The organism is Streptomyces sp. NPDC043908 (assembly GCF_056435525.1).
Map to the genome: position 1 here is coordinate 1 of NZ_JBWKEI010000017.1, position 56,959 is coordinate 56,959.

Sequence of the window (56,959 nt, forward strand, 5' to 3'; positions counted from 1 at the left end):
CGGCCGAGTAGGACAGCCCCGCCGCGCGCCGCCTTCCGGACCCGACGCGCCGCTACGGCGAAGCCATGACCGCACTGCCCGACTGGATGCGCCCGCCCCGCGGGAGGGCTGTTCGCGGAGGACGTGGACCGCCTCCCCGAGGTTCGGCCCGGCGCATGCCTGATCTTCGGCAGGAGACTTTGGGGTGATCGACCTCAAGGACGTGGAGGGATGGGTTGTCACCGGGCCATCACAACGACGTCCTTACCTATGTCGGCCCCGATGAGCTTCAGGATCAGTCGCAGATCACTGTCGGGCTGTTCGGACGTTCCAGGCGTCACAGGGACGGCACCGAGCTTCACGTCGTCCACGTTGAGGAGAAGCGGGGTTCGGTGGCCCCAGCGTCAGTAGCCGCGCTTCACCGCTGGTGGACGCCTGGGGCGTATCGGCTCCAGGTCCCACCGGCTTCGGGCGTGTACATGATGCCGACCGATCCGGTCAACTGCGCACCAGCCGGCGATCTGCCAGCCTGGCGTCTTGCTCGGGGAGCTTCCACCGGTTGAAGGCATCCTTCTGCCAGGGGGGAGCACCTCGGACGTGCGGGAACAAGGACCTGAGTCTTTGTTCCCGCACGTTCGGTGCACTACCCCTTGGGGGGAGGCAATGGGATCCCACAAGGTGCCTCCACCCCACGAAGGGGCGCATCGCATAGCGGTCTCGCCAACCGGTCCCATCGTGTTCGGTGGGAGGGCGTCTGGCCTTGTTCACGAGAACGGGTTCAGGCTCAGGTTCTGTGGACCGGCCACGCTGCGTCACTGATCGGCGCGTGGGGGCGCGGCTCCAATGAGAGCTCGGCGGGTAGCTGGAGCTCCCAGCTACCGTGACGGGCGCTTAAGGGGAGCGGTTACCCAGAAGGCTGCGCGGTCAGCGTCGGCCGCCGCCGATGCGGCGGTCGTCGGCCAGTGCGGTAAGCGGGCCGAACTCGCGGGCCAGCTCGTTCCACGTCAGAACCTCGCCACAGCGGGCCGGGAACTCCTTCGGGTTGAACTCGGGCATGGTCCAGGTGCCAGTGCCCCGGTCCCGCAGCCACAGGTCCCCGTCACCGTCGACCACAGTCGGCGGGACCGGTACGGGCTCGGCCTGATCGATGGGCTCCCAGGTGATCCGGCCCGGGTGGGAAACGCGGCGCAGCTCCGTGGTGGCCAGCCGCGCGGCCAAGTCACGGGTGGACTCTTCAGCGTTCTTGACCGACTCGAGCCGGAATGCGTCGTCAAGTACGGGCAGGGCTGGATTCTTGCTGCGCTTTGAACTCATACGTTGACTACCTCCGGTGGGGGGCATCACATCCGTTATGGCACCCCGTAGAGGAACACGGTATCCGAGGCGGGAGCCCGGCCGACTACGACCACTGTCCAGATGGAGGCGCTGGCACACCGGGGGTGGGGCTAGTGGTGAGCTGGTCCTGGACGTGGCGCACCCCGTGGAGGCAGCGCTCAGATGGGGCGGTCCGGGTCTGAGAAGGTGAGGCCGACGGGGGCGAGCGGGCGTCGGGCCGGGGCGGGTGCGGGCTCGCCGGGCGGCTGGCGGAAGTCGGCGCCCTGCTCGACCGGCATCGGCCGGCGCCCACCCGCCTGGACGGGTAGGGGAGCGTCGGAAGCGGGCTCGGAGAAGGCGGGCGGCGAGAGCGGTCGACGTTCGGTCATGATCCCTAGTCTCCCAGGTCCGGCCCTACGGGTTGAGCCAGGCCGCTATCAGCGGTGATAGTGCCCTGGCCCTGGCCCTGGCCCTGGCCCTGGCCAGCAAGGCCAGGCTGGTTGTTCCAGCTCACCAGAACAGAGCGGTTACGCCACTGCTACCGCCGGCGAACCAGCCCGGACCGCCGCGGCCGGGCGGCATACTGGCGGGTGACCACGACCCCCGCGTGAACCGGGTTCAGAAGCCTCCACGCCCAGACCTGACACCAGCGCGTGCGCCCAAACCCGTCCGACCTGGTCCCGGCCGCCCACCCGGTTCAAGAAAGACAGCCGTTCGGCAACCCATCACGACATGGGACACGTCCTCGCAACTGGCGAGGCGTACACCAGCCCCGCACATCACAAGAAGGGCACCAATCCCCGCCGACTGGACAAGCACAGAACTTGAGCCAGAACCTGAACTCGTGAACAGAGCCAGGACCTCCGAGCAGGCGGCGGCGTTCCTCGACTTCCTCGAACGCACCGGCTGTACATGCTCTGGCGGCTCATCGCCTCCCGAGGCCCACGACGCGGCGAAGGATGCGGCGTCCGCTGGGACAATCCCTTGGCCAAGGCTCGCTCGCCATCACCACCCCCCTCGTTCAGGACGGCTGGGACAGCACTCAAGTCCGTCTTGACGGCGCTGCGCTTGGAACGTGCTGTGGCAGGTGCGCACCGCAGCGGAATGAGGACACGTTCGCCGCTCCGGACATGGTCGTGGACGTCGGGGCATGCGTCAGCTGACCTGGAGACCGAGCGCAAGCGTCAACTCAAGGACGCGCTGCGGCGATGCGAGTTCCGGAAACAGCTCTCGCAGCTGTGTCATCCGGTACCGGACGGTCTGGGGATGGACGAACAATGCCGATGCCACCTCGTCCCGCCTGCCCTGGTGCAGCAGCCACGCCCGCAGCGTCTCCTCCAGCCGCCGCGCGGTCGCGGCAGGCAAGGTCCGCAGGGGTGCGAGGGCTCGGGCACGCAGGTCTGCATACGCGTCCGCGTCGGCGCTCAGTACCAGCTCGGGCAGGTGGTCCTCCGTGTCGCGGATGTCGGAGGAGAGGGAGCGCGCGCGTACGGCTCGTGCGTACGAGGCGGACGCACGAGTCCATGGCCGGGTCGGGCCGACCACGGCGGCGCGGTGGTTCAGCTGTCTCAGGAGATGTGCCCGGTCGGCATCGGGGACCAGCAGCACGCCCCAGGCGTCCGGCAGATCGTCGAGGACGAGCGTGTTGGGGTTGAGTGTGCGGTAGGCAGGCCGAGCCTGAGCGGCGGGCAGCAGCACCGCGGTCAGCGACGCCGGAGGCTGCCACCCGGCCCGTTGCGCGGAGGCCCGCAGCACGTCCGGGCTCGCGTCGGCGAGGAGGTCGCGGGCCAGGTGTTCCAGGTGGCGCTCGTGGGCCCGGCCCTGGGCAGCCAGTTCATCGGCGTGACCCGCGGCGCTCGCGGCGGAGAGTTCGTCGATGTAGGCGAAGGTCAGCTCGGCGAACTTCGCGACCTCGGCGGCGGGCAGCCCTGCGGGTACGGCACCCGTGGCCAGGCATCGCCAGGCCACGCGGGCGCCGACGCGGTAGGCGCTGAGCAGGGCGTCCATCGAACGGCCCTCGCGGACCTCGCCGCGGCCCAGCTCGTAGGCTGCGTCACCGGCGTCGCCGCCTGTGGCGTTGCCGCTCGCGAGGTCCAGGTAATGCCCCAGGGCTGTGCGTACGGCGCGGCGGATGATGCCGCCCATGCGGCCAGAAAGGGCGTTGGCATAGGGAGGAACCTCGTCGATGATCGCCTGGACGACCTCGTCGGCGGTGGTCTTCAGCACGGCCCGCAGTGCGGTGACCGTCTTCTCATCCAGGGTCAGTTCGCTGGCTCTCCGGATTGCATGGTTCATGTTTTGTTTCCTGCGAACAATTCAGCCGAACAGATTCACGTTCTTCGGACAGGACTTTACGCCCTGAGGCGCATCAAGGTGGAGTCATGACGAGTGCAGCCCTCCGCGGCAGGGCGTGGAAACTTCTGGAGATGGTCACGACGCCGCTGCTGCCGTCGGACTATCTCGACCTGTTCAGCCCGCTGCGTGCGGGCGCTGAACTGCGCGGGCGCATCGAGGCCGTGCACCCCGAGACGGGTGACGCCGCGACCCTCGTGATCAGACCGGGGCGGGGGTGGCGCGGCCACACGGCTGGTCAGTACGTGCGGATCGGGGTCGACGTCGACGGGGTGCGCCTGTGGCGTGCCTACTCGCTCACCTCGCCGACGGACCGCCGGGACGGCCGCGTCACGATCACCGTGAAGGCGATCCCGGGCGGCAAGGTCAGCAACCACCTGGTCCGCAGGGCGAAACCGGGCACGCTGCTCCAGCTCGACCAGGCGACCGGTGACTTCGTGCTGCCGGAGGCCAAACCCGCCAAGGTGCTCTGTCTGACGGCCGGCAGCGGCATCACGCCGGTGATGGGCATGCTGCGCGACACCGAGTTCGACGACGTCGTCATGGTCCACTCCGCACCGCAGCCACAAGACGTGATCTTCCGCAACGAGCTGCACGACCTGGTTGCGGACAAGAAGCTGCGCCTCACCGAGCTGCACACCGACACGGACGGCATGCTCGACATCGCCCGCCTCGACGAGCTCGTGCCCGACTGGGCCGAGCGGGAGACCTGGGCTTGCGGCCCCGCGGGCCTGCTCGACACCGCCGAGGCGCACTGGATCGAGCACGGCGTCCAAGAGCGCCTGCACACTGAACGCTTCCGCCCCAGCATCGTCGTCTCCGGGGACAGCGGCGGCGAGGTCACATTCCGCACCACCGGCAAGACCGTCGACGCGGACGGTGCCACACCGTTGCTGGACGTCGGCGAGGAGGCCGGCGTGCTCATGCCTTCCGGGTGTCGCATGGGCATCTGCTACGGCTGCGTCACACCGCTCAAGGCGGGGGCCGTCCGCGACCTGCGCACCGGCGAGATCACCGAAGCCGAGCCGGGCGTCCTCATCCAGACTTGCGTGTCCGCCGCGGCGGGCCCCTGCGACATCGAACGGTAGGAGCACCTTGACCGCCATTGACCCCACTGCCCACCTGACCGCTGAGCAGATCGAGGAGCTGGGCCGCGAGCTGGACGCGATCCGCGACGAGGTGATCGCAAGCCGCGGCGAGAAAGACGCCGCCTACATCCGCAAGGTCATCTCCGCGCAGCGCAAGCTCGAGCTGGCCAGCAGGGGCGTGCTGCTGTTCTCCATGTTCCCGCCCGCCTGGCTGCTCGGCACCGCCGGTCTGTCCGTGGCGAAGATCATGGACAACATGGAGATCGGCCACAACGTCCTGCACGGCCAGTGGGACTGGATGCGGGACCCGAAGATCCACTCCACCACCTGGGACTGGGATCACGTCTCGCCGGCCGAGCAGTGGAAGCACTCCCACAACGAGCTGCACCACACGTACACCAACGTGATCGGCAAGGACAACGACCTCGGTTACGGCATCATGCGCGTCGACGAGGACCAGGAGTGGCACCCGCTCCACCTCGGCCAGCCGCTGTGGAACTTCCTCAACGCCTGCTTCTTCGAGTACGGCATCGCCGCCTACGACCTTGAGCTCGGCGACAACCTGGACAAGCACCGCCGCAAGGATCCGGAGTTCCGTGCGCGGGCCAAAGCCGTCGGCCGTAAGATCCGCAAGCAGGTGCTCAAGGACTACGTGATCCACCCACTGCTGTCGGGCCCGTCCTTCCTCAACACGCTCGCCGCCACGTTCACCGCGAACCTGGTCCGCAACGTCTGGTCCCACTCGGTGATCATGTGCGGGCACTTCCCCGAGGGCGTGCAGGTCTTCGAGCGCCAGTCGATTGAGCGCGAGACGCGCGGCCAGTGGTACCTGCGCCAGATGATGGGTTCGGCGAACATCAGCGGCAGCAAGGCCATGCACTTCATGACCGGCAACCTGTCACACCAGATCGAGCACCACCTGTTCCCGGACCTGCCGAGCAACCGGTACGCCGAGGTCGCGGTGAAGGTGCGTGCCTTGTTCGAGAAGTACGAGCTGGAGTACGTCACCGGGCCGCTGCCCAAGCAGGTGTTCTCCGCGTGGCGCAAGGTCTTCCGGCTCTCGCTGCCGAACAGGAAACCCAAGATCAAGACGCCGGACCGCGTGCAGGAGCTCGTCGCGGCCTGATCCCCGGTGCTGGTTCGGATCTTTCGGCCCTACCGCTTCATTCCCGGACATCGATCCGGGAGTGGATAGCGCCGCTGTTGCCGGGTGTTGCCGGGCGAGGGCGTCCGTGGCGGGATTATCGGCAGGTGACCAACCGGGAGGTGTGGCGGTTGCGGACCAGTGCCCCATAGCCTTCCGGTGCCAGGGCGACCGTCGCAGGCCTGATCCCGCCCGAGGGCCCGCCCCGGGCCGGGGACTGAGGCGCTGGCTGACCTGGCCGTTTTCGGCCAGGGATCGGCGCGTTCTCGCTCTGTGACAACCTCCGGTCACTCCCTGTCCTCTTCGGGTTGCAGGCAAGCACGGAGGAGGCGCGGTGGAGTTCAGGCTGTTGGGGACGGTGGGGATCGACACGGAGTCGGGCGGGCTGGCGCTCGGCCCGCCCAAGCGGTGCAGTCTGCTGGCCGCCCTGCTGTTGCTGCCCAACCGGCCCGTTCTCCTCACCGCCCTGGGTAAGGCGCTGTGGGAGGGCGAGCCACCGGCTCGGGCGCGCTCGGTCGTCCAAGGCCACGTCTCCCAGTTGCGCGCCCTCATCGCGGAGGCCGGCGGTGCCGCGCACGGCGTGGACCTGATCACCCACACCGGTGCGTATGAACTGCGTACCCCGCCCGTCAAGGTGGACAGTGCGCGCTTCAAGGAGCTGGTGCGCCGGGCCAGTGCCCAGCCGGACGCCGCCGAGGCGGTGCGTCTGCTGCACCAGGCGCTGGCGCTGTGGCAGGGCCCCGCCCTCACGGGGACCACCGCCGGCCCCCTGCTGCTGGACGCGGCCCGCGCGCTGGAGGAGGAGCGGGTCGGCGCGGTGGAGCAATTGGCGGAGGCGTACGCCCGTATGGGCCGGCACGAACGGGCGGCGGCCGAGCTGAGCGCCGAAGCGGCCGCCTACCCGCTGCGCGAATCGCTGGCCGCCGCCCTGGTCCTGGCCCTGCACCGGTCGGGTCACCGGGCCCAGGCCGTGGAGCGCTACCACCACACGCGCAGACTGCTCGCCGAGGAGCTGGGAGTGTGCCCCGGCCCCCGGCTCGCCCAGGCATTCGAAGAGGTGCTGCGCGACGAGCCGCCGACCCCGCCGCGCGAGCGACCGGCCCGGGCGGCGCGAGCCGAGACCTCGGCGCAGGCGGCGCGCCTGAGGCCCGCAGTTGCGGAGGCGTGCTTCGAAACCCCGGCCCCGCCGACGCGTCCCGCAGTCCCGACATCGCGCCCTGAAACCCCGTCCCCGGCGTCGTGTCCCGAGCCCTGGTCATCGCCCCCCGAGCCCCCGTCCCCGGCGTCGTGTCCCGAGCCCTGGTCATCGCCCCCCGAGCCCCCGTCCCCGGCGCTGTGTCCCGAGTCCTCGTCCCCGCCACCCAAGACCCCGGCGCCCGCGGCGGGCCCCGACGCCCCGTCCCCGCCGGCGCGTTCCCAGCCCCCGGCTCCGGCCGAGCCGCCATCCGCCGCAGCGGTGACGTCCCTCCCCGGTGCCCGCACCGGCCGGGGCGCCCTGCCGCGGCCCCCGGGCGGCTTCACCGGCCGTGCCGCCCAACTCGCCCGGCTGGACGCTTTGATCGCGGAGGAATCACCGGTTTGCCTGGTCACCGGTCCCGCGGGCGTCGGCAAGACCGCGCTTGCCGTGCAGTGGGCCCACCGGAACGCCGACCGCTTCCCCGACGGCCTGCTCTTCGCCGAACTGGGCGGCTTCGGGGCACGCGGCCCGGCGGACGGCGACCTCGTGCTCCAGAAGTTCTTGCGACGCCTGGGCGTCGCCCCCGAGCACGTCCCGGACTCGGCGGAGGGCGCCGCTGCGCTCTACCGCGAGCTGACCGCGGACCGCCGTCTCCTGGTGGTACTCGACGACGCGGGCTCCTCCGCGCAGGTACGCCCGCTGCTGCCCGCCGGAGCCGGCTGCGTCACGCTGGTCACCTCACGGGACCGGCTGGGTGGCCTCGTCGTCTCCGAGGGCGCCCGGCCCGTACCGGTCGACATCCTGGACGACGGCGACTCCACGGCCCTGCTGGTCTCCGTACTCGGAGCCCGGCGCGTCGCCGCCGAGCCCGCCGCCGCCCGCCGTCTGGCCGGACTGTGCGGCGGACTGCCACTGGCCCTGCGCGTGGTGGCCGCCCGCCTCGCCTACCAGCCGGACGCCTCCCTGGAACGGATGGCGGCGCAACTCCTGGACGGCAACCGAAGACTGGCCCTCCTGTCCGTCGACGACCAGGGGCCGCGTGCCGCGCTCGGCGCCTCCCTGCGGCACGTCGCTCCCGAGGACCGCCGGATGCTGTACGCCCTCACGTCGCACCCGGGCGGGCGCATCGACCTCCACGCGGCGGCCGCCCTGGCCGGTACCACCCAGGAGGCCGCGCTGCGCGCACTCGACGCACTGGCCGGCGCCCACCTCGTGGTGGAGGGGCGCGACGGCGACTGGTCCCTGCACGACCTGGTCCGCCTGTACGCCCGCACCGCAGGGGAGGGGGCGGGCGGCGCCCCGGCCGAGCCGGGCACGGACAGTGCGCTGCGGCGGCTGGTGGACCTGCTGCTGCACACCTGCCTGGCCGCCACCGAGGCAGCCGAACCGGGCTCCCAGGCGTGCTGCGTCCTGCCGCCCGGAACCTGGCTGCCGTCCTCCCACGCCGAGTTCACCTCCCGGTCCCAGGCCCTGGACTGGTATGCCGATCAGCGTGAACTGCTCGCCAGGACGGTCACCGCGGCGCGTGCCGAGCGCCTGCACGCCCAGGCCTGGCGGCTGGGGATCCTGCAGTGGCCGCTGATGGTCCTGCGCCCGCGCGACGAGTGGTGCCCCCTGCTCACCGACGCACTCGACTCCGTACAGCGCGACCCGCACGCGGCCGGGGCGGACGGCGAGTCGCGCGTCCGCGCCCTGCTCGGCTGGCTCTTGATCGAGCAGGGCCGGCTGCCCGAGGCCCTGGACTGCCTGGAGCCGGCGCCCGCGATGGCCACCCATCCGGTCTCCGAGGCGACGGCCCGGATCAACCTCGGCATGGCCTACGCCCGGGCGGGAGAACTCCGGCCCGCGCGTACCCAGTGCCTGCGCGCACTGGCGCTCGCCGTCCGCTGCGGCCATCTGCCGACCCAGCGGCTGGCCTTGCAGCACCTCGCCAGGTTCGCCCTCGACGCCGGGCGCCCCGAGCAGGCGCTTGCCCACGCCCGGCAGGCGCTCGCGCTCACCCGCGAGGAGGAGGTCGTCGGGCGGGCGTGGCTGCGCCTGCAGAGCGGGCAGGCCCTGTGGGACCTCGGCCGCACCGCCGAGGCGCTGGCGGAGCTGGAGGAGTCGGCGGGGCAGGCGGAGGCGCACCGGCTCGACGATACGGCCGGGCAGGCCCTGGAACTGCTCTCGCGGATCACCGGCGCCCGGGAGTACGCCGAGCGCCGTGCGGCACTGGCGGCCCGGGCCGGGGAGGGGAAGCGGCGGGCGTGAGCGAAGCGTCAGCGGTACGTCGGTGAAACGTCGGCGGGCACCGACAGGCTCGTCACGTCCCTGACAGACACAGCCGCACGCGGCACACACCGAACGGTGGACCTGGCTCATGCGCATGCGAACGACCGCTACCGGATCCCTGCTCCTGGCAGCCCTCCTGCTCGGCGGCGCCGCCGCCCAGTCGGCGCAGGCGGCCGACTACCGCTACTTCGGCGGGCACTACAAGACGTACGACTCCTGCCGCGCGGCGGGTTCGCTCAGTGTCGGCATGGGGCTGTTCAGCCGCTACGAGTGCGTGGACAACGGGCGCGACGAGTTCGACCTGTACTACGTGAACTGATCCCCGAGCCGGGCCGGTCACCCGGCCGGACCGGCGGCCACCCGTCAGCGCGGTACGTCGGCCCGGCCGGCGCCCCGCCCGACTGCGGCGCCCCCCAATCCCCTCTCCTCGGAAGGCATGTCGACCATGTTCGTACGCTCCCCCCGTCCCACCCGCCGTCCCACCCGCCTGCGGACCCTGGCCCTGGCCGTGACCGCTCTCGCCGGTGCCGGTGTGAGCCTGGCCCCGGCCGCGCAGGCCGCGACCGCCGCCCCCGCCCCCTCCTCGGTGTCCTCTGCCGCCGGCGCGTCCGCCGACGTCAGCGCGTCCTCCGCCCGCAGCGTGGGCGTGGCCTTCAGCAACAGCACCAACCAGCAGCTGATCCGCACCTACTCCAGCCTCTCCCACGGCTGCTGGGACGACGACAACCTCCCGCCCGACTACGTGGCCAAGCACACCAGCCCCTCCTGGGGCAGCCACTCCTGCGGAATGCTCACCGGCACCGAGGGATACACCAACTACCGGATCGCGGGCACCGCGGACGAGGTGCGGATGCACTGGAACAACCCGTACTCCGGCCGCAACGGCTACTGGTGCGACGCACCGTCCGGCTACCAGTGCTCGATCAGCGGTGGCAGCGGCAACAACGCCACCGTCCGCATCACCCTCACGGGCGGCCCCGCGACGCTGAAGGCATCCGCCGTCGCCGCCGCCACCCCCGTGCGCAGCACCGCGGTCAACCTGCTGAACGACTCCGGCCGTGCGCTCGTGCGGACCGGGGCGAGCCTGTCGCACGGCGTCTGGAGCGACAACTCCCTGCCGGCCTCGCTCATCAACCCCGGCGCGAGCGGCTCCTGGAAGAGTGAGTCCTCCGGCTTCATGACCGGCACCGAGGGACGGGCCTCCTACATGATGTCGGAGGGCGGCATCGTCTCGATCAGCTGGAACAACCCGTTCTCCGGCGGCAACAGCTACACCTGCAACGTGCCCACCGGGTTCGCGTGCGACCAGTCGGGCGGCGGCGGCAAGAACGCGCAGGTCACCTTCCGGATCCGCACGGCCTGACCGGCCGGCCGCCCCAGGGCGGCCCCTTCGACGCCCTCCCTCTCGTAAGGAACACCATGCGCAAGGAAATACCCGCTCTCCTGCTCGCCGCCGCCCTGCTCACCGGCGTGGCGCCCGCCGCACAGGCCGCCGACGGACACGCCTCTGTGGCGACGGCCGCCGCCGCGGTGGGGCCCCAGGCGATCCAGGCACCGTACATCTGGGACCTCACCCAGACCGACGACGCCTCGGTCCGCACCACCTACGGCCGCGTCATCGCCGGACTGCGCACAGCGGTCGGCCACCACCTCCCAGCCGACCCGACGCTGCTGGAGACCAGCGCGAGCCCCGACATCGTGACGCTGCGCGTGCAGCTCCCGGGGAACCGCTACGTCAGCCTCCACTACACGGCCGACAACCTCTACCTGCGCGGGTTCTCGGTCGATGGCGGGGACGTGGTGCAGTTCGACGACTTCGACCTCGGCCGCCAGATGGGCCGCTCCTCGCGCATCCTGCCGTTCAACGGCCGGTACGGAACGCAGCAGGGGCACCTCGAAGCCAACTCGTCCGTCGATCGCGCTCATCTCACCTTCGAACGTTCCACGCTCGTCTCCCAGTTGAACGACCTCTACGACTTCGCGAACAGGTCGGGCACGGCAGACAACCGCAGGGTGGCCACGGCCGCACTCACCATGGTGACCGCGACATCCGAGGCGGCACGTTTCCGGCCGGTGTACGAAAGCATCCTCAGCGCGATGCCGGACGGCGGCGACCGCGGCCGCCAGTCCACCGACAACATCGCGCTGGAGAACGACTGGAGCGCGCTGACGGGCTTCACCCGCCAGCTGCTCCGGGGCGAGCAGCCCCCGGCGCGGACCGTGGGCGGCCGTACGTTCCGCAACATCCGGGACATCCGCAATGTCCTGGTCATGCTCCTGTCGACCAAGCGCTGATCCCCCCGGTCCCGGCCGGACCGCTCCGGGCCGCCCGCGAGGCGGGGGGCCCGGAGCGGAGGTCCGGCGGGGCCCTGCGGGCAGGAGCTGGTCCGCACCGCCCCGCGAGGCTGCCCTTGGCGGGTGTGGGCTCGACGACGCCGCGCACGCACCGCGACACCCCCCGGTGCGGCTGCCTCCCCTGATTCGATCATGAACGAGGCCGGTCCCTGACCCGCCTAGAATGGGGAGGGTGAGCGCAATCGACATCGACCAGGCGGCCGCCGTGCTGCGCGCCGGCGGCCTGGTGGCCCTTCCGACCGAGACCGTCTACGGTCTCGGCGCCAATGCCGAGGACCCCGCCGCCGTCTCGCGGATCTTCCAGGTCAAAGGCCGCCCCGCCTCCCACCCTCTGATCGTCCACATCGCCGGCGCGGAACAGCTGGACGCGTGGGTGAAGGATGTGCCTGAGGCGGCCCGCCTGCTGGCCGGGCACTTCTGGCCCGGACCGCTCACGCTGGTCCTGCGGCGCGGTGCCCGTGTGCCGCTGGAAGCGACCGGCGGTCTGGAGACGGTCGCTGTGCGTGTGCCGGACCATCCGCTCGCCCTCGCGCTGCTGGAGGCGTTCGGCGGCGGCATCACGGCCCCGTCCGCCAACCGCTTCGGCTCCGTCAGTCCCACCACCGCGGACGACGTCCGTGCCGAACTCGGTGACGCCGTGGACTTCGTGCTGGACGGCGGCCGCTGTGAGGTCGGCGTCGAGTCCACCATCGTCGACGTCACCGGTGACACCCCCGCCATCCTCCGGCCCGGCGGGGTGGCCCGCGAGGACCTCGAAGCGGTGCTGGGCCACCCCCTCACCGTCCCGGCGACCAGCGGCGTCCGTGTGCCGGGACAACATCCGTCCCACTACGCACCGAGGGCGCGGGTCGTCCTCGTCGAGCCTGAGAAGGTCATCGCCGAGGTGGAAAACGCTGTCGTCCTGGGACACCGGGTGGGCGTCTTCCTTCCCGCCGCCTTCGCCGGGGCGCCGGTGAAGGCGCACGCCGTGGTGGACGTCCCCGCCTCGATGGCCGCCCACGCGCGCGGCCTGTACGCGTCCCTGCGCGAACTCGACCAGAAGGGATGCGACGTCATCGTCGCGTCCTTGCCGACGGAGGAGGGGCTGGGACTGGCGATCGCCAACCGGCTCCGTCGCGCCGCGGGTCCCCGTACCACCGTGTGACCACCACCGGCGCCACGGCCGCCCGGCGCCGTGAAGCTCCGGACCGCGCACTTGACCTGCCTTCCCGGTCGGCGTGATTCCGGTTCCTGCCCGCCCGGCACGGCGCTGGACACGGCCCAGGGCCGGATCTTGACCGTTGTCAGGGGTGCCGAAGAGAATCAGCGCGAGCAGAGGGCGCGGAACGAGAAGCAGGGACGTTATGGCGATGCAACTCCGCAACACCGCCTGTGCGCACCGCCGTTCGAGACGCGTGGCGTCATGACCGGCCGCCGGATGAGCATCTGGGCGACGGGCGCGCTGCTGGTGCTGGCCGGGTGCGGGGGAGGGGACGGCGCCAAGACGCCAGTCTCCTGGAAACGCCCCTGCGACATCCTGCCCAAGGCAGTGGTGGAGAAGTCGGTCGGCATCGCGCTCGTGGCGGCCGATTCGCAGGAGTCGACCGGATACGAGTGCCGTTACCGCCCGCCGGACACCGCCAAGGACTTCTGGACGGTTTCCTTCAGGTCGGACACGTCCGGAATACTGTGTTCCCCGCCCACAGCACAGCCCGCGCCGGAGATCGACGCCGAGGCCTACAAGCTCGACGACCAGGGGCGCATCGTCGTCGGGGGCCCGTACCACGACCACTGCCTGCGTATCACTGGCTACGGCAGCCGCATCAACGGGTCCCAGGTCACCGTCGCCTCCGCCACCGACCTGCTCCGCACCGCCCGTGATCGCATGGAGTGACGGCGTGGCCCCCAGGCGCCCCTGATACCGCTGCCCGGACGTCTCGCGGCGGGTGACCGCTGAGCCGCCGACACCCTGCTTCGCGCTCTACGAGCCCTCCTCGACTCAACTGGATGTTCAGCCACATCTAAGGGCGACACCATTCCAGGCTGTTTGCGCATGTCGGGTCACAGTGCTCGATGCCGGCTCGCGAAAGCAGCGTGTAACGGGCGGATCGTTGGCTGGGCACGGATCCCGCTCAGTGCGCGCACTGAGCCGCCGGTACTCGCCGGCAACAGCCGGCTCCGCAATCCCCGCACCGCGGGGAAGACACAGCAGGCGGCTTCCTGCCCTCTCTGTGGCCCCGGCGGCGTGGACACGGGATTCAGCCGCGAACCCCTGGGAACCCTCAACCCCATGACGACCGGAGCCAGTTCGCTGTTCTACCTCACCGACGTGCTCGGCTCCGTCACCGCGCTCACCGATAGCACCGGCACGAAGGTTCGCAGTTACACCTACGCCGCTCGGGGTGCCGACCGCACGGCCACGGAGAAGACCCCGCGGCCCTACCGCTTCGCCGCCGGCTACAAGGACCCCACGGGCCTTTACCACCTCGGCGCCCGCTGCTACGACCCCACTCTGGGCCGCCTTATCCAGCCCGGGCCCTCCGGCCAGGAGAAGCACCCGTACCTCTACGCCGAAGGTGACCCCGCCAACCGCCCCGATCCCCAGGGGCTGGTCAGCCTCGGCGGCCTGACGAACGCACTGGGACCGGTCGGTGACGTGATCACCGGCGTAGCACATGTGGCTCAAGGTGATACGCAAGGCTTGTGGGGTGACGTTACCGGTGTAGTGGCAGGCGGCCTGGCCTTCACCGCCTGCGCCAGCGTCGCAACTGTGTCAGCACCCGCCAAGCGTGGTGGTTCCTTGGCGGCCTCTGTGGAGTGCTACGCGATGGGGTGGAGCTCCGGCCAGATCGCATCAAACCTGGTCAGCGGCGACTGACACCCATAGCCGAGAGCCGGGAGCCGTGCGCCCGGCCCTCGGCCAGACAGCAAGGAGGGTCCCATGCCCCGAACCGGATGGTCCGTTGAGCAGCGCGCAGGAGTCCATAGGTGGATGCAATTTTCCACCGCCTTCTTTGTTATCGGTGTGCTTCTATCAATATTTCTCATCGCCACCGGGAACGGGGGAGGCTGGGGTCTCCTTGTCTTGCTTGTTTGCATCTACGGGGCCGCATTCCTGTACGTAAGAAACGTTAAGGGGAATCAACCGGAATAGCGGTGAACCCAGAAGCTCCGAGCTGAGATCACGATCGCTGTTCCCTGCGGCGGTGCAAGCGGAAGACTCGCTCGCCCACCGGGTCCTGCGAGCGTGGTCTTCTGCCTCTGCTCAAGCGAGAGTACGTCGAGCTTCTTCGGGACATGACGGCCCTCGCCGACGAGCGCGGCGTCACCTACTACCACCTCACGAAGCTCGCGCGGGAATGGGGCCTGCCCATCCGCAGGCCAGGACACGTCCTGGCCTCACCGCAGGCAGCATCGGCGCCCCCACGCCGTCGCGTGCGCTGGGCCCGGGCCGTAGGCGCGGCTGGGTGAGGAGGCGCTGCGCCCACACATCATCGTCCTCATCCGGTTCGGTGAGCCAAAGGCCAGTCGTTGCCACCGGCGAAGCGGGATGACATGGGGTTGGAGACCGAACGAAGCAGCGGGGTTGTCAGCGACAAGGCAACGCGGCTTGTCACAGCCGATCACCCCGCAGCCCTTCTGTCACCAGTCCCGCGAGCAGCGGCTGGAGAGGTGCGCGGCCGTAGGCGCTCCCCCTGCGGTCCGAACATGATCAGGTACTCGACCGGACCGCCCGGGCTGGAGTTCGCCACCCCGTGCGGAGTGCGGGTGTCGAACTCGGCAACGTCCCCGGGGGTCAGGACGAGGTCTTGGTCGCCGAGCGCGAGCCACAGGCGTCCGTACAGGACGCACAGCCACTCGTAGCCGTCGTGGGAGACCTGACGGGGCCGCGCGGGCGGGTCCTCGAGGGCGGGCAGGACGTGCTTGTGGGCGTGCAGGCCGCCGACGTACCGGGTCAACGGCAGCACCGCCTTGGCGTCGCCGAAGCCCAGGGGCGCCGTAGCGCGCCGCTCGGCCGCGGGGGAGGGTGCTGTGCCGGCCAGCTCGTCCAGGGAGACGCCGTACTCGTTCGACAGGTGCAGCAGAACCTCCAGCGTGGGCTTGCGTCGGCCGGTCTCGATCCGCGACAGCGTGCTGGGCGAGATGCCGGTCGCGCGGCTGACATCGGCGAGCGTCGCGCCGCGGTGCTCGCGCGCGGCCCGCAACCGGGGCCCCATCGAGGCCAGCGTGCCGTCCACATCATTGACTGCCACCTTCCACGCTCCTTCGTGCCCTGCCGCTCACCGCTCTGTCCTGCAAGGTTGCCAGAATGGCAAGGACGATCGCGTCGGGCGGGTGCTGCGCCGCATGATCGATGGGCAGCCGCGTCGCCGCGAACCGAGGAGAAGTCCATGCAGTCCGAGTCGTCTTCCGCATTCCGCCACCGCACCGTTGAGGCCCCGGCCGGGCGCCTGCACCTGGTCGAGCAGGGCACCGGCCCGCTGGTCCTGCTCGTGCACGGTTTCCCCGAGTCCTGGTACTCCTGGCGACGCCAGCTCCCGGCCCTCGCCGCGGCCGGCTACCGGGCGGTGGCGATCGACGTACGCGGTTACGGCCGCTCCTCCAAGCCGGAGGCGGCCGCTGCCTACCGGATGCTCGACCTGGTGGAGGACAACGTCGCCGTCGTGCGCGCCCTCGGCGAAAAGGACGCGGTGGTCGTCGGCCACGACTGGGGCTCCAGCATCGCTGCCGCCTGCGCGCTGCTTCACCCCGAAGTCTTCCGCGCCGTCGGTCTGCTGAGCGTCCCCTACACGCCGCCCGGCGGCCCCCGCCCCACCGACATCTTCGGCCAGATCGGCGGCCCTGAGCAGGAGTTCTACGTCTCTTACTTCCAAAAGCCCGGCCGCGCCGAGGCGGAGATCGAGCCCGACGTCCGCGGCTGGCTCGCGGGCTTCTACGCAGCCCTGTCCGCCGACACCATGCCCGTCCAGGGCGAACCCGACCCGCACTTCATCACCTGCGGGGGCGGCCGGCGACTGCGCGACCGCTTCCCCACGGGGGTCCTGCCGGCCTGGTTGACCGAGGACGACCTTGACGTCTACGCCGGGGAGTTCGAGCGCACCGGCCTGACCGGCGCCCTCAACCGCTACCGCAACATGGACCGCGACTGGGAAGACCTTGCCCCCCACCGCGGAGCCCCGATCAAGCAGCCGTCCCTGTTCATCGGCGGCACCCGGGACGCCTCGACCACCTGGATGTCCGACGCCATCGACGCCTACCCCACCACCCTCCCCGGCCTGACCGCCTCCCACCTGCTGGAAGGCTGCGGCCACTGGATCCAGCAGGAGCGCCCCGACGAGATCAACCGCCTGCTGACCGACTGGCTCGCCACCCTCCAGGGCTGAATGAGGCGGTGGGCAGCGTGTGGACGGAAGGTAGGGGCAGCGCATCACTCGGCGGTCCCCAGGGCGTCGGGGCCCAGCAACTTGCCGATATTCCGCCACCGTTATACCGCGCCGATCACACCTCATCTGCCCCTGCCGACATCATGCTTCGAGGGTCCGTACTTGCGCGAACCGGAAATGGATTTGCCGATGTCCGGCTCGGCCTTCGCCCAACGGATCCGTACGCTCCTGGAGGCAACCGCCCACCGGCCCCCCGTCCCAGGTCCCCGCCGGCCCGCCCTACTGCTTCAGCCCGCGCCTCCGCCGGCACCGGCCACAACGCAGCCGCCCCTCGGGGGACAGCGGACCATTGCGGTGAAGCACGGGCGTTCCTAACGCCAGGGATCGAGGGCGAGCTTGCCCTCGGTCTGGCCCGCTTCGAGTTGCTGCAGCACCGCTCGCCCCTCGGCCAGGGAATGGATCTGGGGAGCGCCGGGCGGGTACACCCCCTGGGCGATGAGCCTCTCGATTTCGACGAGCAACGACTGGTAGATGGTCGGGGCCGCGACGGCCAGCGCACCGATGTGCAGACCCTTGACCTGGACCTGGTGGGTGAAGACGAGGTCGTGTGTGGTCAACGTGGCGTCGCCGGAAGCGGCACCGAACACGACGATGCGTCCGGTGAAGGGTTTGGTGACCGACAGGCTGGCCTCGAACGTGGCCTGTCCCACCGATTCCAGGACCAGGTCGACTCCGCCGGTGAGGCGGGCGATCTCCGCGGCCAGATCGGGGTGTCGACTGTCCAGGACCTCGTCGGCGCCGAGGGCTTTGACGGTGTCGTGTTTGGCTGGTGACGCCGTTGTGATGACGCGTGCACCGTAGTGGCGGGCGAGGCGGACAGCGGCTTGCCCCACTCCGCCGGCCGCGGCATGCACGAGCACCACCTCACCTGTCTTGATCTCACCCAACGGCTTCAGTGCCGCCAGCGCGGTGGCCCAGTTCAGCACGAGACCGAGGGCTTGGGCGTCGCTCCAGCCGGAAGGCACGGGAAGCACCCCTGCGGCTGGCATCGTCATGTACTGCGCGAAGGCGCCCGGACCGGCTCCGACGACGTGGGCGCCGAGTGGCAGCGGGCTCTCGACGTCGGGGCCGACACCCACGATCTCGCCGGCGGCCTCGAAGCCCGCCACATAGGGTGCCTGCGGCCCGCCTCCGTACGTTCCGTGGGTCTGCATGACGTCAGCGAAGTTGACGCCGGCGGCGCCCACGCGGATCAGATACTCGCCGGGTCCCGGGGTGGGGCGGGGCTGATCGGTTGCGATGTCCAGACCCTTCGGGCCCCGGTGCGACCGCTGGACCAGTGCTCGCATCGTCTGCTCGGCGCTGTTCTGCTGCTCGTTGATCTCCATGCACCGAACGTAGGAGCCTGACACTTGTGTCAAGGTCAAGTGGTGTCAGGGATCAGCACGGCGGGCTTCGCGAAGGTAGGCGTCGAGTGCCGCCTGCTGATCGCTGAGAATCGCTATACGTGCGGCGAGCCGATCTCGATGGCTCTGCACCTCGTGCAGGAACTCCGCGCACACCACGTCCGTGCCGATATCAGACTCGTCAGTGAGGCTGGGCAAGAACTCCCTGATCAACCGCACGGGCAGCCCGGACTCCAGCAGCGAGCGGATGACGAGCACGCGGTCGATCGTGGATTGGCAGTAGTCGCGGAAGCCGTTGCTGAATCGGCCAGGGACGATCAAGCCCTCGTCCTCGTAGTGCCGCAACGACCGGGCACTCACACCGCTGACTCTGGAAGCTTCGCTGATCTTCATACCCGGACGCAACGCCCGAGAGCACCGCGATCTTCCGACACTCATGGCTACGACGAAGTGAAGACCTGCTCGGGCGTCAACAACCTCATGTCCCGCCACAGCAGGCCCCGGCGACAGAGCGGTCAATGCCGGAACTGCCACCGGTCACCACGGCGACCCGTCCGTCCAGCGAGAACAGTTCGGAGAGGTAGGTCTGCGATGTCATGGCCAGGGCCGCCAAGGGACGGCGGCACAGAACGGTTCGTAGGTCGGTCCGCTCATCCTGCCGATGCCGATGCCAAGCGCCCGGCGCCATTCGTGCCGCGCGGAATCGCAAACGCACTTCCCAGCGCGGTGCGGGTTCTTTGAGCAACTCGTCAAGATGCTGGCACGTCAGGCCCGCCGAAGGCAGGACGCGACATGGCCACGTTGGCTTGCTTGATGTTCACACTGGCCGTCGCGTGCTCCGCTTCGTCGGCCGCGTCGCCACCGTGATCCTTCGGCCCCGTCCCGATCACTTGGGTAGATCGGCGGAGAGGAAGGGCGAAAGGAGCGCGAACAATGCGTCGGGGCGGTCGAGGGGGATGATGTGGCCACAGTCCTGGAGATGGTGTCCGACCAGGTCATCGGTGTGGGGACGGAGTTGGCGTTCGAGCCCCGTGCCGATGGGGTGAGAGCCGACGGTCATAGTGGGCATGGTCAGCCGAGCCGTCGCGACGGCGTCCTGGATCTGCTGCGCGCTGGTGGGCAGAGCCCGGTAGCAGGAGAACGCGCAGCGAAGGGCCTCGCTCCCGGTGTACGCGTGGACGAAGGCCGCACGGACGTCGTCGGGTACCCCTCGCCCGAGCGTCCCCGAGTCGAGGAACCAGTCGATGTAAGCGGCCTCGTTGCCGGCCAGGACGGTTTCAGCGAGACCGGGGACGGAGTGAAAGCCGAACCACCACGGGGCACCGCCCGCGACGACGTGCTCTGCTCCGGGCAGGTGGCCGAGCAGTGCTTCCATCACGACCAGGCGCCGGACACGGCGGGGCCGGCGCAGCGCGAGCAGGATGGCGGGGGCGGTGCCCGCGTCGATGCCGACCACCGCTGCCGAGGGCTCACCGAGTGCGTCGAGCAGCCCTTCGGCATCGGCGGCCAGGGTTCCTGCGTCGTAGCCGTCGACGGCACGTGCACTGGCACCGAAGCCGCGCAGGTCCGGGGCTATGACCCGGTACTGCCCGGCCAGTCGGCCCATGATGCCGCTCCAGAGTTGCCAGGTGTGCGGGAAGCCGTGCAGCAGGAGAACCGCAGGTCCGTCCCCCGCGACTGCGACGTTGAGTTGGACGCCGTTCGTCACGATGCGGCGCAGGTGGTGTGGGGCGGTCGCGGGCACGATGATTCCTCCATCTGGTTACCATTGGTGACCACAGAACGGTAGGTAACCGCCTGGCCGCTTCCAAGACGGCACTTTCAAGGAAGGTGGTGAGCCACAGGTGACCACCGGAGGAGCCCGGGCCGCCGGTCGTGGGGTACGCGGCGATCTGTTCGATCCTCAATGCCCGACGCGGCAGTTGCTGGACCGCATCGGTACGAAGTGGACGTCCATGGCCGTCAAGACGCTCGCCGATGCCGCACCGGACGAGGTGCGCTTCGCGGAGCTGCGACGCCGGATGCCCGGAGTGTCACAGAAGATGCTGTCCGTGACGCTGCGAAGCCTGACCCGCGACGGGCTGGTGTCGCGCCGGGTCGAACCGACCGTGCCACCGCGGGTCTTCTACCGGCTCACCGGACTCGGGCTGTCCCTGGAAGCCGCGCTTGCGGGGCTGCGGACCTGGGCGGAGGAGCACATGGCGGAGATCGACCGCGCCAACGAAGCCAGCGGCCAGGAGGCCGATCAGGGATAGGCGGGCCGATTCCGCACTCAGTACTGATAGCTCCGGTACTCGATGCAGCCGGCGTCGCCACCCAGGTATCCCGAGGAGGTGGAGGGGATGCCGTCGATGCAGTGGCTGGTGCGAGGGAGTTGGTGAAGGCCGGCTACGACGCCCCGCGCATGGCCTGGTTGCTCAACGGCCCTGTCGGTTGAAGGGCTCGGTCGACTGCGCTCGGACCGGGTAATGCGCAAGCCTGCTCCGGTCTTATGGATCTCGCCACCCCAGGGCGGACGTCCGCCGAAGCATGGCAAGAAATTCCGTCTCCAGGACCGGCAGGCGGGCGAGAACATCAACCTACGCTGGCAGGCGTTCTTGAGGCGCTTCGATTTGGCTGCTCCGGTGGTCGTCCCTCAAGATCCGCCGGTCAGTAGGGCTCTGACCGGAAACGATCACCGGAGTGGTGTGGGCCGAATGTCTACGGCGGTGGATGTCACGCAGGTCAACTCAAGGTCGTGACAAGGTCTGTCGGTTCTGTGGTCTAGGGTCGCCCGCATGGCTGAGCCCTCCTTTCTGAGCGCCGTCCGCGAGTCGTACGACACGGTCGCCGCCGATTACGTCGAACGCGTCCCGCCTCCAGCCGCGATGGACCCGCTGTCACGCGCGATGCTGGCGGGGTTGGCCGAGCTCGTGCGGACGGCCGGTCTGGGGCCGGTCGCGGACCTGGGATGCGGCCCCGGCCGTGTGACGGCGCACCTGGCCGGACTGGGGGTGTCCGCCTTCGGCGTCGATCTGTCACCGAAGATGATCGGGCTGGCCCGGCACGCCTATCCGAACCTGCGGTTCACCGAGGGCTCGATGACCGCGCTGGAGATGAGGGACGACGAGCTCGGCGGCATCCTGGCCTGGTACTCCACCCACCACACGCCCCCGCAGTGGCTGCCGACGGTGTTCGCCGAGTTCCACCGCACGCTCGCGCCCGGCGGCTACCTGCTCTGGGGAGACTACGTCGGCGATGAACGGCTGCAGCCGACCCAGGGCTATGGCCGTCCGGTGTCCTATGAGTCGTACCTCCTACCCCTGAACCGCATGGTCGGCCTGCTGGAGCAGGCCGGACTCGTCGTCACCGCGAGGCTGGAGCAGGAGCCCGGCGGACGGGTGAACAGACCGCACGCCTGCCTGCTGGCCCGCAAGCCCGAAAAGCCCTGACGGGCTTGTTCCTGCGGAGAGGCCACTGGTGTCAGATCGCCGACGGTCACGGCGCGGCGTTCAGGACCTCCGGCATGGGGGCTGCCTTTGCGCCTGCTGGGGCAGCCGGGTGTCCTGCTGTGCACGTCAGGTGATGCGTACGGCGAGGATGGCGATGTCGTCACCGGGCGGTGTCGGCCCGTAGGTGATGATTTTGTTTTCGAGGGCGGCTACGGTCTCGGCGGCAGAGGCATGGGGCATACGGGCCAGGAGATCGTGCACGCCTTGTTCGCCGAGCATGGAAGTGCCTGAGCGCCGTTCGGTGACGCCGTCGGTGAAGAGCAGGAGAAGGTCGCCGGGGTGCAGCTCGTCTTCGGTGGTGTGGAGCGGGGGGTTGTCGAGGACGCCGAGGAAGGCGCCTGCTGTGCCGAGCCGCATGACGGTCCCGTCGGTCCGGCGCAGCAGCGGGTGGGGGTGGCCGCCCAACGTCAGGCGCAGACGCATCGGCGCGGTGCCCACGTTGAGTTCGGCGTAGGCAGCTGTGCAGAAGGTGTTGGTGGAGCGGTCGGCGAGGATCGCGCTGTTGACGGCTTGGAGGACTGTGTGTGGCTGGGTGTGCCACTGTCCTGCGGCGCGTGCGGTGTGTCGTACGAGGCCGGTGAGTGCTGCGGCCGCCGGCCCTTTGCCGCAGACGTCTCCGATCGTCAGCGCCCATGCCGTCGCGCTGGTGGGATAGATGTCGTAGAAGTCGCCGCCGACGAGGGTTCCCTGGTGTCCCGGGTGGTAGCAGGCGGCGATCTCCACCCCGGGTACCTCCGGTAGGTCGGGGGGCAGCAGGCTCTGCTGCAGGTAGTGGGCGACCTCACTGTGCACGGCGAAGCGCCGGGCCTGGACGACGGCCTGGGTCGCCCGGTGGGCGAGTTCCTGCGCGAAGGGGACATCGCGTTCGGTGAACAGGGTGTTCGCCGGGGTGGCCTGGATCAGGACCATGGCACCGATGACGGTTTCGGACCGTGCCATGGGCACGGCCAGCCAGGAGGCCGCGGGTGTGAGTTCGCGCAGAGCGGCCCGGTGTCGCGGACTGCGGGCGAGGCGGTCGAGTTCGCGTGCGACGTCGGTGACCAGCTCATGCCGGCCGGTGCGGATGACCGCGCCGACCCCGCCTTCGGCATCGAGCCGCGGGGGATACCGCTCGAGCATGGCGCGCAGTGCCTGCTGCTGCTCGGGGTCCCGGTGGCTCAGGGCGGCAAGCTCGGGCTGGCCGTTGCGGCCGAGGGTGTGGATGAGGCATCCGTCGGCGATCCGCGGTACGACCGCGGCCGCGATGCTGTCGAAGGTGGCGCCGAGCTCGAAGTCGAGGGATGTGGTCAGCACGGCGCTGACTTCGGCGAGGGCTTCGAGCTGAGCCTGCTTGTAGGCGGCTTCCTGCTGCAGCCGGGCGCGTTCGATGGCCTGCGCACATTGCCCGACCAGGGCGGTGAGGAAGCCGCGTTCGGAGTCGGAGAAGTCATGGCGTACGTCGAAGTGGAAACTGACCGCGCCGAATAGACGGCCCTCCACCGTGAGGGGCAGGACCGCGGTGGAGTGGTACCGCTCGGTGAAGAAGGCTGCGGCCTGGGGAAACGCCTCGGTCCGCTCGGCCGGGTCGGTGAAGAACAGGGCTCGGCCGGTTCGGGCCGTGTAGGCCATGGGGTAGGGAGCGGTGACGCTGAAAGGGGCCGGGGCCTGAAGCGATTGTTCCGCGTCGTGGATGTGCCGCACGGTGTACTGATCGCCGCCCGGCTCGCTGAGGACTGCGGCACCTACCGTCGCCCCGACCGCGGGCATGATCTGCCCGGTGAGGATCCCCATGACACTGGCGAGTGTGCCGGCCGTGGCCAGAGCGGCTGTGAGCTGGGCCAGAAGCTCCGCCCTGAGCACACGCTCACTGTTGTCGCGCAGCACCCACGCGAGGCGGTCCGCCCCCAGACGAGTCGCCTGATATTCGTAGTCAGCCGCTCGATAGGTGCTGGCTTGAGTCCAGCGAAACGCCCCCTGCTCCGCTTTTCCGGTGTCCAAAACGCGCATACACGCCGCGAAGGATCCGTTGTGAGTCATCTGAGGCCACAGCTCGCTGCACAGAGCACCCAACGGTGCGATCCCGCCCGGCTGGCCTGCCCGGGCAGCCGCGTTCATGTACTCCAGGCGCATGTCCACTGCTCGGCCAGCGGTGTCCCGCACGGCGACGGACACCGTCACCGCGTCGGGAAGGCACTCAAATACCTGGTCCAACCCAACCCCGAGCGGCGTGCCGTCCGCCGGGGCCGGCACAGCGCGTGAAGAGGCAGCACTGCACGCTCTCTGTCCTGGTCCTGATGTGGCCATTTCTCCGTACCCCACTCGTCCGCGCCGCAGAACAGCGGATACGTGCCGATTTCGCCTCACCGAGACAGCTGTTGTCGCACGACAAGTGTTGCACGCGGGTCGCGCGCTGGACGAGATGAGGGCAGAGCTTAACTCTTCGTTGGCATGAAGCAGCCCTGCCCTTTGCCAAGCCTGACCCAGTCCTGCCCGTTGCCAAGCCCTACCCCAGACTCGCGGCGTCCAGAGGCGGGCATCGGTCCACCGCCTGTTCGTCATCACCGGTGTCCAGACCGTCCTGGATCCGGGCCACGCGGCGTAAAGGCCGCACGGTGTGGCGGCGTGTGGTCGCCTACACCATGGCCGAGGTGCATGGTTTTTTTCCGGCGTTCCGGAAAGATGGGACGTGCCCGATCGCCGGCCTTGGCCGCGCGGCCGCCTTCTGCTCCTGGACGGATTCCCCTCGCGTCATGGGGGGCGGCGAGACTGTCCGCTTCCGGGCCCGTGTGACAGGGAGGCTGCTCAGTCGGTGGTCAGGCCGGGAGAGTTCCCACTTGTTTGAGGAGTTCGGCGAGGTTCCATACTTCGACGGCGTGGGTGATGAGTCCCTCCGGGTTGAAGGTGGCCATGGTGGTGCCGAGGAAGGAGAAGTGGCGGCCGATGGCTTCGGTGGGCCATACGCCGGGCAGGGCTGCGCGGATCTCGCCGGAGAACCGCCATTGCACAGCTGCTCGCTGGCTGGTTTCGATGCCGTCGACGAGTTCGGCGTGCAGGGCTGCGTAGGTGAACCAGGGCCCGAAGTGCTCCCGTACTTCTTGTCGGCTGTGCAGGTCCCAGTACAGGCTCGTTTCCTCGTAGTGCACGTCGGGGGCGTAACCGGCGACAGCGGCGTCGAGGTCGCCTGTGTTGATGCCGTCGTAGATGCGCTGGAAGGCCGCGAGGCGGGGGCCGTTCATGGTGTGGTCCTCCCGGTGGGCGGGTGCTGGTGTTCAGCGGACGGGGCCCGGGCGGTGGGCGGGGGGCGTCATCTTTCTTCGAGGAGCATGTGGAACTTGCTGGGGTGCACTTCGATGCGGGGGATCTCTCGCACGCGGGTGCCGGGGAGGTGACGCAGCCGCCATCGTGAGCAGATCATCGTGAGGGCGGTGAGGATCTCGGTGAAGGCGAAGTGCTCGCCGATACACCGGTGCGCTCCGGTGCCGAAGGGGAGGTAGGCGCCCTTGGGGATGGCCGGCGCGCCGGGCTTGAAGCGGTCGGGGTCGAAGGTTTCCGGGTTGGGGTGCCAGCGGGGGTCGCGGTGCAGGGCGTGAGGGCTGAGGACGACCTCCGCGCCGGCCGTAAGAGGCACTCCGCCGAGTTCGCAGGGCTCCAGGGTGCGGCGCATAAAGAAGCTGAGGGTGTGCAGGCGCAGGGTTTCCTGCAGGAACCGTGTGGTGTAGGTGAGCCGACGCAACTGCCTGGGATCGCTGGTTCCCTCCCCAGCTGCCGCGTCGATCTCGCCGTGAACCTGCCGCTCGGCATGAGGATGCCGGGCCAGTTCGTGAAAGACCCACGCAAGTGTGGACCCGGTGGTCTCCACCCCCGCGACCAGGAGGGACAGGGCCTGGTCGATGACTGCCACGTCGTCCCATGGCTTGCCTGCGGCGTCCCGCGCATGTACCAGGCTCGACAGAATGTCGCTTCTCCCGGCCGGGACGGCTCGGTGACGGGTGAGCGCCTCGGCGATGGCACCCCGCAGGTTCGCAACCGCCCGCTCGGCGCGCCGGTTGCCGGGGGCGGGAAGACGCGTCCACCATTCCGGCAGGGCGATCTGCAGGACCAGGGCGCGCATCAGCACCGGCAGGTTCTCCTTCACCATCCGCGCCACCTCCTCGCCGGTTCTGGGCGGAAGCAGACTGTTGGTGACCGCCAGCAGCGCGATGTCGTTGCCGGCGCTCTCAATGGCGACACGCTGCCCGGCCCTCCAAGCGGAGGTCACGTCCCCGACCGCCGCCCGCATCGCTGGCAGGTGACAGGCGATCTGGTCCCGTTGGAACAACGGCTGCACGATGCGGCGCTGTGCGCGATGGGGCGGTCCCGAACTGGTCAGGAGCCCGTGGCCGACGATCCGCGACAGCTTGTCGAAAAGCCGCCCTCGCTCGTACAGATCCCCGTCGGTGACCAGCACCTGGTGGACGAGAGCGGGGTGGGTGAGGGCGTAGACGGGCACGGGCCCCAGGCGGACGGCCACGACGTCACCGTGATCAGCCAAGGAGCCGAAGAACCGCAGCGGATCCCGGAGAAGAGCCGGTGCATGTCCCAGGACCGGCCATGCTCCGGGAACGGGCGGTGCACTCGTCTGCGTCGGGCCGGTCCCCATGCACCGTCCTCCAAGTCGGTCTTCATCAAGGCGCTTGGTCCGTCGTACGGCCGGATAGGCAATCAACCGTGAGCGCGGCTCTCAGGAAAGGGCATGCCTTTCGCACCTGTCGCCCGAAACTGCCCTGGCTTCCCCGGACAGAAACCGCCTGCCCTTATCCGCCGAAGCACGGCGCCGGGTGTTGTCCGCCCGCGCACCCCCGCAGCTCCATTGCACGGCTTCGCAACCCTCCGCCTCCGCGCGCAACACGATGATGCGCCCGCACCAGGCGGGCGACGTCTGGTCCATCGACGTGTGGTAACCAGCCGACGGGAGCCTCAGCAGCGGCCCTGCCATCACGGAGCCGCGTGATACGTCGGGCAGGGACACCCATATGACGGGCACGAACTGCAGGACCCGTGGCACATTGCTGGTCAGCCCAGTCATGAACAGGCCGCAGGGCTGGAGCCCTGTGCCAGCCGCATCCCGCCCGAATGCCTATGGTCGCCGACCGGCACACAGCCGGCTCCGAAACGACGAGCCATCGTGCGCCGACTACGGCTGCACCCGTGCGGAGTGCCCGGAGGCAGCTCGCAAGACCCGGTCCCACGCGATGCCGAACGGGGGGCGCGGGCTGCGCGTCCGGGTGGACGCGGGGCCCGCCGCCGGCTACGCAGTTGTAGGTGCCACCGCCGGGGCACGTTGTTTGAACCCCGGTCCAGGTGCTTCGGTCGAAACGCACCGACGCGACGGGGCTGGCCGGTCAGCGGCGGACCTTCAGGCTCCACTTCTCGGAGGTGCGGATCGCGATCAGGCCGGGCGGTACCGGGTAGGTCCCGGGCTTCCGGCACAGCTGCCGCTCGGGGCGCAGGTACGCGTCCATGGTGGCCAGCACTATTGAGTCGGACTCGGCCCCGCGGTCAACCCGGACGTCCACCTTCGCGGCGGAGCGGGTCATCTCCAGCAGCTCCCAGCCTTGGCCGGACAGCTTCCCTCGCAGCTCGCGGACATCCTTCAGGGGCAGCACCTCCAGCTTCCACGAGGCCGCGTGGTCCAGGTTCACGACCGCGTGGCACCAGCCCTCAGGCCCCACGGCGAGTGGACCGGTCATCGGCAGCCGGGTGCCGATGAGTCCGACCCGGTCGCTGGTGCCGTCGGGCTGGATAGTGTGCACGTAGCCGGTGGTGTCCTCGGGGCCGTCGCAGGTGGCCCGGATCAGAGCGGGTGGGCCCGCGTAGCGCAGCACGGCCTGTCCCCGCCCCTCGGCGAGCTTGCCCAGGACCTCCGCCGTCTCGATCGGACGGACCCGGACCTGCCAGTTGCCGGAGCCCTCGACCCTCATCCGCACCTCCGGCTCGCCCTTGGCGAACGCCAGCAGCTTTCCCCGCGCGTCCCTGGTGGTGGAGAAGAGACGCAGTTTGTCCACCTTGCCCTGCTCGTCGAGCTGCCAGACGTAGAACCAGCTGTGCGGCCTGGGTACGTGGCAGCGCTCGAACTCCACGACGGCCGGCCGGCCGGGTTCCGGGTTCACCACGGTCAACTCCGACTTGCCGTGCCCCTCGTAGACCTCGGGTCCTCCGAAGGGGACCACCTGGTCTCCTTCACCCTGCGTCTCGTGGGACACCTCGCCAACCAGGACGGGTGCCGACCCCCGCTCCGCTCCGGCCGCCGGGCCCGGTACCTTCACCAAGGAGGTTGCCGGGGACGTGGCCCGTTCCCCGTTTGGGACGCCTTTGACCGTGCTCACGCGCGGGGACGGGACCGCCTCCTTGTGAACCTCGGCCGTCGCGAGGCCCGGCACCATCGCGGCCGACAGGGACTCAGCGGAGATGCCGTAGTCGGCGGCGAGCGCGGCCGGTCCGGCGCCGTAGCCCTGGCCCACGGCGCGGAAACGCCATGATCCGCTGCGGCGGTAGCACTCTCCAAGCACCAGCGCGGTCTCCCCGCCCGCGTCCGTAACCTCATACCTCGCCATCGGTGGACCATCGCCGCCAGCCACCTCCACGGACAGCCCAGTGACCGCACCGAACGTCCCGCCCGTGGCCAGGACGGCGATCAGCACCCGCTGTACGGCGGGCTCCACCGCCTCCTCGTCCACCTCCAGCCGCTGGACGAAGAGCCCGCCTTCCGCCGCCCCGCCCAGGTGCCGTACCGCGCCCGAGGGATGCGAGGGCCGATCACCCTTGACCATGTCAGCTTCACCACGGACTCGGCCCGACGCGTCCAGCAGCATCGCCGTTGCGGCTACCGCGGGGGCGCCCAGCCGGGCCTCGCTGGCCACGGTGATACGGAACGGACCTTCGGGCAGCAGGGCATTGGCCCCCTTGATGATGATCGTCATACCCGCATCCTGGCACCGGCCTCCATCCGCGGTCGATGGATTCCGGTGGATTTCGAGGGCGGGCGCCCCGGAGTGCCGAAGGTGCCTGGCAACCAACTGTGCCTAAAACACCACCAGATGCCGTGCAGGCAAGTTTCCAGCGAATCCCGTACCTCACCAAGCTCAGCTGCAGCACCAACCGGATCACCGACATCGTCAAGGCCGTCCTTGTTTCACCACGCCTCAACGTGAGAGTAGACAGAACTTACTGATCAGGAGGTCCCGCTCGGGCTTGCGAGGGTGGTGTCACAGGGCAGTTGCCCGAGTCGGGATTCCAAGTCGGCGGATCGGGGATCGCCCAGTGCTTTCAGAATGTGCAGGGCCCGCTGCCAGCGCTCCCGTGCGGTGTCCGGTTGACCGAGCTCGAGGTACAGATCACCGAGCTTTTGGTACTGGCTGGCTTCGAGTTGGCGGTGCCGGATCTGGCGGAAGAGCGCCAGACTCTGGTCCAGGTACTTCATGGCTTCGACGGGGTTTGCGAGGTCTTGGTGTGCGTCACCGATCGTGGACAGGGCGAGCCCCTCCACGTAGAGGTCACCGATCTCACGGCTGAGTGCGAGGGAGCGCTCCGCGTAGGCGATGGCGTCGGGGAACTCTCGCAGATTCCGGTACGTATCGGCGAGGTTGTTCAGTTCGATGGCTTCATTGAACCGGTCTCCGAGTGTGCGATGGATGGCGATTGACTGGTGGTAGTAGTCGGCCGCTTCCGTGTGACGGTTCTGGCGCGCAAGAGCGAGTGCGATGCTGCCGAGTGTCGCTCCTTCTCCGGAGCGGTCTTCGATGGCGCGTCGGAGGTCCAACGCCTCGTCAAGGTAGGACAAGGCCCGGTCGAACTGCCGCAGTTCGAGGTGGGCGAGGCCCAGATTGGAAAGGATCCAGCTCTGGCCGAAGCGGTCGTTGGCGAGCTGAGCGCTGTGGACCGCAGCCTCGTGGGTGGCAACCCAGTCCGGCCAGTATTTCCGTATGTTGAACAGCCTTTGAAGTGTGCCCGGCAGCTTCCACGCGACGTCGTGCATGCCCCAGTCGGCCGCCTGTCGGCCTGCTGCGATGAGGTTGACGCGTTCTCTCTCGCACCAGTCGAGTGCGAGATCGTAGGTGTTGAAGGAATGCGGCTGGTTGAGGTTCTGCTGCCAGGGACCGGGGTCCACACGTCTGCGCTGTGGTGCAAGCGCTTCGGCCGCGGCCACGGTGGTGTGCAGGTACCAGTGGAGCAGCCTGTGGACGGCATCGCGGCGGTCCTCATCCGGTTCCTCCTGGGCCACTTCCCCTGCGTACACGCGGAGCAGGTCGTGGAATCGGTAGCGGCCGGGAGCGGGGGATTCCAGCAGGTGCGCGTCGACCAGCGCTTCCAAGTCCTCTTCCGCATCATGGCGGGCTGTCCCCAGGAGTGCGGCCGCTGCGGAGAGGTCAATGCTCGCACCGGTGACCAGGCCCAGGAGCCGGAAGGCTCGGGCTGCTCCAGATGCCCGCTGAGCGGTGAGCGCCGCGTAACTCATACGAAAGCTGGCACGTACCGCGAGATCCCCGGCTTGCAGTTCATCCAGGCGTCGCCGCTGGTCGGTGAGCCGGTCGGCCAGGTGGCGGATCGTCCAGTTCGGACGGGACGCCAGCCGGGAGGCGGCTATGCGGATCGCGAGAGGCAGCCCGGCGCAGGCAGCAAGGACGTCGTTCGTCGCGGCGGGTTCTGCTGCTGCCCGGTCGTGGCCGATGATGCGGACGAACAGCATACGGGCGTCATCCGGTGGGAGACCTTCCAAGATCAGGTGGGTGGCGCCGGCCAGAGACGTCAGGGTGTTTCGGCTGGTGATGAGAATGTTGCTGGTGCCCCGCCCCGGCACCAGGTCACGGACCTGCTCCGCGTCCCGGGCGTCGTCGAGCAGGATGAGCAGGCGGCGCCCGGCTATCAGGGTGCGGTACAGACCTATCCGCTCCTCCCGGTGCCTGGGGACCGCTGAGGGGTGGATGCCCAGGTCGCGCAGGAACCTGCCGAGGACTTCCCACGCATCCAGCGGGGTCTCTTGTGCGCCGCGCAGGTTCACGTAGAGCTGGCCGTCGGGGAAGCGCTCTTGAGCCTGATGAGCCGCGCGTACGGCCAGGGTCGTCTTGCCGATTCCACCGGTCCCGGACACCGCGGAGATGACGACCGCGTGTCCTTGCCCGGCATCTGTCGGCTTCGTCAGCAGGTCATGGAGCGTATCGAGTTGGGTTTGCCGCCCTGTGAAGTCGCCGACGTCAGCGGGCACCTGAGCGAGGGGAGAAGGGGTCTCCGGCGGGGCGAGACGCGCGACGGACGGTGGGGCAGCAGGCGGGGACAGTTCTGGGTCGGCGTTGAGCATGGCCTGATGCAGCCGTTGCAGGGCGCGGCCTGGTTCGACGCCGAGTTCCTCGTGAAGGAGGAGACGGACCTTGCGGTATGCGGCCAGGGCTTCTACCTGCCGGCCTGACCGGTAGAGCGCGAGCATGAGGTGGGATTGCAGGTGCTCACGCAGTGGGTGCACCGCGACCAACTGCTGCAGTTCTGCGACCAGCATCTCGTGTTGGCCCAGGTGGAGGTCGGCTTCGATGCGTGCTTGCAAGGCCAGCAGACGTGCTTCCGCGAGGTGTTGCCCCTCGTCGCGCAGGAGGGCGGAGGACGGGATGTCCAGCAGGGGCTCCCCGCGCCACAGATCCAGGGCGCTGCGCAGGTGCCGGGAAGCTTGCTCCCATTGGCCGGCCGCGGCGGCAAGTCGTCCTTGTGAGAGCTGTCCATTGAATACGTCCAGATCGAGCGTGTGGCCCTCGGATTCGATCAGATAGCCAGGGCCCTGAGTTCTGATCAGTTTCCGGGCATCCGCTCCGAGCGCCTGACGTAATCGCATCACGTGGTTGAGCAGCGCTCCACGTGCCCCGGATATCGGGGCACCGTCCCAGACGAACTCCGCGAGCTCGTCCAGCCCGACGACTCTGCCGGCGCGCAGGAGCAGCACGGCGAGGACGGTTCTCTGCTTGGCCGCCGGAAGGGGAATCACCGCCTCCCGGTCGCGGACGAGCAGGGGCCCCAGTACTCCGAATTCCATGTTTCCCCCGGAATGTGCCTCGTGCCGTGTGAGGTCGTTCTCGCAATCTCCGTCGCTCATCGCGTCCCCGCGTGATCGCGACGTGATCGGCACGGTACCGCAGCCGCGCACGCTTCGGTATGTCACTGTCAGCCACGAAAGAGGTTTTCGTGATAAGCCAAGCAGCACCCCGTCTGCGCTGGTCAGCAGCTGTCATCGCCTTGTTCATGGCAGCCTTGGCCGTCCTGACCGCCGTCAATGCGCTCCCGGCCCGAGCCGCTTCGAGCATCGGCGGCTCCCTCACTCGCTCCGAGGTGATGGTCAGGGCCAATGACTGGCTGAGCCGTAAGGTCCCGTACAACCAGGGGTCTTACGAGTGGGACATGGACCATGACAAGAAGTACCGCCAGGACTGCTCCGGATTCGTCTCCATGGCCTGGCACCTGAGCGACAGCCTCATCACCGACTCACTCGACTCCAGATCAGTCACCGCCCGCATCGACAAGGATGACCTCCAGGCCGGGGACGCACTCGACAACGACTCATACAACGGCGAGACGTTCGATGGTGCTCACGTCATCCTGTTCGATCACTGGATCAACCGCTCCACAGGCGAATTCGCCTACATCGCGGAAGCCGGAACCAGGTGGGGCACGGTCGCCGGGCAGGACTTCCTCGACGGCGGATCCGACGGCCTGCTGGCCGGCCATCCCGCCAGTGGCTACTTCGCCATCCGGTACAACAAGATCATCAGTGATACCCCGCCTGTAGGGGCGGGTCAGGTGGGCGGGGTGAGTGTGTACAACCCCGACACCCGTACCGCTGAGGTGTTCACGTTGGGGCTCGACGGAGCGATGGGCCACTCTTACAGCACGGAGGGGGCGGCGTGGTCGGACTGGTCCATGATCAACGGAGCATCAAAATTCACGGGCGTCCCCTCGGTGGTTCATAACCCTGCGACGAATGCTCTGGAGTTGTTCGCGGTGGGTAAGGATCGGGGGATGTATCACGCTTATTGGGTGGCGAGCGGTGGGTGGAGTAGTTGGTCGCGGTTGGGTGACTGGACGTTCAGCGGTTCCCCGGTCAGCATCTTCAACCCGGATACGCGTACCGCTGAGGTGTTTGCGCTGGGCGAGGACGGGACGATGGCCCACTCCTACAGCACGGAAGGCGCGGCGTGGTCGGACTGGTCGATGATCAACGGCGCGTCGAAGTTCGCCGCTGTTCCCTCGGTGGTCCACAATCCCGCGACGAATGCTCTGGAGTTGTTCGCGGTGGGTAAGGACCGGGGGATGTATCACGCTTATTGGGTGGCGAGCAGTGGGTGGAGTGGTTGGTCGCGGTTGGGTGACTGGACGTTCAGCGGTTCCCCGGTCAGCGTTTACAACCCGGATACGCGTACCGCTGAGGTGTTTGCGCTGGGCGAGGACGGGACGATGGCCCACTCCTACAGCACCGAAGGCGCGGCGTGGTCGGGCTGGTCGATGATCAACGGCGCGTCGAAGTTCGCCGGTGCTCCCTCAGTGGTCCACAACCCCGTGACCAGGGCATTTGAGTTGTTCGCGGTTGGCAAGGACAGCGTCACCTATCACGCGTACTGGACTCCAACCGGTGAGGGGTGGAGTACCTGGGGCGCGATGAACGGGTCCTGGAAGTTCACCGGGTCCCCCACGACCACGTACAACCGGGCCACCAACGCGGTCGAACTCTTCGCCACGGGAACCGACGGCAGTACAAACCACGCCTACTACCAAAACGGCTGGAGCGACTGGCACACCCTGACCGAGTGGAAAACCCCCACCACCTCCTGAGGAACCAAGCCTGCGCCTGCCTTCCTCTCCTGGCATACCGGCAGTGGCCGCGATCCTCCGCCGGGCCCGCTCGGCGAACGGACCGACCCGCACGGCTGCAGAAAATACGCTGCGTTCGTGTGCGTCGCCATATAGCGATCGAGCATGACCTGGCATCGCTGGCCGTCGCCTCGGGAGTGCTGGCCGGCCCGTCCCGCGCATCCCCGTGGGAGAAATTCGTTGCGTTCGTCAAGGCAAACTGAGCGCGTCCCTGACACTGGCGCCCTGATGCAGACCGGCAGGTGCGCGCGGCGGCACACGTGGGACCGACCCATGCGAACTGGGGCGGTCCCGCTTCATGTGCGCAGCACCACCATCTCGGACACTGCTGACACTGGGCCAGACGTAACGCCCGGCGCGTCCGCTGTCGCTGTGGGGCTCAGGGGATGGGGTGGTCGTGGTCGCCGAGCCAGAAGACGGAACCGTCCTTGGTGGCGGTGAGGCCGTAGTCGAAGAGAGTGGGGCTGCCTTCGGTGTGCCAGGCGTCCAGCGCGGTGGCGGTCTCGGTCGCCAGGTCCCGCGGCCCCCATTGGTGGAGGGTGCCCTCTTCGTCGGCGTGGGCCCAGGAGTCGTTGTTGCACCACCAGTGGCCCTCCTGGGGCCAGTGGGCCACGCCGGGTAGGCGTAGGCCGACGGCGAACGCGGCGTGCGGGTCGTCGAGGCGGGTCACGAGGTCGGCGGGGGTGAGTGGACTGCTGCGGGCCTCCTGCCATCGTTTGGTGGTGTACAGCTCGCCGATGCGGGTGCGGGGGCGTTGGCCGCGCAGGGTCATGAAGGTCGTGGCGCCGGCGAAGTGGCCAGACGCGGTGCCGTTGTCGTGGACGGTGAGGCGGGCCAGGCCGTGGCTGCAGAAGGCGGTGCGCCAGGGGGTGACGATCAGTCCGCCGGGCCGGGTCTGTTCGATCCACGGGTAGGGGATGGCCAGGACGGCGGCGGTGGACAGCACCCGGTCGTACGGGCCGTGTGGGGGGTGGCCCAGTTCGCCGTCCGCGCGGATGACGGTCACTTGCTCGTAGCCGGTGGCGGCCAGGGCGGTACGGGCCTGTTCGCAGACGGCCGGGTCGATTTCCACCGTGGTGACGTGGCCGGGCCCGGCGCGTTCGGCGAGGAGCGCGGCGTTGTAGCCGGTGCCGGTGCCGATTTCCAGCACCTGCTGGCCGTGGTGGAGATCGCTTTCGGCAAGCATGGTGAAGACGGCGTTGAGGGCGCTGATCGAACTGGTCGGCGTCTGCCCCGGCGTGCCGCGGGGGGTGAGGCCGTCGTCGACCTGGGTGACCAGGGCCTCGCGGGGGTCGTAGACCAGGCTCAGCCAGCGGGCCGGGTCGCCGGTGTGGTTGAAGGGACGGTATCCGGCAGGATCTTCGAGCCAGACGGTGTCGGGAACGAAGCGGTGGCGGGGCACGGCCATGAAGGCTGATCGCATCCACTGCTCGGGGAAGCAGCCGGCGCCGTCGAGAAGGTCGGCGGCATCGGCACGCGCATCGAGGTCCGCGGTCACGGAGCGTCTCCTACTTGGGCTTGCGGTGGTCGCCGTCACCGGGCTTGGAGACGTCGGGGTGCTGGCCGTCCTTGTCCCTGGGAGAGGGCTCCTGGGGCGTCGGGTTCGATGGGGGATGGCTGCCGTGACGAGCCATGCGGTCCTCCGTAGGGAGCACGGGTGGCATCTGCCACGAGCCGGTGCGGCCCGGGCGGAAGGCTCCATCACACACCCCGAAGCCTTCCGCCCGGGGGCGAGTTCGCATGTCCCGCAATGAGTTTGCATATCCTGCACGCGCCGTGGGCAAGCGGCGTGCGGGCTCCTATCGTGGGTGGGCACCTCACAGGCCCGTGGGAGGCCACCGATGAGCACCGACGCGTTATGGAGCAGTGCCGCGGTGCGTACGCTCGTCGCCCGGCGGGACCCTGGCGGTCTCGTCCGGGTGGGCAGGACGGCTAGAGGGTGGAGGCAGACGGAGCTAGGGGCCCGCCTGGGCTGTTCGGCATCGACCGTCTCGCGCCTGGAGCAGCGCGGCGCACGCGCTGACCTGGCACTGGTGCGGGCAGCTGCCCGTGAAGTCGGCGTCCCCGTAGGAGTGCTGGCGGCGTCTTTGGGACTGAGCCCTCTTTCAGCCACTACAGTTGCCGGGTCAGGCTTCCGCGCCGAGGAGGACCACGACCCGATGCGCCGCCGCTCACTGCTCGCCGCCGCCGGCCTTACAGCCCCCGCCACGCTCCTCGCCCCCCTGGACGCAGCCCTCGCCAGCACCCCGGACGCGACGGGCTCCACTACCCCGCTGGACACGCGGCTCACCACGGCGCGCGGCGACTTCGATGCCGGCCGCCACGCCGTGCTGCTCAAGGCGCTTCCGGGGCTGCTCGCCGACGCGCACGCGGCCGCGCGCAGCCGCCACGAGATGGCTCTCGCCCGCCTGTCGACGACGTACACCCTCACCGCCCAGGTCCTCACCAAGATCGGGCAGCACGACAGAGCCCGCCTCAGCGCGGACCGGGCCGCCACCTACGCCGAATGGTCCGCCTCCCCGCTGGTCGCCGCGGCCGCTGCCCGGGAACTGAGCATTGTGCTGCGCCACCTGGACCAGCCGGAGGCAGCCGAGCGTCACATTCGAAGCGCCCTCAGCCAGGTGGAATCGACGGGCCTGCGTACCGGCGCGCAGGCCTCGGCGTACGCGCAGATGCTGTGCACCACCGCCTACAGCGCCGCCCGCCAGGGAGACCGCGGCCAGGCTCTTACGATGATCGCGGAAGCCTCGCGCGCGGCGCGTGGCCTGCCCGACCAGGCCCCCGCAGGCCGCCTGTTCCCCCTCACCCCGGCGGCCGCCGACCTGTACGCCGTCGGGGTGCACTGGGCCCTCGGCGACGGCGGAAAAGCCCTGGACGCGGGAAAGAACCTGAAAGCCGGCCAGTTCCCCACCGCTGAGCGCAGGAGCCGGATGCACACCGACCTCGCCCGCGCCCACTGGCTGCTCAGCCGGCTCGAGCAGACGGCCGACCAACTCCTGGCAGCGATGCGGTACTCGCCAGCCGAAGTACGCGACCGGCCCGCGATCCGCAGCATCGTGACCGAACTACGCCAACGCCACCCTCGAGTCGCGGGCGTACGGGAACTCGCTGCCGCTACCGGAATCCCCGCCTGAGAGACCAAACAACGATGGGCAAGCACTCCCGTCCCGGCCCTTCGGACCAGCCATCCCGCGCCGACCCACGCATCGACCCGGACGATCCACTCGCCGCCTACCACCGCCGACGGCGCCCGCCCCTGGATATCTGGCGCAAGCACCGCCCGCTGTACGGCGGCGGCAGCCACGTGAAGCCCGACGCGCCCAGGGCCCTGCTCGCGTGGACCGGCTTCGAGTACGAGATCGCCGGCACCGCCGCAGACCTGGCTGCTGCGCAGAAGTGGGTGAACGAAGGCCCGAACAAGACCCCTGGCGATCCGTAGACCCCACGTCGCGGGTTCCCTCGACGGTGACGGCGATCGCAAGATAGATCGTCCGGTTCGCGACCTGGCCGTCGCGGATCTTCACGTTGATGGCGTCCACGAGGGCGCCCGGATAGATATGATCCAGCGGACGTGACTGCCGTTCGGCCATGCCTCCATCACCTTGTCCTTGATCGTGGTGATGGTCTTCCTGGCCCCCTCCGCCCTGTACACCTCTGCCAGATGAGCCGATACCTCCCCGTGGGTCGGGTCCTTCGCGGACAGTGACAACACGATCTCGTCCACGCTGGCCAGACGCCGCTGCCGCTTCTTCACGATCTGAGGCTCGAACGTGCCGGCCACATCCCGCGGCACCTTCACCTCGACCGGGCCGACGTCTATCAGCACGGTCTTGGTCCGGGTGCCGTTGTGGGAATTGCCGCTGTTGCTCGTGCTTGTGGTAGCCGACGTGATCGGTGATCTCACCCTTCAGAGCGGACTCCAGCACCCGCTTGGTCAGCTGCTGCAGCAGCCCAACCGCCCCGGGCAGCTCTAACCCGTCATTGCGGGCACGGTCGACCAGCATCGGGAACTGGTGGGCAAGGTCGAGGAAGCCGCCGCCGACAAGGAACGTGAGCGCTACGAGACGTTCCAGAAGGGGCCGGAGGGAGGGGCAAGACCAAACCGGGAGACACCTACGAACCGCTACGCCCCAAGCCAGGACTGCGTCCGCTCCCCAGTCACGAACTCGGCCTGACGGTACGGTTGACGTTCTGGGTCATTTGCACCACCTCGGCTGCGGCCTCGCCCTCTCTCAGCGCGGCGCATCGCGTGGACTGGCCGAGCGCTGGGGCAGCCTCAAGTACTGCCAAACGCTCGTAGCAAATGCCGGAACCTATCTCAGGCTGTCCGAAAAGGGCGAAACGGATCACCATGTACCAAAAAGGCGCTGCAGTCCGAAGAGCTGGGACAGCCGATACAGGTGGTTTCTGAGGCATATCGAGACTTCATGGGAATCCGGCCACGGGGCGGTACGTGAGGCATTACGGTGAGTGTTCGCCCCTGTCTCTTGGGGACGGCGGGGGGAGTCGACGGGCGGGGGACGCTGATGGCAGCGAGGCCGGTTGTGCGTATGCCTCTGGATGGCGGTGGATCGGTCCTTGTGCAGGCGGATCCCGTGGAGGCATCGGCCGGGCCCGTCGCGGCCGGGCGGGTCTCGGAGGCCATACGTGATCTGCCGCAGAGCCTGGAGAGCGTCATCGCGCCCGTCGCGGGCATGGCGCGGGCGGTGCTGGACGAGTTCCGGCGGGTGCGGCCCGACGGGGTGGAGGTGGAGTTCGGCGTCGACCTGGCGGCGCAAGCGGGGGCGGTGATCGCGAAGAGCGAGACGGCCTGTCATCTGAAGGTCACCGTGACCTGGAACGCCGCCGCTGACGCTACCGGTGCCGCTGACGGCGGTGAGAGCGCGAACTGACATGGAGTCCCTGGTCACGTCGTCGGCGGATGGGGACCCCGTCGCGGCGAAACCCTGTGAACTCGGCGGTCCGGCCGGCGCGGTGGCACAGATCCTCACCGGCGCGGGCGTGGCGGCCGGGGCGGGTTTCCTCGTGCCGGGCGGGGTGGTGGTCACCTGCGCCCATGTGGTGTGCGACGCGGGCCATGGCCCTGGTGACGAGGTGGAGGTGCGTTTCCCTCAGGCGTCGGGGGCTCCGAAGGCCCGGGGAAGGGTGCTCACCGAGCCGTGGCGTCGGCCGGAACGTGAGGACACGGCTGTCATCCAGCTCGACCGGGCCCCGTCTTCGGTGCCGGAACTGCTGGTGGGGCTCGCTCGCGGAGCGAAGGGCCGGCCCGCGTGGTCGTTCGGGTTTCCCCGTTCGACCTTTGACGGCGGTCACGAGGGAACGGCGACGGCGGGCGGTCCGCTGCGCGTCCTGGACCACTGGGTGCTTCAACTGCACGATGCGAACACCGTGGCGCGCGGATTCAGCGGCGCACCGGTCGTGGACACCCAGACCGGTCTAGTGATCGGGATGGTGACGTCCCTGCCGGGGGCCGATCCCCACCAACGGGGCCTGAACACCGCTTACGCGACGCCCGGCGAGATCCTGCGCGAGGTCTGGCCTGCGCTGAAACCACTGGATGTCTGCCCGTACCAGGACTTCCGAGCGTTCACGTATGAGAGAGCCAGATGGTTTCACGGGCGTGACCGTGCGAAGGAGCAACTGCTGCGTCACCTGGTGGGCGGGCGGCACGGGGTGTTGCTGCAAGGCCCTTCCGGATCCGGCAAGTCCTCCCTGGTCCAGGCGGGCGTGCTGCCCGAACTCCCGTCGCGTTGGCGGTCGGTGGTCGCTCGCCCCGCACGCGGTCTCCTGGCAAATCTGGAGCTCGCGGGGCTTCCGGGAGCCGTCGGTGGAGGGATCCTGGCGTCGGCCGAGAGGTTTCTCACGGAGTCCAGCGGCACCGATCGCCTGCTACTCGTGATCGACCAGTTCGAGGAGTTGCTCACCACCCCGGGACCGGGCCACGGCTCAGCTGTGCCGGACGATGACCTCGTCGTACTGCGCCAGCTCACCGAGGTCGTTCAGTCCTGTGTCGCCGTGACCGTACTGCTCGTCATGCGGAACGACTTCTACCCGAGTCTGGCCGATCGGGCGCCGAGACTGCTCCAGGCCGTGAAGCCCGTCGTCGACCTGCCACCGACACTGACGTCGGCAGAGTTGTACGACATCATCACCAAACCCGCGGCGGACGCCGCACTGCGCTTCGAGGAGGGGCTGCCGCAGACGATCCTCTCGGAGGTCCTGGCCGGTGGCCGGTACGACACGGACCCCGACGAGGTCCGCGCCACCGTACTGCCGTTGCTGGAGAAGACCTTGACTCTGGTGTGGGAGAACCGCGCCGACAACCTTCTGACGTGTGACGCCTATGCGAAGGTCGGCAGGTTCGGTGGCAGCTTGGCCCAGTGGCAGGATGCTGTCCTGGGCCAGTTGGACGAGCGGCACAAACCGGTGGCCCAACGCGTCCTTGCCCTCTTGGTGCGCCATGACCAGAGCGGAAAGAGCCTGGATACGCGCAGACAGCGCAGTGTGGCAGCGCTTCGCACGCTGGCCTGCGGCCCGGGTGTCGACGAGGCGGCGGTGGACCGGGTACTGACGGTCCTGACCCGCGAGCGGATCATCACCGTCCGCTCGTCGGACGAAACCGGTGGGACGGGTCCGCCCATGGCCGAGCTCGTTCACGACCTCCTCATCGACAAATGGCCGGAGCTGCGCCGGTGGGCAGCCGCGTACGCCGAGTTCGACGTGTGGCTGGATCACGCGCTGGAGCGGGCCGCCAGGTGGCAGGGCTCCGGGAAAGGGGCCGACCTCCTGCAGGGAACCGACCTGGAGCTCGGGCAGCGTTGGCGCGCGGAGTTCGGACTGCCCGCGTCTGCGGAGGACTTCCTGCGTCGCAGCGAACGCCGTCGGCACTGGCGTCGCGCTCAGGTCGTGGCTGTGGCGGTGTCCGCCGTGTGCGTCGCCGCTCTCGCGGCCACGGGAGTGATCCGCGTGGGTGCCGACGGTGGCGCGGGGCAGTCGGGGAGCCCTGTTGCGTCGGCGAGCACCTATCCCGCGACCGACACAGGCGCCAGGACCCTGGTGACAAAGGCCGCTACGGGGGCCGACCCGGCCCTGGTGGAAGCACTGCGGCCCAGACGCGAAGACTACGAGGCCGTCTTCCGGCCGGGCGTCGCGGAACAGGCCGAGCGGTACTACCAGGCGAGGCCCTGGCCGACCGGGCCCTGGGCCAAACCCCAGCAGACGGTCCTGCAGATGTGGAAGGCCACCACGGAGGAAATCCACGTCGGCACGGCGCCCGCCCTGTCGTACTTCCCGGGCGGTTACGCAAGACTCAAGGACGCCTTCAACTCCGGGCTGGTCATCTACCGCTGGAAGTACACGGAGCCCGGTGAGCCGTACGGGATGGCTTTCGACGGTCTGGTCTTCGTCAACGGCCACTGGGCGCTGTTCCCCAAGCCGTGGCTTGCGCTTGGTGGGTGAAAGGCCGGGCCCGTCGAGCGGGCCTCATCGACGACCGCCTCAACAACGGTCCCGGCGCAGCAGCAATGGCGGAACGCCGCGCAGCGGACAGTTCGCGTTTCGGGTGATGTGAGTCCGGCGTCGTCGTGACGGCTGCTACGTCTGCTCTACCGTGTGATGACCGTGGGCGGCTGTCGGCTGATCGTCTGGTGTCAGGCGGTTGATGCGGTACACATCCGGGACGCAGAGGTTCAGGAGGGTCGCAGCAGGAATCATCCTGCGCAGGTCAGCAATACTACCTGGCTGCTCCATGAGGGGACGAAAAGGGCGGTGATGAGGTAACCCATGGGGAGGGCGCGGCGTCGGGCTACATGTATCTGCACTGCCGGCGTGAGAACCCCTCCTCCTTGCCCCGTCGCAAGGCGGCGGTGTCACCCCCTTCGCCCTGCCGCGCACGGCCAGGCCTGGCCCAGACGATCCCTCGGGGCAGCCCACCCCGCTCTGGAAGGGTCCTTGCGTGGAGTGTCGAGAAACTCTGCGCGCCTCGCACATCCCAGCTGAGTGAACGAGCCTAAATTTAGGGGGCGTTACCCACGGCGACCGCGTCAATGACGCCGTGCTCATCCTGTGGACCTGTCTGTTGGGAGAAAGGAGGCTGCTTCTATGCGCACTCGACCGCTACCGGCATCGCTGCCACGACCGCCGCCCTACTCGGATTCGCTGCGCCCAGCATGACCACCGCGCAGGCCGACCAGCTGCCCGGCGCGTCGCTGGGGACCGCCGGCTTCGGCATCGAGCGAATGCTTCCGGACGCTCAATCACGCGTCAGCCCAGTGGTGCATGCGAGTGCCGGCGGCGGCCTTGGCGCGTGGGTGCCGCAGAGTACGGCGATCAGAATGCGTCCGATCAGCGTTGGCGCTGGACCTTTGGCGGGCAGGGCCGCAAGGTGCTGCCGAGCGGTGCGCGCGAGGTGACCGCGACATCATCGGCTGCCTTTCGGGTCACCGTGCGGTTGCTGGTACGGGCGCATTCGGGGTCGACCACCGCGCCGGATGTCACGCGGATCCGTCGCCCACAACATGATCGTCAGATCAGCAGCAAAAGTGGATGAAGTTTGCTGCGATCCGGCAATGAACCTTAGCGCCCGCTTATGTCATGATCATCATGAAGGGGCGTTCGGGCGATGGGGACTTGACCGTCCGGACCGCTCTGTGGGCCGGGCACATGTTCGGCAACTACTCAACCTATGGGGGATTCATGAAGCTGTGCCGTGCGGCACTCGTTGTGGCTACCGGCGCGCTGGCGCCTGCCCTACTGCTGTCCACTCCGGTTCTCGCCGCCACCGGTTCGTCCTCGTCATCCGGCGTCGCCGCGGTCGTGGCCACCGATGCCGGCTCGCCGTACGACACGATGTCGGAGGACGACCTGCGGATCACGGTCCTGCGCATCCTTGCGGACCCCGCGACCGGCAGGGGCGTCGAGCGCGAGGCGCGGAAGGCGCTCGACGGCACCGTCGAGGACCTGCGGAACTTCTTGAAGACCGGACGCGCGATCGCACAGGACGAGGACAACAGGGTCGCGATCTTTACTATCCTCGGGCAGTCCACCTCGGGCAAGGCCGTGAAGCGCGAGGCTTCGAAGGCGCTCGAAGGTACCGCCGCGGACCGCGCGTACTTCCTGCAGACGGGTCTGCGGCTCGCCCAGGCGGAGGACGACCGCGTGGCGATCTTTAGGATCCTCGCCGACCCGTCCAGTAGCAATGCGCTGCGCGTGGCGGCGCAGAAGGCATTGGAGGGCACTGCGGAGGAGATGCGGTACTTCCTGGAGGTCGGCCGCTACCACGTCTGACCGACCGGCCGCCTGCCACAGCGCTACGGCAGGCGGCCTTCGCCCTCCCCAACGTCAGCGCCCCACGTCGCATCGCGACGCTGCGTCAGCTCTCCTCCCGTTACAGGACGGGGAGGCGCTGGAGGAGGCTGTTGGCGAACCCACCGCGGTTCCAGGGCTGCCGCAGGCTGGGTATCGCCGACGGCGTCCTTGCCCGGACGGTCTGGACCGCTGCCGGGCGTAGTGGTCCACCGGGCTTACCAGCTCCGCCACATCGACCGCGACCTCGACGCCGTCACCGCCGGACTCATTCTGTTCTGGAGTTCAGGTGCGGTCGAAGGGCATGTCAATCGGATCAAGATGCCGCCGTCCGGGGCGGCCAGGGCCGCGGCTGCCTGAAAGCGCGATACGTATGACCAGTGCATGACATTGCAGACGGGTGAAACCGTCCCGGGCGCAGCCCAGTTGCGGGCGTCAGGATTCGGCCAGCTGTCAGTAAAGTGATCATCTCGCGCCTCAGTTCGACTGAGGCTGTTCTCTGGGGGACCCTTGCGTTTCAAGCACACTGTTGCCGCCTCTGCCGCCGTGGCCCTGGCCGCCGTGATCGTCCCGGCCGCTGCCACGCCCGCCGCCGCGGCCCCGCCGACCACCTCGGCCTCCGTGAGCGGGTCGGACCACACCTTCGCGGGCAGCGTGAGCATCGGGTGGCGGCTCCAGCCTTACCGCCTGGACCCGGTCACGATCAGCATCGAGGACGACAGGGTCGACGGGTACGCCATCGGCGCCCGTCTGATCACCAACGGCCAGAACGGCCACATCGTGTGGCGGATGCGAACCATCCCGTCGGGCCAGGACACGGCGACGTGGACCACGTACGCCGAACCGGGCGGCTACATCAACAACGCCTACATCGAGGTCTGCAAGATCAAGGCGAGCACCGGTGACATCGCCTTCTGCCAGTCCTCTGAAGTGATGGACAACCCGTTCGACGACAACTAGGGGCTTGTGAACATCGGGCTGGCGCAGGGAGATGCCCGCAATGCGGTGTCCGCAGTCTCCCGGGGCGGGGAATGCGTAAGCGCGTTGACTCCGGCCGGTGCCCGCTGCGGCATCTGACCGCTTCCACAGGCCGCTTGTCGGCGCGCGCAGACATTGATCTCGGCGATAACACTTGCGGCCTGCGCCTGGCGGACGACGCGCAGGCCGGAGGCATCCTGATCCTTCCGGTCCTGCGCAAGCTGCGCTGCGCGGTGAAGCTCTGACGCAAGGGCACCCACGACCATGAGGCGGGGGATGGCCTGCTGCGGCAGACAGGGCAGTTGGCATCAATATGCGGATGGATCACCAGCGGTGATCTTGCACTCTCCGCGTGATCATTTTGGCGCCACAGGGACGTCATAAAACGATGGGGGATGATTTCCTTGCAAAAGAAGTTTTCGAGGGTTCTTGGCCGCATGGCGGCTGTGGGCGCGCTAATGCTGGGCTCGCTCGGACTGCACTTGGGCACAGCGACGCCGGCATCAGCAGATGAAGGCTGGTTCATGCTGGGGAACTACAGGAACGGGCTGTGCATGCACGCCAGTTCCGGTGGCGGTCCGGGCGCTTGGGTGACTCAGGAAAACTGCAACCAAAACGAACCCGGCCAATGGTGGCGCTGGATGTATATCGGTCACACCCAGGTATTGGAGAATTATTCCGGGCAGTGCCTCGACTCGTACAACGGCCACAATCCTGGAACGGTAATCGTGTATTACTGCACGGGAGCGAGTAGTCAGTACTTTGCGTGGTTCAGCGAGAGCCGGACGCTCGAAGTCAACTTCGCTGGGGATACCGTCGAGCCTCCTGGTCTGTCGGACAGGCCAGGCACGCAGCTGATCATGTGGTCGAGGAACGGAACTCCCAACCAGCAGTGGTGGGTGCACAAACTTGCTTGAGGAACGACTCTGCCGACCGGGTTTTGGGGCCGAGTCGTCCCCGGACCCGGGAAGCTGACGACGCCCTGCGGAGCGGCAGCGGGTTCTGCGCTTGCTTCTCAACGTTTCAACCGTTGTCGGGTGGTAAGGGTTTCTCGCGGTAGACGGTTCGCTCACGTCATAGCGGGGTGCCGGTGCCTGTTCGAGGCACCGGCGGTCGTCCGGGCGGGCCGGTGCGTTGTTGGCGCTCTGGCGGAACAGGCCGTGTGCTGGCGGAGGTTCCGCAACGTGCGCCGGACCCGCGCGGACGTGAGCCGGTGTGGTGTGTCGGCCTCTCCCACCGGACTCGCAGATCGGCAGTGAGGTATTTCAGCATCTCCAGGGTGAGGACAGCTTTGGCGATGAGGGTCATACGGGTCAGGCTGATCCGGGCTCTGCGGAAGATCTGCCAGGACTTCAGCCGTGCCATACCGCGCTCGACCCGTGCCCGGGCTGCGGCCAGAGCCCGGTTGACGGTGCGCTGGCTGAGGGTGAGCTCGCCGCCCGGTGGCCGCTTGAGGCCGGTGGTGACCCACGGGCCGGCGCCCTGGTAGGCACGGTCGGCGAGGATCGGGGCGCCTCGACGCTCGCAGATCCGGATGATGAGGTGGACGCGGGCCGCGGTCCGGTCGTGAGTGCGGCCCGGCAGCGCGGGAGAAATCCACAGCACCTCGCCCGCGGGGACGGTCACGACCTGGACGTTCATTCCGTGCCAGCGGTGCTTGGCTGAGTAGTCGGCCCGACCGTCGCCGACGCGGTCGCATTCGGTGAGGGTTCCGTCCAGCAGGAGGAACTCCGGATCACGCTCGCGCAGAGTCTTGAACGGGCCCGGCGCGCGGTCGGCGAGCAGGCCGGTGACGGCGGTACCGTACCCGTGAGCGGCGCCGACGGATATCCCGAAGCCGGCCGCGATCCGAGCGAGGATGTCGTGGCGGTGCAGGTACACCGGAACGATGAGCGCCCGCCGGTGCGGCGGTAGTTTGCACCCGCAGTCACCCTCACGGGTGGCGATGAGCATCATGACCCACTCGACGAGGGCATGCGGGAGGCCGAGTGCGGCAGGATAGGGAACCAACAGGGCTTCTGCGCCGGTAAGTTAAGACTTCGAACGCCTCCACCAACGGCACGGGAGGTTTGTGCGTCGCGGTCCTCGCCTCGACCTGACCGGCGTCACCCGAATAGTGGTCCCGCTGAAAACGCTCACTCTAGGTAAGGACGGCTCATCCCCACGGGAGGCATGAGCCACCAGGCGGCCTTGCGTCCGCTGCGACGGGGGAGCGACCCTCGAACCCGACGGTGGGGCCGAGCACAGGTTGCGACGAGGTCGGCTTCCGCCGGGGTGAGGGAAAGCGGCGAGGTTGATCTCGCGGCTTGGGTGCCGTGTGTCGGTGGCAGGGATGTTCGGTGAAGTCTGTGTCGACCCCGTTATGGGGAAGGCATCTTGCTCAAGGGGCGTGCAGACAGCTTCCCGGCACGTAGGGCCACACGGAAGGACGTCAGTCGGATGAATAGGATTTCCGGAGCGCTTGGCACCGTCATACTGACCGTTGTCCTAGCGTCAGGCGGTGCTGCCGCGGCCGTCCAGCAGTCACCCGCCGGACCGGACGCGTGGTCGGACTGTCCGCGTGCCACCTGGTGCATGTGGGATGGGGACAACGCCGGCGGTGACATCTACAGTGACTCCAACGAGCCCAAGTACAACGAGAACCTGACGGAGTATGGATGGAATGACCGGGCCAACTCCGTGGTGAACAATTCCACTCGGAACATCTGCGTCTACTGGGACAAGGACTACCGTGGAAACTACGTGCGCATCACAGCCGGGGCCAAAGTGAACCTCCCCGTCTCCTGGCGAAACCGGGTGAGCTCGTACCGCCAGCTGCCAGCCGGTATCAGCAGTTGCGTCTACGACTGATGTGAGGGCATGCGCCTGCCGTAGGCGGCGTAGCTCCGCGCGAGTCCTCTCTGCGAACTCGTCCGTCTCGCGTGGCGTCGCCCTGACAGGCAAGGAAACGCCGGGGCGAGCATGGCGACTTGCTGTCTTGTCGGCCGACACTTAGGCACGCGAACAGGACGCCCAGCAGCGTGAAGGCCCCAGCGATGAGCACACAGAAGAGGTGGCCGAATAGGGGGCGGCCAGGTGCCGCCGCGGCCCATGACCGTGGCGGGCCGTGCGGCGTTGTTGGGCCGTTACCGCGCGGTGACGGTGTCGCCCGGTTGGAGGAGCGCAGCGTCCTCCTCGAACTCGATGTACTGCCCGTCGAGGGTGGTGAAGGTATGGACATGGTCGCAGGAGGTGCTGCCTTCGCTCCCTTCTGACGAGTATCGACGGATGCAACAGCCTTCGACGGCGATGCCGCTCGTGACGGAGCGCAGGCGGCAGGTCAACCGGCGCGAGAGGAAGAAGCAGAGCATCCCGAAGGCGGCCACGATGGCGAGGCCCACCCAGAACATCGTCATCTCCACCGGGTGGAAGCTACCGGGGCCGCGCAGCTGTCGCCGCGCGGCCCCGCACCCACGGGACATACGTGGACGCCCTCGCGAAGGGAGACGGGGGTTTCCGCTGAACGCGGCGGGGTGGGGCCGGTTCGGTGAAGCTTGGCTTCCTCAGGATGAGGCGTATGAAGAAGCACTGTCCTGGACGCCAGGTGCTGTGGGGGAAGGTTGCGCAGCGGGGTGCTGATGCCTGCGGAAGTTCCGCGGACGGCCACTGCGTCGTTGACCGGGCATGGTGGTTGATCCTGATGGTCGTCGACGTGCCTGAGGAGCGCGTACGGGTGCACACCGCTCCGCGGCGTGATGTGTGCCGGGCTCACATCGTGCTGCTCGGCGCGGGTGCTGTTCAGCTCGGCGAATCACGGCCACCCTCGTAACCGGCTGGAGTATCGCGGTCTCGTTGGTCCTCGCGCCGACCGGACCTGGTTGTCCCGAACCGTGACGGCAAGTATCCGCACGGCGCGGCGATCCCTTTCGTCGCACCCGCCTGGACGTCGTTCGTCGGGCGCCGGAACTCCGGCTTGCCCAGGTGGTTTTGACTCCGGCTGGGGGCTATTTGTTGTCCAGTTCCCGCACGAGACGCCGCAGTACGGGCAGCGCGTCCCGCAGTGCGGCCCTGTCTGCGGCCGGAAGGGCGGCAAGCGCGCCTTCCAGGGCTGCGGTGCTGGCACGGTCGTAGCGGTCGAGCAGGTCGAGCGCCGCGGGGGTCGGGGTGAGGATTACGGCCCGCTGGTCCGCGCGGTCGGCGGCCCGCTCGACGAGTCCGGACGCCACCATCGTCTTGACCAGGTTGCTGACGGTCGAGGGCGCGATACGCAGCCGGTCCGCGACCACCTTGGTGCCGAGGGAGCCTTCCGCGGCCAGGGCCCGCAACAGCTCGATCTGGGCCTCGGGCAGGTCGGGGAGGTCGGCCGCGCCCCGTGTGGAGCGGAGTACGGCGCGGCGCAGGGGGCCGAGGAGCTGGCTGAGGTCGGAGGCGGTGTCCATGGTGGACATTCTGCCGGAGGTTTCGTTTTGACACAAAATAGTTTTGTGTCAAACTCAAGGAGTCAGTGACGCAGCAAGGAGAGATCCCATGACCACCATCGCCGAAGCCGCACTCGAAGCGACCGCGTACCCCACCACGGTTGCAACCCCGATCCCCCCACAGGACCTCTCGGGCATCGTCGGCCACCGCTTCATCTACACCTACGCCAACGGCTGGCAGTACGAGATGTATGTCAAGAACGACCACACCATCGACTACCGCATCCACACCGGCATGGTCGGCGGCCGCTGGGTCAAGGACCAGGAAGTGGACCTGGTCATGCTTACCGCGGGCGTCTACAAGGTTTCCTGGAACGAGCCGACCGGCACCTCCGTCGCCGTCAACGTCATCCCCGGCGAGCGTGTCCTGCACGGCGTGATCTTCTTCCCGCACTGGGTCGAGGAGCACGGCGAGCGCACGGTCCTCTTCCAGAACGACCACCTGGAGGAGATGCGCGCCTTCCGCGACGCGGGCCCGACGTACCCGATCTACGTCGTCCCGGAGTTCGCGAAGATCACCCGTTACGAGTTCGTCGGCGCGGACAATGAGGACGTCATCGCCGTCGCTCCGGCCGATCTCCCTGTGGGCTGGTCGGACGAGACCAACTAGGGCCGGGTCTGCCAGCCGCTGACCTGCGCGGTTTGACCTGAAGCGCGGCAGGAATCCGTCCGATACTGGAGACGGAGAGGCCCTCCGCCAGGTGAGCGGCGAGCAGCCGGTGCGACCAGCCGTCGTAAGGGGCGGCGTGCTGGTGGCCGTCGCCACGATCCGTAACCGGACCTCCGGCCCGTACACGGCGGGGGCGTTGTTGGCGTACTCGTATGCGTTGAGCGAGCCGGGGAGGCAGGCCCTGCCGTCGCTGCTGGTGTGGATTGCGGAACAGCCGGGCGCTGTGTAGTAGCGGGTGCCCGACAGGCTGCCGGCTGTCTTATTAAGGACGAGTTCCTGTCCGCCAGGCAGATAGAGCGTGGTGGCAGTGGGCTCGCGCCGGAGTAGTCGGGTGCCAGTTGTGTCATGGACGAAGCCGGTGGCTGCGCCCGCGAGGGTGGAGGAGGCGAGTTTCCCTTCCTCCGTCCACTTGAGGTCCTGCGCCATCCCGTTGGCGGACCGGGCTGCTTATAACCCCCTGGCGGCGTAGTCGTATTGGTCGTTGTAGCGGACGTAGGACTTGCGGCCCTCGAACGGCTCGAACCAGTCGGACTGGAAGTCCTTGGCGGCCTTGAGGAAGTAATTGCGGTCCGGGCATCCGCCGCGAGCCCAGAAGGAGGACACTTTGTTCCTCCAGTACGCGGTGAATTTGAACTTCTTACAGTGGTCTGCGGTGGTGCTCCACTGGGCCATGGCGCCGCGGAAGTCATTGTGTTCCCACACGCAGTAGTACCCGTTGCGGCAGGACGCGGCGGTCGCGGGCATCAGAACGCGGACGTTGCCGTTCTCGTGGGAGATCTCGTTACCGCTGACCTTGGTGCCGTTGGGTACCGCCTTCATGTAGGCGTCGACCCTCGCGGAGGCGGTGGCGGTGGTGGCCTCGGCGGGTAAGGCGGTGAGCCCACCGGTGAGCAGGGCGGCGGTGCCGAGAGTGATTGCGGCCCTATGCAAAGTCCTCCTGTGAGGTGTCCTCCCGTTGTGAGGCGGAGCTTGTCGTGCGTGCCCCACGCGAGGGGCAACGGCGTGGGAGAGGCGTCCACCCCTGGTGCCAACCGCGCCTCGAACCAGCGTGGCAGTCCGCCTTATGCATACCGCGAGGGTTTACTCCCCGGCGGGCGGTACAACCGCCCGCCGGGTGCCGGTGGTGTGTAGGTGCTCCCTGCCGTGCATGGCGTCTCGCCACTGCGGTGGCCGACGACCCCTTGGTGAGTGCGTTCCTGCGGGCCCTTACCAGCGACGCGCGCGCGGTCCAGCCGGTCCAGCCGGTCCTGCCGAGGACGCGGGACCGGCCCGTGTCGCCGTTCCCGGCCGGCGTGCGCGGTGAGGTGGTTGCCATCCCGCACCGGATCCACCTGGACGAGCCGCTTCTGCACGCGGAGCGCTCGCACACGGCCGACGGGGGAAGTTCCTGAACTGCGTGTACTCGTGGCATCCCGCCACCGCGATATTACCGCCCCTGCGAGCCGTGGTCTGCTGCGTCTGTCCGTATGGCTGGGGTGGCACTCCTACCGGGTGAAGGCCCCCTCGGTGCCGATGGCGCGTTCCGACCTGCGCCAGCTGGCCCGTGCCCGGGGGTGATCGGGAGATATTGGTGGGCGTTGCGGACCCCGCCCGGGCGGCCGACACTCCGCAAAGTGCACGACATTTTCCCGCAGCGCCCCGCGCTGCGCTAGCGTCCCTGTCGCGTCCAAGCGCCGGCCACTGTGCCGGGGGATGAACCAGTGCACGCATACGTCTGGGACCCGCAGACCGACGCCCGCCGCGAAGTCCCCCGAGCCGCCTTGGTCGCCACCCAGCTGACCACCTCCTCGCGGGCCAGGCCGATTGCGCCGCGAGGGAGAGGAGAGCTGTGGCCAACCGGGCCAGTGCGGACGGTGCCAGGCGGCATACGGTCGATATCTGCTGCGCTATCTGGCCGGGGACCTTGACCGGCTCCGCTACGACACCGCGCTCGCAGGCGGCTGGACGATCGCCACCGGTGCCGTCGAGGGAGCCTCACGGCGTCCGCTCCCCGCCGCACGCGCAGACCGGTGCCGCTGTCAGCGCCGGCTGACGCCACATCGAAGCCAGCACGGGCGAGCGTCCTCCGGACTTGTGCAAGCAGGTCCTCTACGGCCGCAGTCATGGCAAAAGCCTACGTGGTAGTCAGGCACAGCTCAGACGGCGAAGGAGGTCCGGCTGACGGTAAGGGATCACATGCTCACGGCATGACAGGAGGGTAAAAGGTCACCACTTACGGCGGATCAGCGCCGCCGAACAGGCGGCGTGGCGCCGTAACGTCGCACGTCACCTGACGGCCCGTCTCGACCGCGGCGGCCGCGGCACCCGGGGTGGAGATTCTGCACCTGGCAGTGAGCGCGGCTCCGACGCCGGGCCGCAACCGGAGCCGCGGACGGCACCGGTCCGTGGGCCAACGGTCGCCGCCACGCAAGGGCACGCTTGTCCTAGAGCTCTCTTGCCTGGTCAGCGCAGCGTACCGACGGCGACGCGTCCTCTTATCGCCCGTGGCCTCGGGCGGTCGCGGGGCCGCGTGGATGGTCCTCGGCATTCGCATTCCGAAGGGGCTGGGTGCCAGGTGTCTGTCCCACGCAGGGGTGGCAACCCTGCGGGCGAGGCGCTGGTGGCGCGCCGTCCGGGAAGGCATGTGGTCATGGTCGGCATTCCGGCCGTGCCCGGTCCCCAGGGAAGGAAGACACCTGTGTCGCAGGTAGAAGAATCTATTGAGGTCGATGTCCCCGTCCACACCGCTTACAACCAGTGGACCCAGTTCGAGTCGTTCCCTGAGTTTATGGAGGGGGTCGAACGCATTGAACAGCGTACTGACACGCTGACGCACTGGGTGACGAAGATCGCGGGTGTGAAGCGGGAGTTCGACGCGGAGATCACCGAGCAGGTCCCGGACGCCAAGGTCGCCTGGGTCACCGTGGGCGGGCAAACCGAGCAGTCCGGGTTGGTCACCTTCCGCCCGATTGACGCCGCACACACGCAGGTCACCCTGCGCATGGACTTCGACCCGGAGGGGATGGCCGAGAGTATCGGCGACAAGTTCGGCTTCGTTGACCGGCAGGTCAAGGGCGACCTGAAGCGGTTCAAGCACTTCATCGAAGAGCGAGGCACTGAGACCGGCTCCTGGCGCGGCCAGGTCTGAGCCTCGGCTGAGCGGACACTGCCCAATTGCAGGCCCGTTGTCCCATCAGCAGCGCAGGGAGACCGCCCTTGGTGCAAGGGACGCGAAGCCGGCCTGCCTCCGCCCGCGGCGTGCCATGCTGCGGGCGCCGTGATCGCGCCGGTGGCAGGTGCTCTGTTGGGGTGGCGCAGAGGGGCGTACGGTGGGGGGCAGCCGTTGGTGTCCACCGCGCTGCCGTGTCCTTCCCTGGGTGGGAGGGGCGGTTTGGGTGCGGTCCTTCGCGCGGCTGGATGAGAGGGCCGCGCGCTTCCTTCCCGGCAGTCCTTGCGGAAGGGGAGCGGCTGCTCCCTTCCAGCCGGGACGGCCCGAGATGGTGAACCCTTTAGGCCGACGCGCCTTCCGCTGTCTACTGCCAGGTCCCGGCCTCCTCGCCGCCGCCTGCGCGGTGCCCGACCGTCCCTCAGTCCTTGCCGTGCGGACTAGCACCCGGACGCCGCAGACGGTGCTGGTGCGTGTGACGGGCATTATCGATATCGAGACCGCCCCAGTGCTGGACTACGCGCTGCTGTGTGCCCGGTCGGGGCGATTCGTGGTGGATCTGTCGGCCTGCGGTTTCGCCGACTGCGCCCTGTTGTCCGTCCTGCTGCGGGCCCGGCGCCGCAGTGAGCTGGTCCTGGCGGGACCCCTGCCGAGGGGAGTTCAGCGGCTGTTCGAACACACGGGCACCCTGGGCGCCTTCACCCTCGCGTCCGATGAAGGCTCCAGTGTGGGCGAAGGTGCGCCGGGGGCCGCCTGATCCTCCCGGTACGCGCCGCGGGCTCAAGGAACGAGTTTCTGCTCGCGGCTTCACGCAACTCGGCATTGCTACTTTTGCCCTTGGTGTCGTGGACGCGCACGGACCATACGCTCAGTGCCATCGAGTCGATCCTGCAGACAATAGCTCGCTGGCTGGGTTGCTCGGCTGCGGGAGGGATCCCGGTTCTTGCCATGGTGGAGACCGATCCGGCCTGTCGGCAGTGGGTGTCTCGGGGCTGCCCGGAGAGCCGAGGGAGTTTCCTGACCGCAGGCGCGCTCCAGCCGCTTTCGGCTCCCGGATCCGCGCCCGCTCACCCTCGCGACCATGGGTTGCCCGCTGTGTGCGGCGGCGCCCCTTGGCTGCCGCGCTGCTGCGTTTGCCGGGCGACCATGGGTGTCCGTGGGCCCCGCTACCGAGAGGTGCTGCGATGGGGGAGGCGGGGAGCTTCAGTGACGGTGCGGAGAAATGCCTGGGGTGAGGGGTGTTGCTGGTGGGGAGCCAAATAGGGACGTACTCGAAGTGAGGCAGCTGGGGGAAGGGGAGCCAGACGGTGTCGGGACGGGCGTAGTACTGCTCGGCACGTGCGGAGGCGAAGACGACACCTCTGCCCGCGCCGACCATGGCCGGTGCTTCTTGCCCATAGCCGGCGACGAAGTGCGGGATGGTCTGGCCGGAGGGGGTCTGGTGCGGGCAGTGGTAATCCTGCCAGTACGAGGGGAGGGCTGGGGCGGCGAAGGTGATGAGGGTAGTGGTGGCCAGGTCTTCCGGTGTCACTGCGCCGGTGCGGGTGAAAGGGTGCTCATGGTGGACCAGGACCTTGCGTTCCTCCGCGATGAGGGCGGGCCGACGGGCGTCCTGGTCGAATGACCCGCGGCCCGAGCGACATGAGCACGCACATCTGGGGCTGGTCGGAAAATCGGTGGCAGTTCCGGCCACCCCGTGGTCAAGATCGCGGCATGGCCAACTTCCTGGAGACCGACCGGCTCGTCCTGCGCGCGTTCACCGCAGCCGACACCGCCCACCTGCTCGCCCTGGACAACGACCCCGAGGTCATGCGCTTCATCAACGGCGGCCGCCCCACCAGCCGCCAGGCGATTGAGACGCAGACCCTGCCGCGACTCCTGCACGACTACCCGTGTTGGCAGACGCGCGGCTACTGGGCCGCGCAGGAGAAGATCACCGACACCTTCCTGGGCTGGTTCGAGTTCCGGCCGCTGGAAGAGCACAGCACCGCCGTGGTCGAACTCGGCTACCGGCTGAACCAAGCGGCATGGGGACGCGGTTACGCCACCGAGGGCTCCCGGGCCTTGATCCACAGGGGGTTCACGGACATGGAGGTCGAACGGATCACGGCGAACACGATGGCCGTCAACACCCGTTCCCGTCGCGTCATGGAAAAATCCGGCCTGTCCCTCGTCCGGAACTTCACCGGGGACTGGCCGGAGGCGATCGAGGGTTCCGAGCACGGTGAAGTCGAGTACGAACTCACCCGCGCCGAGTGGGAGCAGGCACGATAGACGCCACCCAGCGAACATGGCGGACCCGACGGACCGCGACGATGCAAACAGCCTCATCAGTCCAGCGAGCTGACAAGAACCCCAGGCTCATCGCCCAGATCAGGGGTCGTACCCGCGGGTGCCCGTGGACCCGCTTGTGTGCCCTGTCGCGGTGCGGCGCTAGTTCCCGACGTCGGGGAGGGCGCGGGGCAGCTGCTCGTAGCGAGGCGCATTGCACCGTCCCGCAGTCATCCGATCCAGCTTGGAGGCGGTGCCCTAGCCGTTGGGGTTCTCGCGGCGCTCCGGGTGGACTAGGCCGCTTCTTTCGGATCATCTCGCCTACCAGATGAAGATGGCGGTCGGTCTGCGGGCGGAAGAAAGCCCTGGTCAGGAGGTAAACGGATGTGCATCCTCCTCACGAGCAAGCAAGATCCACTTTTGGGGGATGTCAACAACATCGTTCGTAGAGCCGCAGCGACCGTAGCGGCGATTTTCGCGGTCCTTTTCGTCGCGTCAACGCCCGCTCAGGCGGACGCAGCCGGGTACCCCCTGGCCAACAGCGCCAGTCCCAGCAACTTCTGTGCGACGCCTGAGGGCAACAACACCGCCAACGGCACGGTCATCACCCTGTGGACGTGCAACGGCAACGACCTCCAGATGTTCCGCTGGAGGGGCGACGCTCTGGTGCACAGCGCCAGCGGCAAGTGCCTGACCCCTCGGGGCAACAGCACCGCCAACGGCACCGTGCTGACCCTGTGGACGTGCACCGGTTCCTCTGTTCAGAACTTCGACCAGGTCCGCGGGGCCCAGACCACCATCAGGCCCTCAAACGCCAGGGACAAGTGCCTGACCAACTATGGTGGCTCGCAGGCCAACGGTGTCTGGGTCACGCTGTGGACGTGCGCGAGCAACACTCCCGCCGAGCAGCAGTGGTCGTGGACCGGTAACTAGCCGGCGCGCGTCGCATGTTCGCCCTCGCTACTTTAAGCAGCGAGGGCGTTTCTAGTCCTAGGACGTTTCCTGTGGATCATCCTCACCGGTCTTTGTGCAGCCTGGATACGGTGGCTGCATGACGACGATCCTGCGGCACCCTCGGCCCGGATTCACGTGGGATTGGTGGGCGGTGGACGCTCGCGGTTTCCTCGTGCAGTTCAGCGATGGTCCTGCTCCTGCGCACCTGCTGGCGCATGTGGATCGTGTCGATGCCGCTGCTGCGTGGGCGGAAGAGAACTGCTCCGCGTGGTTCGACGATGGTCCCCCGCCACTCCACACCTTCAACTGCAACGGCGAGCTGCCCACTTACCTGCGCAGCGGCGTTCCTGAATCCCCACTGCGGCTGTCCGACGCGCCAGCGGCCATCGCGGACGTGGCGGTCTTGGCTGAACTACACTGGGCAGTGGGAGACACCTGGACGGTCCACCTTGACGAAGGCTGGGTGTAGGCAGCTCGACTGGCATCACCACGCCGACCAGATGAAGATGGCGGCGAGGTGGAGTCCGGCCAGGTAGATGGTGGCGGTTTTGTCGTAGTGGGTGGCCAGGCCGCGCCACTGCTTGATCTTGTTGATGCACCGCTCGACCGTATTGCGCTGCCTGCAGGCGTCGCGGTCGAAGGCCGGTGGTCTGCCGCCTCGGCTGCCGAGACGCTTGCGGTTGGCGGCCTGGTCGGCGGGCTGCGGGATCACGGCCCGGATCTCGCACCGTCGAACAGCTGCATGCCTGGGGGTATCGCCCCGATGAGACTGCAGTACGGCGGGTGGTGGCCGCTCTGATCGCTCCGGCGTTCGTGGATGCGGGCCGGCGTATCAGCGTGCACCCGGCCGACGAAGGTGACCGCGCCTGCATCCTCGTCCTCAGCCACCACACCCCCAGCACCCCCACCGAGCCGTCCTTGACCCCAGTGGCCGACTGCCCCGCAGGCGCTGCGTGCGGCACCAGCCAGGCTCCCGACGGAACCCGCCTGTGGGCCGTCATCGACCTCACCACGCACACCCAGCACAATCCCCGCTGAGCCCCATTCCACAGGAACAGGCATCGAGCCGTCCTCTAGGCCCTCGACAAGAGCACCCGCCAGCGCGGCAAGCCCCGCTATGCCCGGATGGTGGCATCGTCGGCTACACCGAACTCGCCCCCGACGCTGAAGCCAACCCCGGCAGCCGTCTGCAGCTGCGTCGGGTCTTCTTCCTCCTGCCGCACGACCGCGACGGCGCACCCGAGGGGCACTACCAGCAGGGCACTTCCGGCGAGGCGGTGGACCCGCGCACGAACAAGCCGCGCCGGGTGGGGGAGAAGAGGCTCTGTCGCTGATCTTGTGATCGGGCGTGCTTCTCTAGCAGTTCGCTCGGAAGGCCG

At 68.6% G+C, this 56,959-nt stretch carries 49 protein-coding genes and 7 pseudogenes; 34 read left to right on the forward strand and 22 right to left on the reverse strand.

Going from position 1 to position 56,959, the window contains the following annotated elements; all coding sequences use genetic code 11:
• Positions 1-903: 903 nt before the first annotated feature.
• The 3 genes from AC069K_RS30030 to AC069K_RS30040 all read right to left on the reverse strand — a co-directional run bounded on the left by AC069K_RS30030 (position 904) and on the right by AC069K_RS30040 (position 3,588).
• Positions 904-1,293: a hypothetical protein gene (locus AC069K_RS30030; protein ID WP_365109004.1), complete on the reverse strand. Its 390-nt coding sequence runs from the start codon at positions 1,291-1,293 to the stop codon at positions 904-906.
• Between the two features lie 179 nt (positions 1,294-1,472).
• The gene (locus AC069K_RS30035; RefSeq protein WP_478621575.1) at positions 1,473-1,682 is read right to left on the reverse strand and encodes a hypothetical protein; all 210 of its coding nucleotides are present in this window, start codon (positions 1,680-1,682) and stop codon (positions 1,473-1,475) included.
• A gap of 766 nt (positions 1,683-2,448) precedes the next feature.
• On the reverse strand, positions 2,449-3,588 hold the full coding sequence (locus AC069K_RS30040; protein ID WP_478621577.1) for a PucR family transcriptional regulator: 1,140 nt from the start codon (positions 3,586-3,588) through the stop codon (positions 2,449-2,451).
• Positions 3,589-3,674: 86 nt separating this feature from the next.
• On the opposite strand from AC069K_RS30040, the gene AC069K_RS30045 reads away from it, so the two are divergent.
• The 10 genes and pseudogenes from AC069K_RS30045 to AC069K_RS30090 all read left to right on the forward strand — a co-directional run bounded on the left by AC069K_RS30045 (position 3,675) and on the right by AC069K_RS30090 (position 14,537).
• On the forward strand, positions 3,675-4,733 hold the full coding sequence (locus AC069K_RS30045) for a ferredoxin reductase (RefSeq protein ID WP_365109012.1): 1,059 nt from the start codon (positions 3,675-3,677) through the stop codon (positions 4,731-4,733).
• Between the two features lie 7 nt (positions 4,734-4,740).
• Positions 4,741-5,859: a fatty acid desaturase family protein gene (locus tag AC069K_RS30050; RefSeq protein ID WP_478621579.1), complete on the forward strand. Its 1,119-nt coding sequence runs from the start codon at positions 4,741-4,743 to the stop codon at positions 5,857-5,859.
• A 53-nt stretch (positions 5,860-5,912) separates the two neighbouring features.
• Positions 5,913-6,026: pseudogene (locus AC069K_RS30055) on the forward strand (IS5/IS1182 family transposase); the annotation flags it as partial.
• A 185-nt stretch (positions 6,027-6,211) separates the two neighbouring features.
• On the forward strand, positions 6,212-9,304 hold the full coding sequence (locus AC069K_RS30060) for an AfsR/SARP family transcriptional regulator (protein WP_478621581.1): 3,093 nt from the start codon (positions 6,212-6,214) through the stop codon (positions 9,302-9,304).
• Between the two features lie 115 nt (positions 9,305-9,419).
• Positions 9,420-9,644, forward strand: a complete 225-nt coding sequence (locus AC069K_RS30065; RefSeq protein ID WP_358991193.1) for a hypothetical protein — start codon at positions 9,420-9,422, stop codon at positions 9,642-9,644.
• A gap of 126 nt (positions 9,645-9,770) precedes the next feature.
• The gene (locus AC069K_RS30070) at positions 9,771-10,688 is read left to right on the forward strand and encodes a Crystal protein ET79 (RefSeq protein WP_478621583.1); all 918 of its coding nucleotides are present in this window, start codon (positions 9,771-9,773) and stop codon (positions 10,686-10,688) included.
• Positions 10,689-10,744: 56 nt separating this feature from the next.
• Entirely contained in the window at positions 10,745-11,620 is an 876-nt protein-coding gene (locus AC069K_RS30075; RefSeq protein ID WP_478621585.1) for a ribosome-inactivating family protein, read from the forward strand.
• A 223-nt stretch (positions 11,621-11,843) separates the two neighbouring features.
• Entirely contained in the window at positions 11,844-12,824 is a 981-nt protein-coding gene (locus AC069K_RS30080; RefSeq protein WP_478621587.1) for an L-threonylcarbamoyladenylate synthase, read from the forward strand.
• Between the two features lie 258 nt (positions 12,825-13,082).
• Positions 13,083-13,553: a hypothetical protein gene (locus AC069K_RS30085; protein WP_478621589.1), complete on the forward strand. Its 471-nt coding sequence runs from the start codon at positions 13,083-13,085 to the stop codon at positions 13,551-13,553.
• A 396-nt stretch (positions 13,554-13,949) separates the two neighbouring features.
• On the forward strand, positions 13,950-14,537 hold the full coding sequence (locus AC069K_RS30090; RefSeq protein WP_478621591.1) for an RHS repeat-associated core domain-containing protein: 588 nt from the start codon (positions 13,950-13,952) through the stop codon (positions 14,535-14,537).
• A gap of 745 nt (positions 14,538-15,282) precedes the next feature.
• On the opposite strand, the gene AC069K_RS30095 is transcribed toward AC069K_RS30090, so the two are convergent.
• Positions 15,283-15,912 carry a helix-turn-helix domain-containing protein gene (locus AC069K_RS30095; protein ID WP_478621593.1) on the reverse strand — a complete coding sequence of 210 codons (630 nt, stop codon included), beginning with the start codon at positions 15,910-15,912 and terminating at the stop codon, positions 15,283-15,285.
• Positions 15,913-16,050: 138 nt separating this feature from the next.
• On the opposite strand from AC069K_RS30095, the gene AC069K_RS30100 reads away from it, so the two are divergent.
• Positions 16,051-17,043 carry an alpha/beta fold hydrolase gene (locus AC069K_RS30100; protein ID WP_478621595.1) on the forward strand — a complete coding sequence of 331 codons (993 nt, stop codon included), beginning with the start codon at positions 16,051-16,053 and terminating at the stop codon, positions 17,041-17,043.
• A gap of 371 nt (positions 17,044-17,414) precedes the next feature.
• Here the strand turns inward: AC069K_RS30100 and AC069K_RS30105 are convergent, their stop codons facing one another.
• From AC069K_RS30105 to AC069K_RS30120, 4 genes and pseudogenes are all read right to left on the reverse strand, one after another.
• Entirely contained in the window at positions 17,415-18,431 is a 1,017-nt protein-coding gene (locus AC069K_RS30105; protein WP_478621597.1) for an NADPH:quinone oxidoreductase family protein, read from the reverse strand.
• A 45-nt stretch (positions 18,432-18,476) separates the two neighbouring features.
• Complete coding sequence (locus AC069K_RS30110) at positions 18,477-18,842, reverse strand: MerR family transcriptional regulator (protein ID WP_468906608.1); 366 nt, start codon at positions 18,840-18,842, stop codon at positions 18,477-18,479.
• Between the two features lie 103 nt (positions 18,843-18,945).
• A pseudogene (locus tag AC069K_RS30115) lies at positions 18,946-19,047 on the reverse strand (dehydrogenase); the annotation flags it as partial.
• Between the two features lie 288 nt (positions 19,048-19,335).
• Positions 19,336-20,193, reverse strand: a complete 858-nt coding sequence (locus tag AC069K_RS30120; protein WP_478621599.1) for an alpha/beta fold hydrolase — start codon at positions 20,191-20,193, stop codon at positions 19,336-19,338.
• Between the two features lie 100 nt (positions 20,194-20,293).
• Between AC069K_RS30120 and AC069K_RS30125 the strand changes: the two genes are divergently transcribed.
• The 3 genes and pseudogenes from AC069K_RS30125 to AC069K_RS30135 all read left to right on the forward strand — a co-directional run bounded on the left by AC069K_RS30125 (position 20,294) and on the right by AC069K_RS30135 (position 21,880).
• The gene (locus AC069K_RS30125) at positions 20,294-20,704 is read left to right on the forward strand and encodes a winged helix-turn-helix transcriptional regulator (protein WP_478621601.1); all 411 of its coding nucleotides are present in this window, start codon (positions 20,294-20,296) and stop codon (positions 20,702-20,704) included.
• A 128-nt stretch (positions 20,705-20,832) separates the two neighbouring features.
• Positions 20,833-20,995, forward strand: a pseudogene (locus tag AC069K_RS30130) (transposase); the annotation flags it as partial.
• A 231-nt stretch (positions 20,996-21,226) separates the two neighbouring features.
• Positions 21,227-21,880 carry a class I SAM-dependent methyltransferase gene (locus tag AC069K_RS30135; protein ID WP_478621603.1) on the forward strand — a complete coding sequence of 218 codons (654 nt, stop codon included), beginning with the start codon at positions 21,227-21,229 and terminating at the stop codon, positions 21,878-21,880.
• A gap of 126 nt (positions 21,881-22,006) precedes the next feature.
• Here the strand turns inward: AC069K_RS30135 and AC069K_RS30140 are convergent, their stop codons facing one another.
• The 5 genes from AC069K_RS30140 to AC069K_RS30160 form a co-directional block, all read right to left on the reverse strand.
• On the reverse strand, positions 22,007-23,779 hold the full coding sequence (locus AC069K_RS30140) for a GAF domain-containing SpoIIE family protein phosphatase (RefSeq protein ID WP_478621605.1): 1,773 nt from the start codon (positions 23,777-23,779) through the stop codon (positions 22,007-22,009).
• Between the two features lie 953 nt (positions 23,780-24,732).
• Complete coding sequence (locus AC069K_RS30145) at positions 24,733-25,155, reverse strand: nuclear transport factor 2 family protein (RefSeq protein ID WP_478621606.1); 423 nt, start codon at positions 25,153-25,155, stop codon at positions 24,733-24,735.
• A 68-nt stretch (positions 25,156-25,223) separates the two neighbouring features.
• A complete protein-coding gene (locus AC069K_RS30150; RefSeq protein ID WP_478621608.1) occupies positions 25,224-26,558 on the reverse strand; it encodes a cytochrome P450 in 1,335 nt (444 codons plus the stop codon).
• A gap of 742 nt (positions 26,559-27,300) precedes the next feature.
• Positions 27,301-28,878, reverse strand: coding sequence for a TerD family protein (locus AC069K_RS30155; RefSeq protein ID WP_478621610.1), 1,578 nt, complete (start codon positions 28,876-28,878; stop codon positions 27,301-27,303).
• A gap of 251 nt (positions 28,879-29,129) precedes the next feature.
• Complete coding sequence (locus AC069K_RS30160; RefSeq protein WP_478621612.1) at positions 29,130-31,973, reverse strand: AfsR/SARP family transcriptional regulator; 2,844 nt, start codon at positions 31,971-31,973, stop codon at positions 29,130-29,132.
• A 149-nt stretch (positions 31,974-32,122) separates the two neighbouring features.
• On the opposite strand from AC069K_RS30160, the gene AC069K_RS30165 reads away from it, so the two are divergent.
• Positions 32,123-33,763, forward strand: coding sequence for a PLL family lectin (locus AC069K_RS30165; protein WP_478621614.1), 1,641 nt, complete (start codon positions 32,123-32,125; stop codon positions 33,761-33,763).
• Between the two features lie 418 nt (positions 33,764-34,181).
• Here the strand turns inward: AC069K_RS30165 and AC069K_RS30170 are convergent, their stop codons facing one another.
• Together AC069K_RS30170 and AC069K_RS30175 are read right to left on the reverse strand one after the other, a co-directional pair.
• Positions 34,182-35,300 carry a methyltransferase domain-containing protein gene (locus tag AC069K_RS30170; RefSeq protein ID WP_478621616.1) on the reverse strand — a complete coding sequence of 373 codons (1,119 nt, stop codon included), beginning with the start codon at positions 35,298-35,300 and terminating at the stop codon, positions 34,182-34,184.
• A gap of 10 nt (positions 35,301-35,310) precedes the next feature.
• A complete protein-coding gene (locus tag AC069K_RS30175; protein WP_478621618.1) occupies positions 35,311-35,436 on the reverse strand; it encodes a hypothetical protein in 126 nt (41 codons plus the stop codon).
• Between the two features lie 207 nt (positions 35,437-35,643).
• On the opposite strand from AC069K_RS30175, the gene AC069K_RS30180 reads away from it, so the two are divergent.
• Positions 35,644-36,936 carry a helix-turn-helix domain-containing protein gene (locus AC069K_RS30180; protein ID WP_478621620.1) on the forward strand — a complete coding sequence of 431 codons (1,293 nt, stop codon included), beginning with the start codon at positions 35,644-35,646 and terminating at the stop codon, positions 36,934-36,936.
• A 14-nt stretch (positions 36,937-36,950) separates the two neighbouring features.
• Positions 36,951-37,241, forward strand: coding sequence for a DUF6087 family protein (locus AC069K_RS30185; RefSeq protein WP_478621622.1), 291 nt, complete (start codon positions 36,951-36,953; stop codon positions 37,239-37,241).
• A gap of 4 nt (positions 37,242-37,245) precedes the next feature.
• On the opposite strand, the pseudogene AC069K_RS30190 reads toward AC069K_RS30185, so the two are convergent.
• A pseudogene (locus AC069K_RS30190) lies at positions 37,246-37,806 on the reverse strand (transposase); the annotation flags it as partial.
• Between the two features lie 576 nt (positions 37,807-38,382).
• Here AC069K_RS30190 and AC069K_RS30195 point away from each other — a divergent pair.
• From AC069K_RS30195 to AC069K_RS30225, 7 genes are all read left to right on the forward strand, one after another.
• Positions 38,383-38,694 (forward strand): CU044_2847 family protein, encoded by a 312-nt coding sequence (locus tag AC069K_RS30195; RefSeq protein ID WP_478621624.1) that lies wholly within the window; start codon positions 38,383-38,385, stop codon positions 38,692-38,694.
• A gap of 1 nt (position 38,695) precedes the next feature.
• Positions 38,696-41,260: an nSTAND1 domain-containing NTPase gene (locus tag AC069K_RS30200; protein WP_478621626.1), complete on the forward strand. Its 2,565-nt coding sequence runs from the start codon at positions 38,696-38,698 to the stop codon at positions 41,258-41,260.
• An 847-nt stretch (positions 41,261-42,107) separates the two neighbouring features.
• Positions 42,108-42,350 carry a hypothetical protein gene (locus AC069K_RS30205; RefSeq protein WP_478621628.1) on the forward strand — a complete coding sequence of 81 codons (243 nt, stop codon included), beginning with the start codon at positions 42,108-42,110 and terminating at the stop codon, positions 42,348-42,350.
• 44 nt (positions 42,351-42,394) lie between these two features.
• The gene (locus AC069K_RS30210; protein ID WP_478621630.1) at positions 42,395-43,087 is read left to right on the forward strand and encodes an ALF repeat-containing protein; all 693 of its coding nucleotides are present in this window, start codon (positions 42,395-42,397) and stop codon (positions 43,085-43,087) included.
• A 528-nt stretch (positions 43,088-43,615) separates the two neighbouring features.
• Positions 43,616-44,065: a hypothetical protein gene (locus tag AC069K_RS30215; RefSeq protein ID WP_478621631.1), complete on the forward strand. Its 450-nt coding sequence runs from the start codon at positions 43,616-43,618 to the stop codon at positions 44,063-44,065.
• 71 nt (positions 44,066-44,136) lie between these two features.
• Complete coding sequence (locus AC069K_RS30220) at positions 44,137-44,328, forward strand: hypothetical protein (RefSeq protein ID WP_365112358.1); 192 nt, start codon at positions 44,137-44,139, stop codon at positions 44,326-44,328.
• A gap of 150 nt (positions 44,329-44,478) precedes the next feature.
• The gene (locus AC069K_RS30225; RefSeq protein ID WP_478621633.1) at positions 44,479-45,000 is read left to right on the forward strand and encodes an RICIN domain-containing protein; all 522 of its coding nucleotides are present in this window, start codon (positions 44,479-44,481) and stop codon (positions 44,998-45,000) included.
• 355 nt (positions 45,001-45,355) lie between these two features.
• Here AC069K_RS30225 and AC069K_RS30230 read toward each other — a convergent pair.
• Positions 45,356-46,093: pseudogene (locus AC069K_RS30230) on the reverse strand (transposase); the annotation flags it as partial.
• A gap of 429 nt (positions 46,094-46,522) precedes the next feature.
• Here AC069K_RS30230 and AC069K_RS30235 point away from each other — a divergent pair.
• Positions 46,523-46,933, forward strand: coding sequence for a peptidase inhibitor family I36 protein (locus tag AC069K_RS30235; protein ID WP_478621635.1), 411 nt, complete (start codon positions 46,523-46,525; stop codon positions 46,931-46,933).
• 275 nt (positions 46,934-47,208) lie between these two features.
• On the opposite strand, the gene AC069K_RS30240 is transcribed toward AC069K_RS30235, so the two are convergent.
• Complete coding sequence (locus tag AC069K_RS30240) at positions 47,209-47,484, reverse strand: hypothetical protein (RefSeq protein WP_478621637.1); 276 nt, start codon at positions 47,482-47,484, stop codon at positions 47,209-47,211.
• 582 nt (positions 47,485-48,066) lie between these two features.
• A complete protein-coding gene (locus AC069K_RS30245) occupies positions 48,067-48,501 on the reverse strand; it encodes a MarR family winged helix-turn-helix transcriptional regulator (RefSeq protein WP_478621638.1) in 435 nt (144 codons plus the stop codon).
• 88 nt (positions 48,502-48,589) lie between these two features.
• Here AC069K_RS30245 and AC069K_RS30250 point away from each other — a divergent pair, with 88 nt between their 5' ends.
• Positions 48,590-49,150: a phenolic acid decarboxylase gene (locus AC069K_RS30250; RefSeq protein ID WP_478621640.1), complete on the forward strand. Its 561-nt coding sequence runs from the start codon at positions 48,590-48,592 to the stop codon at positions 49,148-49,150.
• A gap of 507 nt (positions 49,151-49,657) precedes the next feature.
• On the opposite strand, the gene AC069K_RS30255 is transcribed toward AC069K_RS30250, so the two are convergent.
• The gene (locus AC069K_RS30255) at positions 49,658-50,140 is read right to left on the reverse strand and encodes a peptidase inhibitor family I36 protein (RefSeq protein WP_478621642.1); all 483 of its coding nucleotides are present in this window, start codon (positions 50,138-50,140) and stop codon (positions 49,658-49,660) included.
• 254 nt (positions 50,141-50,394) lie between these two features.
• Between AC069K_RS30255 and AC069K_RS30260 the strand changes: the two genes are divergently transcribed.
• The 3 genes from AC069K_RS30260 (at position 50,395) to AC069K_RS30270 (ending at position 53,112) form a co-directional block, all read left to right on the forward strand.
• A complete protein-coding gene (locus tag AC069K_RS30260; RefSeq protein ID WP_478621644.1) occupies positions 50,395-50,601 on the forward strand; it encodes a hypothetical protein in 207 nt (68 codons plus the stop codon).
• Positions 50,602-51,887: 1,286 nt separating this feature from the next.
• Positions 51,888-52,337 (forward strand): SRPBCC family protein, encoded by a 450-nt coding sequence (locus AC069K_RS30265; protein WP_365112363.1) that lies wholly within the window; start codon positions 51,888-51,890, stop codon positions 52,335-52,337.
• 493 nt (positions 52,338-52,830) lie between these two features.
• On the forward strand, positions 52,831-53,112 hold the full coding sequence (locus tag AC069K_RS30270) for an STAS domain-containing protein (RefSeq protein ID WP_478621646.1): 282 nt from the start codon (positions 52,831-52,833) through the stop codon (positions 53,110-53,112).
• 111 nt (positions 53,113-53,223) lie between these two features.
• Here AC069K_RS30270 and AC069K_RS30275 read toward each other — a convergent pair whose 3' ends face one another.
• Positions 53,224-54,048 (reverse strand): LysR substrate-binding domain-containing protein, encoded by an 825-nt coding sequence (locus AC069K_RS30275; protein ID WP_478621648.1) that lies wholly within the window; start codon positions 54,046-54,048, stop codon positions 53,224-53,226.
• Between the two features lie 20 nt (positions 54,049-54,068).
• On the opposite strand from AC069K_RS30275, the gene AC069K_RS30280 reads away from it, so the two are divergent.
• The 3 genes from AC069K_RS30280 to AC069K_RS30290 all read left to right on the forward strand — a co-directional run bounded on the left by AC069K_RS30280 (position 54,069) and on the right by AC069K_RS30290 (position 56,049).
• Complete coding sequence (locus tag AC069K_RS30280; protein ID WP_365112332.1) at positions 54,069-54,629, forward strand: GNAT family N-acetyltransferase; 561 nt, start codon at positions 54,069-54,071, stop codon at positions 54,627-54,629.
• A 381-nt stretch (positions 54,630-55,010) separates the two neighbouring features.
• A complete protein-coding gene (locus tag AC069K_RS30285) occupies positions 55,011-55,559 on the forward strand; it encodes an RICIN domain-containing protein (RefSeq protein ID WP_478621651.1) in 549 nt (182 codons plus the stop codon).
• Between the two features lie 118 nt (positions 55,560-55,677).
• A complete protein-coding gene (locus AC069K_RS30290; protein ID WP_365112326.1) occupies positions 55,678-56,049 on the forward strand; it encodes a hypothetical protein in 372 nt (123 codons plus the stop codon).
• 15 nt (positions 56,050-56,064) lie between these two features.
• Here AC069K_RS30290 and AC069K_RS30295 read toward each other — a convergent pair.
• Positions 56,065-56,313, reverse strand: a pseudogene (locus tag AC069K_RS30295) (IS5/IS1182 family transposase); the annotation flags it as partial.
• A gap of 50 nt (positions 56,314-56,363) precedes the next feature.
• On the opposite strand from AC069K_RS30295, the gene AC069K_RS30300 reads away from it, so the two are divergent.
• The gene (locus AC069K_RS30300) at positions 56,364-56,618 is read left to right on the forward strand and encodes a hypothetical protein (protein ID WP_478621653.1); all 255 of its coding nucleotides are present in this window, start codon (positions 56,364-56,366) and stop codon (positions 56,616-56,618) included.
• Positions 56,619-56,657: 39 nt separating this feature from the next.
• Positions 56,658-56,914 (forward strand): annotated as a pseudogene (locus AC069K_RS30305) (DUF6009 family protein); the annotation flags it as partial.
• Positions 56,915-56,959: the final 45 nt, after the last annotated feature.

What these genes read in the sequence shown, in the direction of transcription:
- AC069K_RS30030 (WP_365109004.1), bottom strand. Translation starts at nt 1,293, where the DNA reads ATGAGTTCAAAGCGCAGCAAGAATCCAGCCCTGCCCGTACTTGACGAC.
- AC069K_RS30035 (WP_478621575.1), bottom strand. Translation starts at nt 1,682, where the DNA reads ATGACCGAACGTCGACCGCTCTCGCCGCCCGCCTTCTCCGAGCCCGCT.
- AC069K_RS30040 (WP_478621577.1), bottom strand. Translation starts at nt 3,588, where the DNA reads ATGAACCATGCAATCCGGAGAGCCAGCGAACTGACCCTGGATGAGAAG.
- AC069K_RS30045 (WP_365109012.1), top strand. Translation starts at nt 3,675, where the DNA reads ATGACGAGTGCAGCCCTCCGCGGCAGGGCGTGGAAACTTCTGGAGATG.
- AC069K_RS30065 (WP_358991193.1), top strand. Translation starts at nt 9,420, where the DNA reads ATGCGAACGACCGCTACCGGATCCCTGCTCCTGGCAGCCCTCCTGCTC.
- AC069K_RS30070 (WP_478621583.1), top strand. Translation starts at nt 9,771, where the DNA reads ATGTTCGTACGCTCCCCCCGTCCCACCCGCCGTCCCACCCGCCTGCGG.
- AC069K_RS30075 (WP_478621585.1), top strand. Translation starts at nt 10,745, where the DNA reads ATGCGCAAGGAAATACCCGCTCTCCTGCTCGCCGCCGCCCTGCTCACC.
- AC069K_RS30080 (WP_478621587.1), top strand. Translation starts at nt 11,844, where the DNA reads ATGGGGAGGGTGAGCGCAATCGACATCGACCAGGCGGCCGCCGTGCTG.
- AC069K_RS30085 (WP_478621589.1), top strand. Translation starts at nt 13,083, where the DNA reads ATGACCGGCCGCCGGATGAGCATCTGGGCGACGGGCGCGCTGCTGGTG.
- AC069K_RS30090 (WP_478621591.1), top strand. Translation starts at nt 13,950, where the DNA reads ATGACGACCGGAGCCAGTTCGCTGTTCTACCTCACCGACGTGCTCGGC.
- AC069K_RS30100 (WP_478621595.1), top strand. Translation starts at nt 16,051, where the DNA reads ATGCAGTCCGAGTCGTCTTCCGCATTCCGCCACCGCACCGTTGAGGCC.
- AC069K_RS30105 (WP_478621597.1), bottom strand. Translation starts at nt 18,431, where the DNA reads ATGGAGATCAACGAGCAGCAGAACAGCGCCGAGCAGACGATGCGAGCA.
- AC069K_RS30110 (WP_468906608.1), bottom strand. Translation starts at nt 18,842, where the DNA reads ATGAAGATCAGCGAAGCTTCCAGAGTCAGCGGTGTGAGTGCCCGGTCG.
- AC069K_RS30135 (WP_478621603.1), top strand. Translation starts at nt 21,227, where the DNA reads ATGGCTGAGCCCTCCTTTCTGAGCGCCGTCCGCGAGTCGTACGACACG.
- AC069K_RS30145 (WP_478621606.1), bottom strand. Translation starts at nt 25,155, where the DNA reads ATGAACGGCCCCCGCCTCGCGGCCTTCCAGCGCATCTACGACGGCATC.
- AC069K_RS30150 (WP_478621608.1), bottom strand. Translation starts at nt 26,558, where the DNA reads ATGGGGACCGGCCCGACGCAGACGAGTGCACCGCCCGTTCCCGGAGCA.
- AC069K_RS30155 (WP_478621610.1), bottom strand. Translation starts at nt 28,878, where the DNA reads ATGACGATCATCATCAAGGGGGCCAATGCCCTGCTGCCCGAAGGTCCG.
- AC069K_RS30160 (WP_478621612.1), bottom strand. Translation starts at nt 31,973, where the DNA reads ATGGAATTCGGAGTACTGGGGCCCCTGCTCGTCCGCGACCGGGAGGCG.
- AC069K_RS30175 (WP_478621618.1), bottom strand. Translation starts at nt 35,436, where the DNA reads ATGGCTCGTCACGGCAGCCATCCCCCATCGAACCCGACGCCCCAGGAG.
- AC069K_RS30180 (WP_478621620.1), top strand. Translation starts at nt 35,644, where the DNA reads ATGAGCACCGACGCGTTATGGAGCAGTGCCGCGGTGCGTACGCTCGTC.
- AC069K_RS30185 (WP_478621622.1), top strand. Translation starts at nt 36,951, where the DNA reads ATGGGCAAGCACTCCCGTCCCGGCCCTTCGGACCAGCCATCCCGCGCC.
- AC069K_RS30200 (WP_478621626.1), top strand. Translation starts at nt 38,696, where the DNA reads ATGGAGTCCCTGGTCACGTCGTCGGCGGATGGGGACCCCGTCGCGGCG.
- AC069K_RS30210 (WP_478621630.1), top strand. Translation starts at nt 42,395, where the DNA reads ATGATCATCATGAAGGGGCGTTCGGGCGATGGGGACTTGACCGTCCGG.
- AC069K_RS30220 (WP_365112358.1), top strand. Translation starts at nt 44,137, where the DNA reads ATGCGTAAGCGCGTTGACTCCGGCCGGTGCCCGCTGCGGCATCTGACC.
- AC069K_RS30225 (WP_478621633.1), top strand. Translation starts at nt 44,479, where the DNA reads ATGATTTCCTTGCAAAAGAAGTTTTCGAGGGTTCTTGGCCGCATGGCG.
- AC069K_RS30235 (WP_478621635.1), top strand. Translation starts at nt 46,523, where the DNA reads ATGAATAGGATTTCCGGAGCGCTTGGCACCGTCATACTGACCGTTGTC.
- AC069K_RS30245 (WP_478621638.1), bottom strand. Translation starts at nt 48,501, where the DNA reads ATGGACACCGCCTCCGACCTCAGCCAGCTCCTCGGCCCCCTGCGCCGC.
- AC069K_RS30250 (WP_478621640.1), top strand. Translation starts at nt 48,590, where the DNA reads ATGACCACCATCGCCGAAGCCGCACTCGAAGCGACCGCGTACCCCACC.
- AC069K_RS30280 (WP_365112332.1), top strand. Translation starts at nt 54,069, where the DNA reads ATGGCCAACTTCCTGGAGACCGACCGGCTCGTCCTGCGCGCGTTCACC.
- AC069K_RS30285 (WP_478621651.1), top strand. Translation starts at nt 55,011, where the DNA reads ATGTGCATCCTCCTCACGAGCAAGCAAGATCCACTTTTGGGGGATGTC.
- AC069K_RS30290 (WP_365112326.1), top strand. Translation starts at nt 55,678, where the DNA reads ATGACGACGATCCTGCGGCACCCTCGGCCCGGATTCACGTGGGATTGG.